At 49.1% G+C, this 56,823-nt stretch carries 66 protein-coding genes, 1 tRNA gene and 3 pseudogenes (1 of these 70 only partly in view); 59 read left to right on the top strand and 11 right to left on the bottom strand.

The window, feature by feature from the left end; translation table 11 throughout:
• The 6 genes from FD09_RS12765 to FD09_RS12740 form a co-directional block, all read left to right on the top strand.
• Positions 1 to 890, top strand: partial view of a C40 family peptidase gene (locus tag FD09_RS12765; protein WP_057821995.1) — the 3' portion only. Its footprint begins 340 nt before the window's first position; the window shows 890 of its 1,230 coding nt (coding positions 341–1,230); the start codon falls outside the window, past its left edge; it ends in the stop codon at positions 888 to 890.
• Between the two features lie 167 nt (positions 891 to 1,057).
• Positions 1,058 to 1,648: a guanylate kinase gene (locus FD09_RS12760; protein WP_057821993.1), complete on the top strand. Its 591-nt coding sequence runs from the start codon at positions 1,058 to 1,060 to the stop codon at positions 1,646 to 1,648.
• 170 nt (positions 1,649 to 1,818) lie between these two features.
• A complete protein-coding gene (locus tag FD09_RS12755) occupies positions 1,819 to 2,556 on the top strand; it encodes an amino acid ABC transporter ATP-binding protein (protein WP_057821991.1) in 738 nt (245 codons plus the stop codon).
• A gap of 15 nt (positions 2,557 to 2,571) precedes the next feature.
• Entirely contained in the window at positions 2,572 to 3,396 is an 825-nt protein-coding gene (locus FD09_RS12750; protein WP_057821989.1) for a transporter substrate-binding domain-containing protein, read from the top strand.
• Positions 3,396 to 4,055: an amino acid ABC transporter permease gene (locus tag FD09_RS12745; protein ID WP_057821987.1), complete on the top strand. Its 660-nt coding sequence runs from the start codon at positions 3,396 to 3,398 to the stop codon at positions 4,053 to 4,055. Before FD09_RS12750 ends, FD09_RS12745 begins: the two co-directional genes overlap by 1 nt.
• A gap of 2 nt (positions 4,056 to 4,057) precedes the next feature.
• Positions 4,058 to 4,714 carry an amino acid ABC transporter permease gene (locus FD09_RS12740; protein ID WP_057821985.1) on the top strand — a complete coding sequence of 219 codons (657 nt, stop codon included), beginning with the start codon at positions 4,058 to 4,060 and terminating at the stop codon, positions 4,712 to 4,714.
• Positions 4,715 to 4,996: 282 nt separating this feature from the next.
• Here FD09_RS12740 and hflX read toward each other — a convergent pair whose 3' ends face one another.
• From hflX to FD09_RS12725, 3 genes are all read right to left on the bottom strand, one after another.
• Entirely contained in the window at positions 4,997 to 6,301 is a 1,305-nt protein-coding gene (hflX, locus tag FD09_RS12735) for a GTPase HflX (protein ID WP_057821983.1), read from the bottom strand.
• Between the two features lie 462 nt (positions 6,302 to 6,763).
• Positions 6,764 to 7,027 (bottom strand): hypothetical protein, encoded by a 264-nt coding sequence (locus tag FD09_RS12730; RefSeq protein ID WP_057821981.1) that lies wholly within the window; start codon positions 7,025 to 7,027, stop codon positions 6,764 to 6,766.
• Between the two features lie 185 nt (positions 7,028 to 7,212).
• Positions 7,213 to 7,878 (bottom strand): histidine phosphatase family protein, encoded by a 666-nt coding sequence (locus FD09_RS12725; RefSeq protein ID WP_057822032.1) that lies wholly within the window; start codon positions 7,876 to 7,878, stop codon positions 7,213 to 7,215.
• Positions 7,879 to 7,998: 120 nt separating this feature from the next.
• Between FD09_RS12725 and FD09_RS12720 the strand changes: the two genes are divergently transcribed.
• On the top strand, positions 7,999 to 9,198 hold the full coding sequence (locus FD09_RS12720; protein ID WP_057821978.1) for an RNA-guided endonuclease TnpB family protein: 1,200 nt from the start codon (positions 7,999 to 8,001) through the stop codon (positions 9,196 to 9,198).
• Between the two features lie 217 nt (positions 9,199 to 9,415).
• Here the strand turns inward: FD09_RS12720 and FD09_RS12715 are convergent, their stop codons facing one another.
• The 3 genes from FD09_RS12715 to FD09_RS12705 all read right to left on the bottom strand — a co-directional run bounded on the left by FD09_RS12715 (position 9,416) and on the right by FD09_RS12705 (position 13,643).
• On the bottom strand, positions 9,416 to 10,321 hold the full coding sequence (locus FD09_RS12715; RefSeq protein ID WP_057821976.1) for a proline-specific peptidase family protein: 906 nt from the start codon (positions 10,319 to 10,321) through the stop codon (positions 9,416 to 9,418).
• A gap of 95 nt (positions 10,322 to 10,416) precedes the next feature.
• Positions 10,417 to 12,594, bottom strand: coding sequence for a phosphoketolase family protein (locus FD09_RS12710; RefSeq protein ID WP_057821974.1), 2,178 nt, complete (start codon positions 12,592 to 12,594; stop codon positions 10,417 to 10,419).
• A gap of 44 nt (positions 12,595 to 12,638) precedes the next feature.
• Positions 12,639 to 13,643, bottom strand: a complete 1,005-nt coding sequence (locus FD09_RS12705; RefSeq protein ID WP_057821972.1) for an aldo/keto reductase — start codon at positions 13,641 to 13,643, stop codon at positions 12,639 to 12,641.
• A gap of 612 nt (positions 13,644 to 14,255) precedes the next feature.
• On the opposite strand from FD09_RS12705, the gene FD09_RS16370 reads away from it, so the two are divergent.
• Together FD09_RS16370 and helD are read left to right on the top strand one after the other, a co-directional pair.
• Positions 14,256 to 14,426 (top strand): hypothetical protein, encoded by a 171-nt coding sequence (locus FD09_RS16370; protein WP_157053810.1) that lies wholly within the window; start codon positions 14,256 to 14,258, stop codon positions 14,424 to 14,426.
• Positions 14,427 to 14,483: 57 nt separating this feature from the next.
• The gene (gene helD / locus FD09_RS12700; protein ID WP_057821970.1) at positions 14,484 to 16,778 is read left to right on the top strand and encodes an RNA polymerase recycling motor HelD; all 2,295 of its coding nucleotides are present in this window, start codon (positions 14,484 to 14,486) and stop codon (positions 16,776 to 16,778) included.
• Between the two features lie 54 nt (positions 16,779 to 16,832).
• On the opposite strand, the gene FD09_RS12695 is transcribed toward helD, so the two are convergent.
• On the bottom strand, positions 16,833 to 17,399 hold the full coding sequence (locus tag FD09_RS12695) for an SGNH/GDSL hydrolase family protein (RefSeq protein WP_057821968.1): 567 nt from the start codon (positions 17,397 to 17,399) through the stop codon (positions 16,833 to 16,835).
• Between the two features lie 127 nt (positions 17,400 to 17,526).
• Between FD09_RS12695 and FD09_RS16365 the strand changes: the two genes are divergently transcribed.
• The 3 genes from FD09_RS16365 to guaA all read left to right on the top strand — a co-directional run bounded on the left by FD09_RS16365 (position 17,527) and on the right by guaA (position 20,438).
• Entirely contained in the window at positions 17,527 to 17,724 is a 198-nt protein-coding gene (locus FD09_RS16365; protein ID WP_057821966.1) for a hypothetical protein, read from the top strand.
• A 136-nt stretch (positions 17,725 to 17,860) separates the two neighbouring features.
• Complete coding sequence (coaA, locus tag FD09_RS12685; RefSeq protein ID WP_057821964.1) at positions 17,861 to 18,787, top strand: type I pantothenate kinase; 927 nt, start codon at positions 17,861 to 17,863, stop codon at positions 18,785 to 18,787.
• 100 nt (positions 18,788 to 18,887) lie between these two features.
• Positions 18,888 to 20,438 (top strand): glutamine-hydrolyzing GMP synthase, encoded by a 1,551-nt coding sequence (gene guaA / locus FD09_RS12680; protein WP_235812294.1) that lies wholly within the window; start codon positions 18,888 to 18,890, stop codon positions 20,436 to 20,438.
• Positions 20,439 to 20,581: 143 nt separating this feature from the next.
• Here the strand turns inward: guaA and FD09_RS12675 are convergent, their stop codons facing one another.
• From FD09_RS12675 to FD09_RS12660, 4 genes are all read right to left on the bottom strand, one after another.
• The gene (locus FD09_RS12675) at positions 20,582 to 21,784 is read right to left on the bottom strand and encodes a tyrosine-type recombinase/integrase (protein WP_057821960.1); all 1,203 of its coding nucleotides are present in this window, start codon (positions 21,782 to 21,784) and stop codon (positions 20,582 to 20,584) included.
• Between the two features lie 105 nt (positions 21,785 to 21,889).
• A complete protein-coding gene (locus FD09_RS12670) occupies positions 21,890 to 22,312 on the bottom strand; it encodes a hypothetical protein (protein WP_420806863.1) in 423 nt (140 codons plus the stop codon).
• 69 nt (positions 22,313 to 22,381) lie between these two features.
• On the bottom strand, positions 22,382 to 22,813 hold the full coding sequence (locus FD09_RS12665) for an ImmA/IrrE family metallo-endopeptidase (protein ID WP_157053808.1): 432 nt from the start codon (positions 22,811 to 22,813) through the stop codon (positions 22,382 to 22,384).
• On the bottom strand, positions 22,800 to 23,123 hold the full coding sequence (locus tag FD09_RS12660; RefSeq protein WP_057821956.1) for a helix-turn-helix domain-containing protein: 324 nt from the start codon (positions 23,121 to 23,123) through the stop codon (positions 22,800 to 22,802). Before FD09_RS12660 ends, FD09_RS12665 begins: the two co-directional genes overlap by 14 nt.
• A 98-nt stretch (positions 23,124 to 23,221) precedes the next feature.
• On the opposite strand from FD09_RS12660, the gene FD09_RS17110 reads away from it, so the two are divergent.
• The 47 genes and pseudogenes from FD09_RS17110 to FD09_RS12450 all read left to right on the top strand — a co-directional run bounded on the left by FD09_RS17110 (position 23,222) and on the right by FD09_RS12450 (position 56,670).
• Positions 23,222 to 23,515, top strand: coding sequence for a helix-turn-helix domain-containing protein (locus FD09_RS17110; RefSeq protein ID WP_420806862.1), 294 nt, complete (start codon positions 23,222 to 23,224; stop codon positions 23,513 to 23,515).
• On the top strand, positions 23,512 to 24,216 hold the full coding sequence (locus FD09_RS12650) for an antA/AntB antirepressor family protein (protein WP_057821954.1): 705 nt from the start codon (positions 23,512 to 23,514) through the stop codon (positions 24,214 to 24,216). Before FD09_RS17110 ends, FD09_RS12650 begins: the two co-directional genes overlap by 4 nt.
• Positions 24,217 to 24,238: 22 nt before the next feature.
• Entirely contained in the window at positions 24,239 to 24,793 is a 555-nt protein-coding gene (locus tag FD09_RS12645) for a helix-turn-helix domain-containing protein (protein WP_057821952.1), read from the top strand.
• Positions 24,794 to 25,072, top strand: a complete 279-nt coding sequence (locus FD09_RS12640) for a hypothetical protein (RefSeq protein WP_057821950.1) — start codon at positions 24,794 to 24,796, stop codon at positions 25,070 to 25,072.
• Between the two features lie 11 nt (positions 25,073 to 25,083).
• On the top strand, positions 25,084 to 25,224 hold the full coding sequence (locus FD09_RS16360; protein WP_157053807.1) for a hypothetical protein: 141 nt from the start codon (positions 25,084 to 25,086) through the stop codon (positions 25,222 to 25,224).
• A 206-nt stretch (positions 25,225 to 25,430) separates the two neighbouring features.
• Entirely contained in the window at positions 25,431 to 25,916 is a 486-nt protein-coding gene (locus tag FD09_RS12635) for a hypothetical protein (RefSeq protein WP_057821948.1), read from the top strand.
• Between the two features lie 2 nt (positions 25,917 to 25,918).
• Positions 25,919 to 26,785: a recombinase RecT gene (locus tag FD09_RS12630; protein WP_057821946.1), complete on the top strand. Its 867-nt coding sequence runs from the start codon at positions 25,919 to 25,921 to the stop codon at positions 26,783 to 26,785.
• A complete protein-coding gene (locus tag FD09_RS12625; RefSeq protein WP_057821944.1) occupies positions 26,763 to 27,572 on the top strand; it encodes a PD-(D/E)XK nuclease-like domain-containing protein in 810 nt (269 codons plus the stop codon). Before FD09_RS12630 ends, FD09_RS12625 begins: the two co-directional genes overlap by 23 nt.
• An 11-nt stretch (positions 27,573 to 27,583) precedes the next feature.
• The gene (locus tag FD09_RS12620) at positions 27,584 to 28,495 is read left to right on the top strand and encodes a DnaD domain protein (RefSeq protein WP_057821942.1); all 912 of its coding nucleotides are present in this window, start codon (positions 27,584 to 27,586) and stop codon (positions 28,493 to 28,495) included.
• Positions 28,492 to 28,899, top strand: coding sequence for a RusA family crossover junction endodeoxyribonuclease (locus tag FD09_RS12615; protein ID WP_057821940.1), 408 nt, complete (start codon positions 28,492 to 28,494; stop codon positions 28,897 to 28,899). The genes FD09_RS12620 and FD09_RS12615 overlap by 4 nt, the downstream gene beginning before the upstream one ends.
• A 1-nt stretch (position 28,900) precedes the next feature.
• Positions 28,901 to 29,209, top strand: a complete 309-nt coding sequence (locus tag FD09_RS12610; RefSeq protein WP_057821938.1) for a hypothetical protein — start codon at positions 28,901 to 28,903, stop codon at positions 29,207 to 29,209.
• Complete coding sequence (locus FD09_RS12605) at positions 29,206 to 29,685, top strand: hypothetical protein (protein WP_057821936.1); 480 nt, start codon at positions 29,206 to 29,208, stop codon at positions 29,683 to 29,685. The genes FD09_RS12610 and FD09_RS12605 overlap by 4 nt, the downstream gene beginning before the upstream one ends.
• Positions 29,678 to 30,235 (top strand): hypothetical protein, encoded by a 558-nt coding sequence (locus tag FD09_RS12600; protein WP_057821934.1) that lies wholly within the window; start codon positions 29,678 to 29,680, stop codon positions 30,233 to 30,235. Before FD09_RS12605 ends, FD09_RS12600 begins: the two co-directional genes overlap by 8 nt.
• Positions 30,225 to 30,401 (top strand): hypothetical protein, encoded by a 177-nt coding sequence (locus FD09_RS16580; RefSeq protein ID WP_164480546.1) that lies wholly within the window; start codon positions 30,225 to 30,227, stop codon positions 30,399 to 30,401. Before FD09_RS12600 ends, FD09_RS16580 begins: the two co-directional genes overlap by 11 nt.
• Positions 30,391 to 30,786: a hypothetical protein gene (locus tag FD09_RS12595; RefSeq protein WP_057821932.1), complete on the top strand. Its 396-nt coding sequence runs from the start codon at positions 30,391 to 30,393 to the stop codon at positions 30,784 to 30,786. The genes FD09_RS16580 and FD09_RS12595 overlap by 11 nt, the downstream gene beginning before the upstream one ends.
• A complete protein-coding gene (locus FD09_RS12590; protein ID WP_057821930.1) occupies positions 30,783 to 31,169 on the top strand; it encodes a YopX family protein in 387 nt (128 codons plus the stop codon). The genes FD09_RS12595 and FD09_RS12590 overlap by 4 nt, the downstream gene beginning before the upstream one ends.
• Entirely contained in the window at positions 31,162 to 31,593 is a 432-nt protein-coding gene (locus FD09_RS12585) for a hypothetical protein (RefSeq protein WP_057821928.1), read from the top strand. The genes FD09_RS12590 and FD09_RS12585 overlap by 8 nt, the downstream gene beginning before the upstream one ends.
• A 164-nt stretch (positions 31,594 to 31,757) precedes the next feature.
• Positions 31,758 to 32,057, top strand: coding sequence for a hypothetical protein (locus FD09_RS12575; RefSeq protein ID WP_157053806.1), 300 nt, complete (start codon positions 31,758 to 31,760; stop codon positions 32,055 to 32,057).
• Complete coding sequence (locus FD09_RS12570; RefSeq protein ID WP_057821922.1) at positions 32,035 to 32,247, top strand: hypothetical protein; 213 nt, start codon at positions 32,035 to 32,037, stop codon at positions 32,245 to 32,247. Before FD09_RS12575 ends, FD09_RS12570 begins: the two co-directional genes overlap by 23 nt.
• Before the next feature lie 16 nt (positions 32,248 to 32,263).
• Entirely contained in the window at positions 32,264 to 32,422 is a 159-nt protein-coding gene (locus tag FD09_RS16355) for a hypothetical protein (RefSeq protein WP_157053805.1), read from the top strand.
• A gap of 78 nt (positions 32,423 to 32,500) precedes the next feature.
• The gene (locus FD09_RS12565; RefSeq protein ID WP_057821920.1) at positions 32,501 to 32,950 is read left to right on the top strand and encodes an ArpU family phage packaging/lysis transcriptional regulator; all 450 of its coding nucleotides are present in this window, start codon (positions 32,501 to 32,503) and stop codon (positions 32,948 to 32,950) included.
• A 515-nt stretch (positions 32,951 to 33,465) separates the two neighbouring features.
• A tRNA-Ser gene (locus tag FD09_RS12560) sits at positions 33,466 to 33,552 on the top strand.
• A 132-nt stretch (positions 33,553 to 33,684) separates the two neighbouring features.
• The gene (locus tag FD09_RS16950; RefSeq protein ID WP_263854526.1) at positions 33,685 to 33,807 is read left to right on the top strand and encodes a hypothetical protein; all 123 of its coding nucleotides are present in this window, start codon (positions 33,685 to 33,687) and stop codon (positions 33,805 to 33,807) included.
• A gap of 390 nt (positions 33,808 to 34,197) precedes the next feature.
• A pseudogene (locus FD09_RS12555) lies at positions 34,198 to 35,389 on the top strand (DNA modification methylase).
• A 224-nt stretch (positions 35,390 to 35,613) separates the two neighbouring features.
• Complete coding sequence (locus tag FD09_RS12550) at positions 35,614 to 36,093, top strand: hypothetical protein (protein WP_057821919.1); 480 nt, start codon at positions 35,614 to 35,616, stop codon at positions 36,091 to 36,093.
• Positions 36,074 to 37,378: a PBSX family phage terminase large subunit gene (locus FD09_RS12545; protein ID WP_057822025.1), complete on the top strand. Its 1,305-nt coding sequence runs from the start codon at positions 36,074 to 36,076 to the stop codon at positions 37,376 to 37,378. The genes FD09_RS12550 and FD09_RS12545 overlap by 20 nt, the downstream gene beginning before the upstream one ends.
• 63 nt (positions 37,379 to 37,441) lie before the next feature.
• Positions 37,442 to 38,977: a phage portal protein gene (locus FD09_RS12540; RefSeq protein ID WP_083487915.1), complete on the top strand. Its 1,536-nt coding sequence runs from the start codon at positions 37,442 to 37,444 to the stop codon at positions 38,975 to 38,977.
• Positions 38,977 to 40,122, top strand: coding sequence for a phage minor capsid protein (locus FD09_RS12535; protein ID WP_057821915.1), 1,146 nt, complete (start codon positions 38,977 to 38,979; stop codon positions 40,120 to 40,122). The genes FD09_RS12540 and FD09_RS12535 overlap by 1 nt, the downstream gene beginning before the upstream one ends.
• A 74-nt stretch (positions 40,123 to 40,196) precedes the next feature.
• Positions 40,197 to 40,640, top strand: a complete 444-nt coding sequence (locus FD09_RS12530; RefSeq protein WP_057821913.1) for a hypothetical protein — start codon at positions 40,197 to 40,199, stop codon at positions 40,638 to 40,640.
• A 16-nt stretch (positions 40,641 to 40,656) separates the two neighbouring features.
• Positions 40,657 to 41,064, top strand: coding sequence for a hypothetical protein (locus FD09_RS12525; protein ID WP_057821911.1), 408 nt, complete (start codon positions 40,657 to 40,659; stop codon positions 41,062 to 41,064).
• Between the two features lie 113 nt (positions 41,065 to 41,177).
• Complete coding sequence (locus FD09_RS12520; protein WP_057821909.1) at positions 41,178 to 41,777, top strand: phage scaffolding protein; 600 nt, start codon at positions 41,178 to 41,180, stop codon at positions 41,775 to 41,777.
• A 15-nt stretch (positions 41,778 to 41,792) separates the two neighbouring features.
• Positions 41,793 to 42,611, top strand: a pseudogene (locus FD09_RS17140) (N4-gp56 family major capsid protein); the annotation flags it as partial.
• A 54-nt stretch (positions 42,612 to 42,665) separates the two neighbouring features.
• Positions 42,666 to 42,785, top strand: a pseudogene (locus FD09_RS17035) (major capsid protein); the annotation flags it as partial.
• Between the two features lie 63 nt (positions 42,786 to 42,848).
• Positions 42,849 to 43,268 carry a hypothetical protein gene (locus FD09_RS12510; protein ID WP_057821906.1) on the top strand — a complete coding sequence of 140 codons (420 nt, stop codon included), beginning with the start codon at positions 42,849 to 42,851 and terminating at the stop codon, positions 43,266 to 43,268.
• Positions 43,261 to 43,611 carry a putative minor capsid protein gene (locus FD09_RS12505; protein ID WP_057821905.1) on the top strand — a complete coding sequence of 117 codons (351 nt, stop codon included), beginning with the start codon at positions 43,261 to 43,263 and terminating at the stop codon, positions 43,609 to 43,611. The genes FD09_RS12510 and FD09_RS12505 overlap by 8 nt, the downstream gene beginning before the upstream one ends.
• A 9-nt stretch (positions 43,612 to 43,620) precedes the next feature.
• On the top strand, positions 43,621 to 43,980 hold the full coding sequence (locus tag FD09_RS12500) for a minor capsid protein (RefSeq protein WP_235812295.1): 360 nt from the start codon (positions 43,621 to 43,623) through the stop codon (positions 43,978 to 43,980).
• On the top strand, positions 43,977 to 44,369 hold the full coding sequence (locus FD09_RS12495; protein WP_057821902.1) for a phage tail terminator protein: 393 nt from the start codon (positions 43,977 to 43,979) through the stop codon (positions 44,367 to 44,369). The genes FD09_RS12500 and FD09_RS12495 overlap by 4 nt, the downstream gene beginning before the upstream one ends.
• A 5-nt stretch (positions 44,370 to 44,374) precedes the next feature.
• Positions 44,375 to 44,863 (top strand): phage tail tube protein, encoded by a 489-nt coding sequence (locus FD09_RS12490; RefSeq protein ID WP_235812293.1) that lies wholly within the window; start codon positions 44,375 to 44,377, stop codon positions 44,861 to 44,863.
• Positions 44,864 to 44,865: 2 nt separating this feature from the next.
• Positions 44,866 to 45,114: an Ig-like domain-containing protein gene (locus FD09_RS16035; protein WP_268873296.1), complete on the top strand. Its 249-nt coding sequence runs from the start codon at positions 44,866 to 44,868 to the stop codon at positions 45,112 to 45,114.
• Between the two features lie 68 nt (positions 45,115 to 45,182).
• Entirely contained in the window at positions 45,183 to 45,623 is a 441-nt protein-coding gene (locus FD09_RS12485; protein WP_057821900.1) for a hypothetical protein, read from the top strand.
• Entirely contained in the window at positions 45,616 to 46,230 is a 615-nt protein-coding gene (locus FD09_RS12480; protein WP_057821898.1) for a Gp15 family bacteriophage protein, read from the top strand. Before FD09_RS12485 ends, FD09_RS12480 begins: the two co-directional genes overlap by 8 nt.
• Positions 46,231 to 46,247: 17 nt before the next feature.
• Complete coding sequence (locus FD09_RS12475; RefSeq protein WP_057821896.1) at positions 46,248 to 51,113, top strand: tape measure protein; 4,866 nt, start codon at positions 46,248 to 46,250, stop codon at positions 51,111 to 51,113.
• The gene (locus tag FD09_RS12470; protein WP_057821894.1) at positions 51,103 to 51,828 is read left to right on the top strand and encodes a phage tail domain-containing protein; all 726 of its coding nucleotides are present in this window, start codon (positions 51,103 to 51,105) and stop codon (positions 51,826 to 51,828) included. Before FD09_RS12475 ends, FD09_RS12470 begins: the two co-directional genes overlap by 11 nt.
• A complete protein-coding gene (locus FD09_RS12465; protein ID WP_057821892.1) occupies positions 51,825 to 54,827 on the top strand; it encodes a phage tail spike protein in 3,003 nt (1,000 codons plus the stop codon). The genes FD09_RS12470 and FD09_RS12465 overlap by 4 nt, the downstream gene beginning before the upstream one ends.
• 13 nt (positions 54,828 to 54,840) lie before the next feature.
• Positions 54,841 to 55,032, top strand: a complete 192-nt coding sequence (locus tag FD09_RS12460; RefSeq protein ID WP_057821889.1) for a hypothetical protein — start codon at positions 54,841 to 54,843, stop codon at positions 55,030 to 55,032.
• A gap of 2 nt (positions 55,033 to 55,034) precedes the next feature.
• Positions 55,035 to 55,286, top strand: a complete 252-nt coding sequence (locus tag FD09_RS12455; RefSeq protein ID WP_057821887.1) for a hypothetical protein — start codon at positions 55,035 to 55,037, stop codon at positions 55,284 to 55,286.
• The gene (locus FD09_RS12450) at positions 55,228 to 56,670 is read left to right on the top strand and encodes a BppU family phage baseplate upper protein (RefSeq protein ID WP_162261517.1); all 1,443 of its coding nucleotides are present in this window, start codon (positions 55,228 to 55,230) and stop codon (positions 56,668 to 56,670) included. Before FD09_RS12455 ends, FD09_RS12450 begins: the two co-directional genes overlap by 59 nt.
• The last annotated feature ends 153 nt before the right edge of the window (positions 56,671 to 56,823 follow it).

Below are 56,823 nucleotides of genomic sequence, written 5' to 3'. Positions count from 1 at the left end.
AGAAGCAACTGGTTGCTTTACAAAAGCAATCTGCCAATTCTGTCTCTGGTAATGTTTACTTGGATTTCATTTTAAACAGTAAAGATTTCTCCGATTTGATCAATCGTTCCATGACCGTTAACAAGCTGTCTGACGCTAACAAGGATGCGTTGGATGCCGTTGATGCCGCCAAGGAAAAGTTAGCCACACTGCGTCAAGATAAGGCCGACAAGAAGCAGGCTTTGGTTACCAAGGAAGCGACTTTAGAAAAACAAAAGAGTCAATTAGACGATTTGAAGAGCCAAGCGCAGAAGCAACAAGATCAATATAATGATGAATTAAACGATCACAAGGGCGAATTAGCCGCTTTGGAAAATCAATTGAAGCAACAAAACGAAGATGCAGTGAAGAAGCTGCAGGAAGAAACAGCTAAGCAAGCCGCTGCCCAAGCAGCGGTGGCAGCAGCCAGCAAGTCAGCCACCAGCACAGCTGCCAGCAGCCAAAGCAGCAACAGCAATTCAAGCAGCAGCGACGCCAGCGTTTCCACGCCTTCCAGCGGTAAGAACATGGGCGGTCTGATTGCCAACGTGCAACAATTCCTCGGTGTGCCTTACGTTTGGGGCGGTACTACACCGGCAGGCTTTGACTGCTCTGGTTTGATCTATTACGCCGCTAACCTGTCTGGTATCAGTCTGCCACGGACTTCTCAAGCACAGAGTACAGTGGGTACTTACGTATCTGTCAGCGACTTACAAGCCGGTGACTTGGTATTCTGGGGCGGCGTTGGTTCAGCTCACCACGTGGGGATCTACATCGGCAATGGCCAATACATCCATGCCCCGCAACCTGGTGAATCTGTGACTGTCCAAAGCATTCAATACTACCGTCCAGATTTTGGTCGGCGCATCTAATCCACTTTAACAATTCTTGGAAGTCTCGTCTCTTTGGCGGGGCTTTTTTTATTCCCACTTATCTGATACGAGGTCTCCTTTTTCAATCCAAAATGCAATAATTGCCCCATGTTGTGGTTGTCTTTGGTAGAATAGAGATAGTTAGATTTCGAGGAAGGTTTAATTGAATGACAAAGACGAAGCGTAACGAGTTGTGGATCATCACGGGCGCCGCCGGGACTGGGAAAAACACGGTGAGCGAGTATCTCCATACCCAGTATGGGATTCCCCGGGTTTTGACCCACACCACGCGGCCCCCGCGTCCCGGTGAAGCGGATGGGGTGTCCTACTATTTTGAAACACCAGAATCATTTGCGACCAAGCATTTGATTGAACAGGTCACTTATGATGGCCATCAATACGGCTCTTCCCGGGAAGCTCTGCAAAAGGCATGGGAGCGGCACCGGATCGTCAGCCTGGTCCTGGATACTGAAGGGGCCAAGAGCTATATTCGTACGTTTGGCGATCATATTTTCCTGCTCTTCATCACGGTGCGTCATCCGGCCAGTCTGCGGGAGCGTATGATTGATCGGGGTGACCAGCCAGTCGCTGTGGAGGCTCGCCTGCACAGCCCAGAGTATCAGCGTGATTTGAAGCTGCCTGATGAGCTGAGCCAAGTGGCCCACATTATCCACAACGACACGTGGGTGGAAGCCAAGAAAGAAATCGATACACTGCTCAAGCAGGAAGCGGTCCGTATGCAAACTGAGAAGTATTAATATTTGATTAGAAAATTATCTGAACAAACACGTTTATACCAGGGTTTGTTCGCCATTAATTTACGAACAAGCCAGTTGTTGCCGAAACTTTTTTGGGTTTTGGCGTGACAATTGGCTTTTTTCTAATGTATTATTAAGTAGGAACATTTGTGCAAAGGAGATGCAAAGCCATGTCGATGATTGAATTTCATGATGTTGAGAAGTATTACGGCAAGTTTCATGCCTTGTACCATATCAACATGACTGTGGAAAAAGGGGAGGTCGTCACCATCATTGGGCCTTCCGGATCTGGTAAAAGTACGTTACTACGCACGATCAATGGCCTGGAACGGATCAGTTCCGGCCAGCTGATCGTCAATAATTTTGACCTGGCAGATAAAAAGACGAACATGGACCGCATTCGTAAAAATGTGGGCATGGTCTTTCAGCATTTCAACCTGTATGCAAACAAGACGGTATTGCAAAACATTACATTAGGACCGGAGCTGGTATTGAAAGAGCCTAAGGATCAGGCTGAAGAAGAAGCCCATAATTTACTGGACTTGGTTGGCTTGAACGATAAGGCTAAGAGTATGCCCAGTCAGTTATCAGGGGGTCAGCAACAACGGATCGCCATTGCCCGGTCACTGGCGATGAAGCCGCGCGCAATTCTATTTGATGAACCCACGTCTGCGTTGGATCCGGAAATGATCGGCGACGTATTGAACGTCATGAAGAAAATTGCGCAGCAAGGCATGACCATGATCGTGGTGACCCACGAAATGGGGTTCGCTGAAGAAGTGGGCGACCGGGTCGTGTTCATGGACCAGGGCCATATTCTGGAGGACTCTAAAGACGTCAAGGCATTCTTCAACAAACCCAAAGATCACCGGGCGCAAGAATTCTTGAGCAAGGTTATCAACCACTAGAAAGAAGGGCTGGCTATGCGCAGATTAAAAAAATGGTTATGGCTGTTGCCACTGCTGGCGCTATCCCTTTTATTAACCAGTTGCGGCAGTAATTCACTGGCTGCAGAGAGTGTGCTGCAACGGGGCAAGGAGACCAATTCAATTACTTGGGGGGTCAAAAATGATACCCGCCTGTTTGGCCTGATGGATATTTCTGATGGCGAAATCAAAGGCTTCGATATTGATATCGCCAAAGAAGTGTCCCGGCGAGTGTTCGGCCAAAACGTGAAAATCAACTTTGTCCCTGTCACCAGTCAAACCCGGATTCCGCTGTTAAAGAACGGGAATGTGGATGCGATTATCGCCACGATGACGAACACGCCGGATCGACGCAAAGTCGTTGATTTCTCGGATACTTATTTCAACGCCGGGCAATCTATTCTGGTGAAGAAAGGCAGTAAGATTAAGAGTGTCGCCGATTTAAAGGCCGGCACCAAGGTGATTGGGGTGCAGGGATCTAACTCCGTACAAAATATTAAGAAGGTGGCCCCGGATGCTCGGGTTTTACAGTTAAGTGATTACGCCCAGGCGTTTACGGCCCTGCAATCAGGCCAGGGCGACGCGCTGACGACCGATAATGGGATTCTCTATGGGATGTCTGCCGATAACCCCGATTACGTCGTGGTGGGCAAGACGTTCACTAAAGAGCCGTATGCGATCGCCGTCAATAAGGGCCAACGGGATTTCTTGGATCAAGTTAATTTGGCGCTCAAGTCCATGCGGGCCGACGGTGTATATAAGCAGATCGAGGATAAATGGTTCGGCAACATCGCCGGCTTCAGTGATCGGAGTGATAAATGATGTGGCAAATTTTTCGAGATAATTTTGGCTTGTTCATGCAAGGTCTCGGCTACACAGTCGGAGTCAGTCTCCTATCACTGTTTTTCTGCTTAATTATCGGGACCATTTTTGCATTGTTAGAAATCAACCCCAAGCGGTGGGTGCGGGTCATTGGGAAGATCTACGTGGAATTCTTCCGGAACGTACCGCTGCTGGTCATCACAATGTTCTTTTATGTGGTGGTACCGCGGTTGGGCGTACCGTTATCTGGCTTCGCTGCTGGGGCGATTGGGTTGACCATCTACACCTCGGCGTTCATCGCCGAAACGGTGCGGGCCGGTATTCAATCCGTCGATCCAGGGCAAATGGAGGCTGCGCGCAGCAATGGATTAACCTATGTGCAAACGATGCGCTTCATCATTTTGCCCCAGGCAATTAAAATCATTGTGCCGCCGTTGGGCAACCAGTTTATTAACTTGGTGAAGAATTCCTCCGTCCTCGCCTTCGTGGCCGGTTTCGATTTGATGTATCAGGGCAATTTGATTGCCTCCAATACTTTTGAAACCACCACGACGTATGCCATTGTCGGTGTCTTATATTTGATTATCACGATGCCGATGAGCTATGCCATGACGTATTTGGACCACCGATGGTCCGGCAGTGTTAAGGAGGAGGAATAGCCATGGGTGATTTTGCAGGAGCCTATCAATGGATGAATATCCGCTTCCTGTTGGAAGGGTTGCAGGTGACATTGATTTTGTCGGCTGTTTCCATCGTGTTTAGTTTCTTGATTGGTGCAGTCTTTGGCCTGTTGAGATATATGAAGATTCCGGGGCTGTCCGTGATTGTTGGATTAATTATTGACATCATCCGGAACTTGCCGTTGCTGCTGATCTTGTTCTTTACGTATTTCGGATTACCTAACATCGGAATTCGATTGAATGCTTTGCCCGCCGCGATTGTGGCGATGACGATTTTTGAATCGATGATGTTGGCAGAAATCTTCCGGGGCGGTATTCAGGCCGTTGATCCGGGACAAATGGAGGCCGCGCGGAGCAATGGATTGAGTTATGGGCAAGCAATGTACCATATCATTTTGCCGCAGGCCATCAAGAAAATGATTCCGGCCATCGTCAGTCAGTTGATTTCGCTGGTAAAGGATACGTCGCTGGCGACCATTATCGTGTTGCCGGAGTTGATGTATCACGGCCAGGTGTTGTATGGGCAGAATAGTAACTATATGATTCCTGTGTTTGTGGCGTTGACGGTGATGTATTTTGTGGTTTGTTACGCGTTGTCGTTGTTGTCAAAGTATTTGGATCATCGGTTAGCCGCGTAGATTTGGGTAATAAAAATAGCCTCCGTTGTGGGGGCTATTTTTGTGGGCTATTGCCGTGCCAATGCTCCGCAAGCTGCGGGGAAATTGGGGCTGGAACGCTGTGACGGCGCTTTGAGCCCGCTGAGGGGCGCGGTCTCAAAGTCGCCTAACCGCATATAATCTTGCCCAGGACCGGGGCAAGATTATTGCGGTTCCCACAGCTGAGCCCCATTTCCCCTCCGCTTGCTCCGCATTGGCACTAGATTTGGCGTGAATCATATATTCTTGAGAACCCAAATATACTTATGCCTTTGTAGGGACCGGATTCGTTTGAATATAGGCGGCGAACTTGCTGCGGTCGATGGGGCCAAGGATTGTGGTGATGGCGGTACCCTCATCGGTGTAGTGTTCGTTTTTCACTTCGGTGTTGTCTCTCAGGTAATTGACGATGTCGCCCTTGGTGAAGGGTACCAGTAAGGTGGTATCTTGGTAGTCCTTGAAGAGTAATTCATCCAAGGTATCCGCCAACATCTGGATGGACTTGGGGTCGGTAGCCGATAAGGTTAAGGTATTACCCTCACGGTCCGGGTAATGGGTATCTGGGCGCAAATCGGCTTTGTTATATACCGTGAGCATCGGAATATTTTTCACCCCAATGGCATCGAGGGTTTGTTCCGTGGTTTCCATCATTTCTTTATAGTGGGGATCGGCGAAGTCGACGACTTGGATCAAAAGATCAGCATCGGCGGCCTCTTTCAACGTGGCCTTGAAGGATTCTACCAGGTGATGAGGCAGATGGGAGACAAAGCCGACGGTGTCGCTAAGCAGGAAGTGGCGGTTGGTGGGCAATTGAATCTTGCGCACGCTGGTGTCCAAAGTGGCGAACAGTTGATTCTTCACGAATACCTGCTTGTCAGCCAAGCCAAATTGCTGCAACATGCTGTTCATCGTGGTGGACTTGCCGGCGTTGGTGTAGCCCACCAAGGCGACAGAAGGCAAGGCCTGATGAATCCGACGATCACGGCGAGTATCCTGCGCCCGCATGATTTCTTTGAGTTCGTGGCGCATGTGGGTGATCCGTTTCTTGATCACTCGCTTGTCCAGTTCCAGCTGAGTTTCCCCAGTCCCCCGGTTAGCGGTGGCGCCGCCGCTGTTACCGCGGCCACCGCCTTGCTGATCCAGCGGGTTGCTGGACGGGTGAATCCGCGGCAGTGCGTATTCTTCCTTCGCGATCCCGACCTGCAGTTTTGCTTCACGACTGCGGGCCCGGGAAGCGAAGATACGCAGGATCAATTCGGTCCGGTCCATCACAGATAATTTCATGGCCTTTTCCAAGTTTCGGGTCTGGGAAGGGGATAGATCAGAATTGACCACGACGATCGGAGCATCAGTTGCCCGCGCCCGTTCGGCAATTTCTTCCACCTTGCCCTTGCCGAAGTAAGTGGCTGGGTCCGGCCGGTCAGACCGCTGCGTCATTTGTCCCACCACGGTCATCCCCGCGGCAGCGACTAATTCGCCAAGTTCTGTCATCGTATACGTAAAATCAGGTTGCTGCATATCCAAACCGACAATAATAGTCGAAATGGTTTGCGTTGTTATTTCGTTCATTAAATACCTCCAAACATTTCTGAGATTGGACAAAAACGTGCTTCTTCAGCCGTGCCAAAGCTGCGCAATCTCCGGGAAACTGGGGTGGCGACGCGCAGCTAGTGCGTAGCCGCAGGCGAAGCTAGCTGTGACGGCGCTTTGAGCCCGCTGAGGAACGCGGTCTCAAAGTCGCCTAACCGCATATAAACTTGCCCAGGACCAGGGCAAGTTTATTGCGGTTCCCACAGCTGAGCCCCATTTTTCCTCCGATTGCTCCGCATTGGCACTACATCTACGGAACTGAATTGTTGTGTCCATCCCACCAACAGACATCTGACGGGCATCTAACCCGCAACTACCCAACGCAATTTCATAATTTGCAACCTGCTTTCTTTAATAACTTACACCATCAGCTTACCACGCTGGACACAAAAAGGCCCACTCCCGCATATCACGGACGTGGACCCTAAAACTCAATCGAGATTAAGCAGCTAACGGCACCATCATGTAGTGGTTCTCAGGGATGATGTTCCCGTTGGCGTCCATGACATCATTAATGTCACCGACCGCTTCAGGCTTCACCATCGCGAATAGGCTCGTTAAGTACTCGATCACATCACTTTGAGTCATGTGACCAGCATGTTCAGCGGCAAAGTGATTCTTGATCAATGTCGCCATCTCGTCTTGGGCTTGGGACTGCGTCCGCATCAATACGTAATTAAGAAAATCATTTTCCAAAATGGACATTATTAAACGCTCCTCTAGTTGTACCTAATTCAGGGTAAGTAACTGACACATGGGAATTTTTCTATTCCCTACGAAACTTCAAGAGGAATTATAACACGTCGTTTTTGAAATGCAAGTCCTAGTTTGTGACGAAATTGTGAACATACCGCTGACTCACTGCACATGAAAAAGTTTAAGTTTTTCTATTACTGCAACAAACCCTCGGTGTTGTTGTAGTATATAATGTTTATCCCACTGTCCGTCAGCTGCAGCTTAGTGATGCTGGCATTCTTTGGGCCTTCCTCAATGGGAAATTGACCTTTGCCGAACTTGTCCGCGATGCTGCGGATGGTGGTGCCGTGGGAAACTAAGAGGACATTATCCCCGTTGCGATTCTCCTCCCGCAGCATTTTGAAACCTTTCATCAATCGGGTCCAGTAGGTCACCGCATCTTCAGCATCGTGGAAGGGATCCGTGGCATGCATGAAGTCTTTGGTTTGATCCAAGGTGTAATGTTCAAGCAGGGTGTGCAAATTCTTTTGACCATGGGGCGCACCAATCATGTACCAGGTCTGCGCCGAGTCGGCGCCCTCAAAATAGCCGTAAAACTGCTCGCGGAAAAGCGGCGTCATCTTGTAGGGGACGGTGGTGTTCATATTGTGACTGAGAATGATTTGCATCGTGTTGCTGGCCCGGGTGGTATCGGAGGAATAGGCGTGGGTGAAGGTCATGTGCGCCAATCGTTCACCGACTTTGTGGGCGCCGGCGATACCTTCGGGGGTGAGTGGTGAATCACTCCAGCCTTGCATCCGGTTGTAGCGGTTAAAGAACGTCTGGCCATGCCGAATCATGTAAACATTGACAGTTTTCATAAAAAAGGGGGCAAGGAAACCCATGATTTCAATCATGGGAGGAATTGCCCCGCACCTTCTTTCTCTGATATAATTTACTTACTGATAAGAACAAACGTGCGGTTGTTAGGAGGTGCTGGTATGGAACTGACCAAGACGGTTAAAATACAAATCAAACTGGCTGCAGAATCGGATGGAGATTTGTTGCGTCAGGCCATGGAACAGTATCGCTTGGCCTGTGATGACACAAGCCATTATGTGTTTAACAATGGCTTGGTGCTCAACACCACGAAACTGCAAAGCGCTCTTTACCGCGATCTGCGGACTAAATTTAGGCTGAAAGCCCAAATGGCTCAATCGGTCCTGCGGAATGTGACCGCCCGCTATAAAACGGTACGGACTCAGCTTAAGCAGAAGCCCTATCGTTACCAAGACGAGGATGGCGAATGGCAGACACAGACCAAAGACCTGACCTGGCTGTGGTATCCGATCCAGTTTCGGAGACCGCAACTGGATCTGGTGCGCAACCGTGATTGGGCGATCCGCAAGAATGGCTCCTTTTCTCTGAATACATTAGATCGGCGCATCACTGTTTGGCCGGTGCTGAATCATTGGCTGGATTACTTTGACGGGACTTGGAAATTGGGGACGGCCAAGGTGCTGGCCCGCGGTGGCAAATGGTTTCTGCACATCAGTGCCGCCAAGGAAGTACCAGACTATGAGCAAAAGCAGACGGCCCACGTCGTAGGCTTGGATCGGGGGCTGCGCTTTTTGGGAACAGCTTACGACGAGAGTGGTCAAACGACATTCTACTCTGGCGCTAAAATTCTGGCCAAGCGGCGCCGTTTCAAAAAGCTGCGGGCCCAACTCCAGGCAAAAGGGACTAAATCCGCCAAACGAGTCCTGAAACGGATCAATCAGCGAGAAAACGGTTGGATGACTGATATCAATCATCAGTTGTCTAAGGCACTCGTTGACCGTTACGGCAGTGATACCCTCTTTGTCTTGGAAGACTTGACCAATGTTCGTTTTGCGACCGAAAAAGTCGCTAAAGACCGTCGTTACGAGCAGGTCAGTTGGGCTTTCTACCAGTTGGAACAGTTTCTAACTTACAAAGCAGCCGCTGTCGGCAGCCATGTATTGAAGGTCAGTGCCCAGTACACCAGCCAGCGCTGCCCGCACTGCGGCAAGATCAGCAAGCAGCAGCGGGACCACCAGCAGCATGAATACCGCTGTGTCTGCGGTTTTCGGTCCAATGATGACCGCGCAGGGGCGATGAACATTCAAGAGTTGGGGCGTCGCTGGCTGAACGGAACGGCCAAACCAAAATACACCAAGTAGATCCTGACTTGAACTGCGGGAGTTGTCAGCCCCCGGGGCCGTCGTGAGACATCCTGAGATGTGACCGCTGAGGTAGGAGCCGAAAGGCGTCTGTACTACTGCTGCCCCGTCGAGCAGCGCGAGTCACAAGCCCGTTGCTTTAGTGACGGGTAGTTGACCTGTTTTCTCCTTCAAAAGAGGCCCAAACATCGGTTGACGTTTGGGCCCAAAGTCAGTATTAATCGTTAAACCGATTGTTTTCGACATCCAAGATGAATTTCTTCAAATGGCTGAAGTAAACCGGCGGATTGTCCATCATATGGTGATGGCCGCCGCTCGGAGTGGTTTCCAACCGTGCATGGGGAATAACTTCTGCCATCCGCCGGGCTGAAGACAGGGGCATAGTTTCATGCTCGCCGAACGTCAGCAGTGTGGGTACCTTGATGTTGTGGATTTGATCACGCAGATCGAAGTCCTTCAACTTGCCGGTGACCACAAATTCGTTGTCGCCTTGGAAAGGGCCATAGACGTCAGTGGCCATGGTCGGAATTAAGTGCCGAATAGCCGGTGGATAACGGCGATCCACGTATTCCCGGTTCAAGACTTCGACACAGTCTTGATACCGTTTGTTGTCCAAGTCACCGCTGGCTTCGCAAGCTTCCATGAACTTGACGTCTTCAGCAGGTAAGGCAGCGGCACGAATCTGCCGCAGATGAACCAGGTATTCATCGATATTATCGACCATGGAAGAAATGATGGCGCCCTTGAGGTGTTGACCATACTTCAATGCATACAGCATGGTCAACGCACCGCCCCAGGACTGGCCGATCAGGTAAAAATTGTCCAGACCAAGCTTTTGGCGCACTTCTTCGACTTCATCCAGGTAATAATCGTAAGTCAAATACTTTTTGGCAATTTCAGGGTCAGAGTAGTCGGGTTGATCGGAGTAAAAAGAACCAAGTTGATCGTACATATGAACTTGGACGCCGATATCCTTTAATTCTTCGCCGAAGTTTTCCCAATATTCGTGGGTACCGCCAGGCCCGCCGTGGAGGCAGAGCAGGTGGATGTCGCCCTCTCCTTGGGTGTTGGTCCATAGATGGTAGCCGTTGTCCAAGGTAATGATGGTTGTGCCTTGTTTCATTTGCTCACCTTTCTCGTTTGGGGCCGTGCCAATGCTGCGTAAGCTTCGCATTGGCACTAGTCATATTAGAACCCCTTAATAGAATGCGTATGTCTTTATTTTACCTTATCGGCCAGTGGGGACAAGGCCCGTTCGACAGAAAAGTATTGTTGTTGGGCGTGATACCACTCGTGGGTGGCGACAGTATCACTGCGACCGAGGTGGCGATAGGCGGCGAGGGCGAGGCTATAGCGGTCGTTGCGGTTGAGCGCAGCCAGTTCACCCGCTGTCGCCATGCCGCCCTCGTTGATGAAGCCATGGATTTCAAAGGGCATATGCGGGCGGGTATAGAGTACGGTGGCCAGCATATCGGGATACCCCGCATAGGACGCCACGACAGGAATATCATCTGGGAAGAGCGCAGAGAACTTTTCTGGTGCCAACCCAGACGGATCTTGAGTGGGATCACGCAACGCTAGCGGCCGCGCCAAGTAGACAACCCGGATGGGCAACTGGGCATCGGCGTGGTGCAGCAAGTTGACTGCTGCCATCGTTTCGTTAAACGGCCGCATACCGCTGGCCAGAAAAATAATGGCCGGTTCTTTGTCGGGATGCACGCTGGCCCACGGCACGACATCGATTCCCACTTGAACCAGATGGGCCGCCTCATCAGTATTGAACCAGTCCGGCATGGGTTGCTTGCTGGCGACAAACAAATTAACTTTGTGTTGGCCTCGCAGTCCGTGATGAATACTGGCCAGCAGCATATGGGTATCTGCTGGTAAATAAATTTCCGCTGTCGTTTTTGGCAGACTGGCCACGATATCCTGCATCAACGGGTTTTGGTGGGAATAACCATTATGCCCCTGTTCCCACACTTCACCGGTAGCCAAGAGGTTCAGACTAGGCGCAGGGTCGCGCCATTGATAACGCTGGGCCTCCTGCAGCCACTTGCCATGCTGGGCCACCATCGACCCCACAATGGGCAGGAAGGCCTCGTAACTGGCAAATAGGCCCTGGCGGCCGGAGAGGGTATACCCTTCTAGTAGCCCCTCATCCAGATGTTCCGCCACAATATTGCCAGTTTGCGGCAGCTCGCTTTGGCCCATGTGAACAGAACCTAATTCATCGGGGCTGAAAATGTGCAGCCGGTGCTCCGGCAGTAGGGTGTCTAAATAGTCAGCCAATTTAGCAGTGGGGCTTTGCGCCGTGCCGCCGCGCTTGGCCAAATTGGTTTCCGGCAGCTCCGGCAGTCGCCAACGATGGAAATGATGATGGGCGGCGGGGTAGTTAGTGATCCGCCGTTTTGACGGTGGTAACAAGGCCGTGAAGGCCGGGTCCAGAGTGCCGCTGGCGGTGAAAAGGGACTGAGGCACTTGCGGCTTTAGCCAGGCCGTTAATGCCGCCAAGCCTGCTTTCGGGTTTGCTGGATCAATTTTTACCGGTCGCTGATGACTGGCTGCGTGACCTGCATCTGGCGCGGTCCAGCCTTTGGGTGTCGTCAAAATTAACAATGGCAGGTTTTGCGGCTTACCCGCTTGCCAGTCTGCCATCATTTGCCAGGCATCTGCCACCGCGTGCGCCAGGTCTTCGAAAATATCCTGACCAGGCGTGAGCGATACCCACAATGTGGCCCAGTTCTGAGCGGCAAAATAAGCCTTGATCGCCTCGGGAGCCATTTGGTCCAAAACGGTGGGACTGCTCATGGCGTAACCATTACGCAGAATAATTGGAAAAACCGCACCGTCCTTGGCTGGATCAAGCACCCGACTGACCTGCCAACTGGCCTGTAAAGGGCCTGTTTCTGCTTCTCCATCACCGATTAACGCGACTGCGCGGGAACCACGGCTGTCCAGCATGGCGCCCGCGGCATGGGCAAGAGTGTAGCCCAACTCGCCACCGGTTTGAATCGTTCCTGGCACATCGGGACCAGGATGAGTGGCATGATGCAGGGTGCCAAACCGACGAAAAAGGGTGGTCAAGCCGGCTAAGGTCTGGGGAATTTCTGGATAGGCTTTTGTATAACTGCCCTCCAAGAAACTGTTGAGCAATGCGACTTGACCACCATGACCGGGACCTTGGACGACCAGTGCAGAGGCGTCATTCTCTCGAAAATAACGATCCAATGTCGCCCACACCAGATTCTGGGCTGGGGTGGTTCCCCAATGACCCAAGGGCGTCTTCTTTAAGTCAGTTGGAACCAGTGGCCGTTGCAAGAGGATGTTATCTTGCAAATATAAAATCGCTGCACTCAAGTAATTCAGCGTATCAAACACGACGGGTGATTTAGTCATAGAAGGCCTCCTGCAAAAATCGGTGTCGCCAAACTTCTGGGATATTAAGAGTTGAGAATTTGGTCAATGGCGGCTAATTCGTCATCGGTGAAGCTGGTTTGATTGCCCGCCTTAATATTGCTTTCCAGGTGATCAACATTGGTTGTTCCAATGATCACACTAGTCACGACTGGCGTGCGCAATAACCAGGACAGGGCCATTTCAGACAATGATTGACCGCGGTTTTGGGCAATCTTTTGTAATGCATTCAATTGGTCGACGACATGTTCTTTACCCTTGGCAAACGTCTTGGTATTGGACCAGTGAATCGGGAAGTCGTCTGGAATACCCTTCAAATAGCGATTGGAGAGCAGGCCTTCAGAAAGCGGGCCATAAGCGACTAAACCGCCGCCAAGACTTTTCATTGTGTCCAGCAAGTGATCGTCTTCGGCGGTTCGGTTGAACATGTTGTAAGAGACCTGATTGACAACAAACGGGGTACCCAGTTTCTTGAACCAACTCACAATTTCCTTAGTTTGGGCCGAATCGTAGTTTGAAATGCCGATATACAGAGCCTTGCCACTGCGCACGACATCATCAAATGCCCGTGCCGTTTCTTCAACGCTAGTATTGGGATCAGGCCGGTGGCTGTAATAAATATCGACATAGTCCAGGCCCATTTTCAACAAACTCTGGTCAATACTTTGCAGCACGGCCTTGCGAGAATTGAAATGCCCATAGGGTCCGACGCCGGCTTCAAAACCTACCTTCGTGGTAATCACTAATTCATCCCGATACGGCTTCAGATTCCGGCGATAAATCGCTCCAAACAAACTCTCAGCCGAACCGATTTCCGGTTTGCCATAGTTGTTGGCCAAATCAAAACTAAAAATCCCATTATCAAAGGCCTTCAAAATCACCTGTTCACGATCCAACAGCGGGTCGTCACTGCCGTAGTGCCGCCACAACCCCAACGATACAGACGGCAATTCTAACCCTGTATTGCCAGCGCGCCTAATTGCCGTCTTGTGATCGTAACGGCTATCATCTGCGTGATAAACATTAACCATGAAATAAAACCTCCTTATGTGTGTGTATAATCTCATTCTAAAAGTTGGTGGAGGGGGAAGCAAGGAAAGCGCGGGGGTTTGTGGCGTTATTACGTCGTCTTTATAATTTTGAAGCCGATCGAATGTAGTGCCAATGCGGAGCAAGCGGAGGGTGAATGGGGCTCAGCTGTGGAAACATCACAGTGGCCCGGTCTTGGCCACTGATGATGTTAGGCGTGNGGAGGGTGAATGGGGCTCAGCTGTGGAAACATCACAGTGGCCCGGTCTTGGCCACTGATGATGTTAGGCGTGTTTGAGACCGCGCCTCTCAGCGGGCTCAAACCGCCGTCATAGCGTTCCAGCCCCATTCACCCGCAGCTTGCGGAGCATTGGCACGGCTGCTGAACCGATTTATTTGTGTAAACGGGCTCCGCCGACCAGGGGCTAGCGCAGAAGGCAGGGCAGACATAAAACCTAAGCCCGGGTTTTCTGCCTGCCCTGCCTTCTGCGTACGCCCCTAACCGGTCGGCTCCGCCCTCTGCATTTGTAAACCACAGCAATATCTGCTAAACTATTTATTCAGTTTTATCAATTATTGGGGCAGTCTATATTTCTCGCCGAGGGGGCAATTTGTTGAACAAAAAATCACTGGTATTAGGGGGCACCACCCTGGTGGGGTTGATCATTGGGATTATCACGCGACACTATGCCCTTTGGACTATTACCGGACTCGCCGTCGGTTACATCGTCACGTTCTGGTGGCCGTGGGCGCTGGAATTATTACGCAACCGCAAACAGCGCTAACTAATTATCACGGCAGACTCTGAACATCATCGTCGGGCTGAAAGGATTGAGGTTTAAATGGCACAAAACGATCAAACAGCGGAACAACATCATCTGGATACCGTTCTTGAAAAACTGGACACAGCTGAAAAGAAGCTGACCAAACAAATCAATCGCGCCAAGGCCGAAGAAAAGAATATAGACGAACACTTCAGCGATGATGTGCACCTGTCTTTCGGCAGTGACACGACCAACATGGAAACTGCCATTAATATTCGTCAACAGCAGCAAATGCTGCAGGAGCGGGATAATGCTTGGCGTAATTCCTCAACCCAGCTCAAAACCGTGGAGCGGCTGCAAAAAGCCCCTTATTTTGCTCGGGTGGATTTTAAAGAATCCGGTGAACCGCGCAAGGAAACCATCTACATTGGCTTGGGTTCATTTTCTGATCGCAACGATCACTTCCTGATTTATGACTGGCGCGCGCCGATTTCTTCTATCTATTACGATGGCGGTTTAGGCCATGTGACCTATCAAACGCCAGACGGTGAACAATCCGTTGATGTGGACCTCAAGCGTCAATTCATCATCAAAGACAGCCAGATCGTCAACATGTTCGACACGACTGAAACAATTGGCGATTCGATGCTGCTGGAAGTGTTGGGTGAAAAGTCCAGCACGCAAATGAAGTCCATCGTCACCACGATTCAGCGGGAACAAAATAAGATCATTCGCGATACAAAGTCCGATCTGCTCTTTGTTCAAGGGGCAGCGGGTAGTGGTAAAACTTCCGCCATCCTTCAACGGGTGGCTTACTTACTGTATCGATATCGGGGCAATTTGACCTCCAGCCAAGTCATCATGTTCTCACCCAACCAGTTGTTCAATGATTATATTGAAAATGTGTTGCCGGAATTGGGCGAACAAAACATGGTGCAAATGACTTACCAGCAATATACTAATCGCCGGCTGCCCAACCTTTCAGCGGAATCTTTACGGAATCAGTTTGAAGTTCAACTGGATCCGGATGAGAAGAAGATCCAGCAGATGATGCAAAGTCTGAATATGTTTGAAGCGACCAAGCGGTATGCGGACACACTCAACCGCGGCGGGATGCATTTCCACACGATTAAGTTCCACGGCAAGCCGTTCTTCTCCCGGAACCGCATTTCTGAAATCTATTACAGCTACAATCAGAACTACAAACTAATGAACCGGCTGGATGCGACCAAGGAACGATTGATCAACAGCTTGAATCATCGGATTGATGCAGAGACCAAGACGGATTGGGTGCAACAAGCGGTCCAAGACCTGGATAAAGAAGCGCTGCAACGATTATACAAGACGGTGGACCAAGAGTTTGAAAACTCCGACGCCGAATTTAAATTCTTGGCGCGGCAGATTGTGACTAATGAGTTCCAAAAGATTTATCGGGCCGTACAGCGGAATCATTTCTTCAACATTCGCATGCAGTATATTGCGTTCCTGAAGGCCGTCCCAGAATTGGTCGACTTGACCAAGTGGCAGGTGACCCCGGCGATGTGGGATGCCCACGTGGAGCAAGTGCGGGCGACTTTGAGTGATAAAAAAATCGATGCGGATGACGTGACACCATTCTTGTATCTCTATGATCTGATGACCGGGCGGCACACCGATCGGCATATGCGGTTCGTCTTCATTGATGAAATCCAGGATTACACGGCTTACCAGTTGGCTTATTTGCGAGATCGCTTTGCGCGGGCCCGCTTCACCATGCTGGGGGACTTGAACCAGGCCATTTTCACCAAGCAAAGTAACGGTGATTTGCTGGCGGAAGTGTCTACGCTGTTTGACCCGGATAAGACCAGTGTGGTGCAGTTGACGAAGAGTTATCGGTCGACTAAACAGATCACGAACTTTACAAAGGCGTTGCTGATCAATGGGCAGCGAATTGACGCCTTCGATCGGGATGGCGACTTGCCAAATGTCTATGTGGGACAGGATACAAAGCAGTTGTTGGCGCGATTGGAAAAGCAGATTCAAACTAACGATGCGGATCATTTGACCACGGCAATCATTACCCGAACTTTGGCCGATAGCGAGCAGTTAGCGGACCAGTTAAAAGACGCCGGCGTGGCCAGCACGTTGATCAAGTCTGAAAATCAACGACTGGCACCAGGTGTGATCATTGTGCCGTCGTTCCTGGCGAAGGGGCTGGAATTTGACGCCGTCGTCATGTGGCAGGCCAATGCGGCCAACTATGGCAGCGACGACGATCGCCAATTGGTGTACACCATCACGTCTCGGGCGATGCACCGACTGACAATTGTGGCCAGTCCGGAGTTGTCACCGATCTTGGCGGCGGTGCCGGCGGCATTGTACCAACAAGAGTAGATTCTGCATCGAAAAAAAGCAATCCCCCTAAACTTTGGGAGATCGCTTTTTTGATTATCGGTTCTCCATTGCATGGACACTGCTGACAATGAGATCCGCCAGCAAGTCGTATCCGAGATCGGTGAAATGCTGACCATCTGCTGCCAAAAGCGCCTGTGAATCGGGGCTAGTGACCATCGCTTGATGCAGGTCCACAAGCAAGATACTCTCCTTGTCGGCGACTTCTCTAGCCGCTTGCGTAAAGGCCGCCACGCTATTCTTCGTCCGGTCCTGGGTTTTCGCCGCATCCGCATAGGGCGGCGTGAGTAAAATGACGTGGTCCGGTCCAATAATTTCAATCATCGTCCGCAAGTTGTCGTAAAAGTCGTCTGCGGTGATTTGATTGGTGCTGGATGCGTCGTTGGCGCCATAGCCAATCACCACGATGTCATCGTCGCCGTTGGCCGTGTCCTGGGTGACCCGGTTCAAAGCATCATCCGTGGTTTCCCCGGGCACAGCCGCCAGCGTGATTTGATAACGGGGCAGCCGACCAGCCAGGCGGTCCTTTAATAAGCTAGAGATCTGGCCATTGCGCCACCCAGCAAAAATCGAATCCCCCAACAAAATCAATTGTGCAGTCATTCGAACACAACCTTTCTTTTTCCTTAACTCAATATTACACCATAGGCCTAGCACTGGAATGTGGGAGCGTTTTCGCAGTATAATAAAGGTGTCAAGAAAGACAAATTGAGTAAGGAGTGAGAAATCGATGTTCGCTATCGGTATCAAAGTCAACAATCGTGTCATGTACTTGGGCAGCCCGGACCACGATAAGTTCCGCTATGGACTGCACCGTTTTCCTAATGACGCCAAGAAGTTCAACAGCAGTCAAGAGGCAGAGAAGTTTGGGAAAGATTATTTCACCCATTCTTCACGCTGGGAAGTTGTACCGTTGACCCAGAATTGAGCATCTGAATTTCGCACCGGATTTGGTAAATAAATACTTATCGGCCGCCAGCAATGCGTTGACGGCTATTTTTATGGAGAAAGCCGGCCAACTCGGTTACACTAGTGGGCGTAGATATTTTTAGGTGGGTGATTTTGTGGCAGTCACACGGAACTATTACGTGTTTAATCGAGATAAATGGCAAGCGCTCCATGGGCACACGAAGGAAGCCGAGATTTCAGATGCGGACTTGCAGTCGGTCAAGGCGTTTCACGATAAGATTTCCTTGACGGATGTGCGCGAAATCTATTGGCCGCTGCGCCGGTTGGTATACTTATATTTCAAGAGCTTTCGGCAAAAACGGCAGACGTTGGCCCATTTTCTAGACCAACGGGTGGGACCGTCACCCTTTATCATTGGCATTGCCGGATCAGTGGCAGTGGGAAAAAGCACCACCGCGCGGCTGCTTAATTTACTCCTAAAACGGGCATATCCCAATCTGCGCATTGAGTCCATTACGACGGACGGCTTTTTGTACCCGAATGCGGAACTGACACGGCGGGGAATTCTGGATCGCAAAGGATTCCCAGAAAGCTACGACATGCCGCGGCTGTTGAGTATGCTGAACGCGGTCAAAGCGGGGGCGGCGGATGTGCCGGTGCCGATGTATGATCACCAGACATACGATGTGCTGCGGGACCAGTTTATTCATTTGGAGCGCCCGGACATTTTGATTGTTGAAGGGATCAATGTCCTGCAACTGCCTAGCAATTCGCAAATTTATGTCAGCGACTTCTTCGACTTTTCTGTTTACGTGGATGCCGACCCAGCGCTGATTGAAGAATGGTACTTGGATCGGTTCGGCGCGCTCCTGGATACGGCGTTTACCGATCCCGACGATTATTACTATCAATACGCCATTGGCAATCGCGCGGACGCATTCGCCATGGCCCGGCGAGTGTGGCACGATGTCAACTTGAAGAACTTGCAGGAATACATTTTGCCCACACGATCCCGTGCGGATCTGATCTTGCATAAGACTGCGCATCATCGGATTGATCGGGTGTATCTTCGAAAGTATTAAATCAGAGGGACGCGCACGTTTACCACTGACCTCCAGCAGTCGCGACGGGCCTTAATTTATGGTAAAATGTGTTATCAAATCACACAGAGGAGTGGGAAGCTTGGCACCCAGCAATGTCGATAAAATCATTGTGTTGGATTACGGCAGTCAGTACAATCAGTTGATTACCCGGCGCATCCGGGAATTTGGTATCTATTCCGAACTCAAATCCCATAAGATCACGGCGGCAGAAGTCAAAGAAATTGCGCCCAAGGGGATTATTTTCTCCGGTGGTCCCAATAGTGTTTATGACGAGGGCGCCTTTGATGTCGATCCTGACATTTTCACCCTGGGCATTCCAATCCTAGGTATCTGTTACGGCATGCAGCTGATGGCCCATAAGCTCGCCGGCGGCAAAGTAGAACCTGCCGACAACCGGGAATACGGCCACGCTGACATTACAGTCACTGATCCCGACGCGATCCTGTTCAAGGGCTTGCCCAAGGATCAATACGTCTGGATGAGTCACGGCGATCTGGTGACCAAAGTACCCGATGGCTTCAAGGACGTGGCGACCAGCCCGAATTGCCCGATTGCTTCCATTGCGGATGACAAGCGGAAATTCTACGGCATCCAGTTCCATGCCGAAGTGCAAAATACGGAATACGGTCACGAAATTCTCCACCGGTTTGCGTTTGACGTCTGCCAAGCAGAAGCCAACTGGACGATGGACGATTTCATCGATCAACAAATTGAACAAATTCGCAAGACTGTTGGCAACAAAAAAGTATTGTTGGGCCTTTCCGGCGGTGTAGATTCTTCCGTCACCGGCGTGCTGCTGCACAAGGCCATTGGTACCCAGTTGACCAGCATTTTTGTGGACCACGGCTTATTGCGGAAAAACGAAGCCGATCAAGTTATGGCTAGTCTTGAAGGCAAGTTCGGTTTAAACATTATCAAAGTCGATGCACAAAAGCGGTTCTTAGATAAGTTAGCTGGAGTGGATGATCCTGAAAAGAAACGGAAGATCATCGGCAATGAATTCATCCGCGTTTTTGACGATGAAGCAGCCAAACTCAATGGCGGTTTCGACTTCTTAGCGCAAGGTACGCTGTACACGGACGTGATCGAGTCCGGCACAGACACCGCCCAGACCATCAAGTCACACCACAATGTCGGCGGCTTGCCCAAGGATGTCGATTTCAAACTAATCGAACCATTACGGACATTGTTCAAGGATGAAGTCCGTGAATTGGGCGAGAAGCTCGGCATGCCCCACAGCCTAGTATGGCGTCAACCGTTCCCTGGTCCTGGTTTGGCCATTCGAGTGATCGGTGCCGTGACACCAGAAAAGTTGACGATCGTGCGCGATTCCGACGCAATTCTCCGTGACGAGATCGCTAAGGCTGGCCTGGACAAAGAAATCTGGCAGTACTTTACCGTATTGCCCGGCTTCAAGTCCGTCGGCGTGATGGGCGACGGCCGGACGTATGACTACACAGTTGGGATTCGGGCCGTCACGTCTATTGACGGCATGACTGCGGACTTTGCGAAAATTCCGTGGGATGTGTTGCAGAAGATTTCGGTGCGGATTGTGAATGAAGTCGATAACGTTAACCGGGTGGTTTATGATATTACGAGTAAGCCACCGGCGACGATTGAGTGGGAATGAAAAATAAATAATTTCATAGAAAGGGCCGGCACATCAGCGAACAAAATCGTTGGTGTACCGGCCTTTTTCTGTGCCCATTTTTCGTGGCGTTTCTTTCAAGGATTTCAAAATATGGAACATTGTATGGAACATTCCAAAAATCGTCATTTTGTTCCATACGGATTCGAATTATCGTTGGTATCTTGCAGTTTCGCGGCTACCGATGAGTAAACAGATAGGCTGGCCCCAATCGTTGGTCGAGTGTAGTCGGCGGTCATCTGGACATTGCTGTGGCCGAGCCAGTGCATGATCTCGATTGGTGCCGACTTGGAAGCAGAGGCTTGCGTGGCAAAATAATGGCGAAGCATATGTGGGGTGATATGGATTTTTGACTCTTTCTCAACCTTTTTCATCACACGGTTGGGGTGATTAGGATGCAAAGGCTCGCCATTGTCATTCAGCCAGAGCCATTTTTGAGTTGAGTCCGGTATGTTATTTCTGGTCCGAATGTTATCGGCGGTGAGGATTGCAAACTTGATATAGTCGATGACCTCTCCGGACACCCATACGGTACGATATGATGACTTAGTCTTCAGTGTGCCACCAGTCGGGAAGTCGATCGTGCGCTGCAGGTCAATCTTGATTCCACAGATTTCTTTACCTGCTTTGTCTTTACGGAACTCGAATGATTCGGTGCGCAATCCCATGAGTTCGCCTCGGCGCAGGCCCAATGTATCCAGATAAATCAAGGCCATCATATATTTATCCAGGGTGTGCTGAGCAACGTCAATCCAGCGTTCGTAATCCTCGGGATCGATGTCCTTGTCGGAGGCATCTCGGCCACGGACCAGCATTCCCTTAAGCCTATTCTTGGGGATAATGTCCTGTTCTTCGGCGTCGTTCATGATCATCAGCATGAGGGCATTGGCGGTTCTCACGGTTGTCTTCGCCAATCCTCGGAGCGTCAGACTGTCCAAAAATGACTGATAAGAGGGTCGAGACACATCACTCAGGCGAGATGAGCCAAAGGCCGGTTTGAGATAGTGCTGATAATAATTCTTGTTGTTCTTTGCGGTGGAAGACTTCCAGACGCCGAGCTCCAGCTTACGTTTGGTGATCCGTTGGTAATATTGATCAACAGTCATTTCGGCGCCGGCGATCTGGCTGTATTTTCCTGCCGATAGGTCGGCTTCGAATTGTTTGAGGACAGCATCGGCTTGCCGCCAGGTGCGGATCCCGCTGCGGCTGAATTCGTCACGTTTGCCTACGCTATTGTTGAATGTTCGGCGGACGCGGTATCGTTTGCCTTTGGTCGTGTCATACTCATAAATATTGGGATGGCGCGGCACGAGCGTATATTTTCGCATGGTCAGTGATCCTTCCAATTGTGTAGTTTTAGACGGTTAATACACACACCAGTTCTATTTAAGCGTGAAATAAAAGCCCGGATTGGCGGGCTCAATAATGGCTGCTTACTTAGCCTGAGGCGATGACTTTTTAAGTTTGCGGTTGAAGAGTAGGTGCCAAAGGAAGAAACCGACGCCGATAATGAATGCCAACCAGCCCCAGATCATCAGGTCGGAATAATCGCCGGCGTTTGCGATAGCGAAGATCCAAGCAATCAGCATCAGGACCATTCCAGCAATGTCACCGCCGAGCTTCTGGCTCTTGCGAGTGGCGATATATACAATGCCAGCGGCCAAGAACAGGATTGCGGCAAAGGCCCCAGCAGTACCGCCAGCGTCGTTGCTCTTGTTCTCAAATGCGTGGCTCACGCCTACCGCACAGGATTGGAACAAGATGAAGCAGGCGATGACCAGTTGCAGAATGCCAACAACAAGTTTCGTCACTTTCATGCCACCGGGCAGAACAGGTTCTTTTTTCTGATTCTCCATAAGTAAAACCTCCCAAGAACATTCAGCTTTTAACGTCGTCAGGATTTGGACGGTAAACACTCTTGCGTTTCAGAACAAATACTCGGCCACGGATTCTTGGACACTGTCGACCTCCCAGGATGGAATGTGCAACTTGCCCATCCAATCTACCGCATTGATCTGATCCGGTTGACAGTCGCCATCGATAGTCAGTGGAAGGAGGATCTCAAACGCCTTCTTGTTAGCATGATACTCGTACTTGCTGTGGTTGGCGGTTGTTGTGAAATACAGGATCGATGAGCCGTCACCGTCCAAACAGTGACCTATTTCGTGGGCGGCGATGTAGGGTAATTGTTTTTGATCTCGCCAGCACATGTTGATTACGACAAGGGACTTGGCCGGGTCACTAGCAGACGGCGTGTCGGGCTGTAGTTCTTTGGTCAGGATGAAGCCGACACCGCGTCGACGTGCGTAATCGAGTACCTGGTTAAAGAGCTCCTGATATTCTTCATCCATCGTCACGATCACTTCCCAACAGCCGTTTGATGATCTTTAGGTCTTCGTCCGGGATTGGCTTCCCTTGGTAGGTCATGATGACGTCATCGTCGTCGATGTCGACCTTCTTAGGTTTTCTCTCGGAAGTGTTCCCAATTAAATAATCAGTCGTGACGTCATAATAGCTGGCTAATTTACCGAGGGTCTCGGCATCTGGCTCGTTTCGATTATTCTCGAAGTGAGAATATGCCGCACGAGAAACGCCGACAGCTTTTGAGACCTCTTCTTGTGTTCTTCCAAGGGACGAGCGCAAGACTTTAAGACGATCTCCGATCATTGCAAGCACCTCCAAGGGCATAATATCACGTAAACGGTACATATTGTATCGGTGTTACAAAAAATATCAAAAAAAGTGTTGACGGTACAAAATGTATCGTGTATTATAATGGTTGTGATACGGAATGTATCAGAAAGGACGTGGTTATCATCGAGCGGACAGTGCTTCGCGCACAGCGTGAAAAACGGGACAAAACACAGGCACAACTAGCCCAAAGTATTGGTATCTCTGAGGTATACGTGCGTAAGCTTGAATCTGGGGCGAGTCGTCCCGGATATGGGGTAGTTAAGAAGTTTGTGGACTATTATCAACAGCCCGCGAATAAGCTGTTTCCAGATATTTTTTTGCCGCTAATTGATACAAAACGTAGCAAAGAGGAGGCTACGAAATGAATAAACTAATCAAAACCATCACTCAAGATGATGGCACGATCGCAGTGAGCGGCCGGGACCTGCATGACTTCTTGGAAGTCGGTAAAGATTTCTCGTCGTGGTTCAAGGACATGGCTGAATATGGATTTGAGGTTGGCAAAGACTTTTCCCCAATTTCGGTGAAAACCCCAAATGGCGGGCGTCCACGTATTGAATACGTTATTACCCTGGACATGGCCAAGGAAGTTGCAATGATCCAACGGACTGATAGGGGTAAGCAAGCCCGCCAGTATTTCATCGCTGTGGAGAGCCGGTACAAGCAACTCACAGCACTGCCTCAGACACCAGAGGAAAAGCTCGCCCTAACCATGAAAGTGGCCAATAGGAGTGCCGAGAAAGTCAAGAAGCTCGACGGTCGGGTCACTGATCTTGAAAAGAATGCTCCAATTGCTCCCGGCGAATACAGCTATATCAGCCGTCAGGTCCGAAACGTGGTCGAGAGCTATGTGAACGTTCACCATCTCCAGCTGACCCAGAAACAGCGTGGATTGCTTTATAAAGACGTCAGCCGTGGCATGAACGAGTACGTCGGGATTAAGACACGCACTCAGCTGCGTAAGCGGGACTTTGACAAAGCCGACGAATATATCGGCAACTGGCACCCGTCAACTGCGACCTTGATGCTCCTTCGTGAGGGAGAACAGCTTCCTTCTACTATTTAAGGATAGCTGAAAAGGGTGTGAAATGACGTATCAATCGTTGAAAATTGCCGATAACCATGTAGTTGTCGAGCAGTTCACAAAAAAGAGAGACGGTGAACTTGCAATGAAGGAAATAAACATCAGCGATGAGGTCGACCAGGAAATTGTGCGCCTCGGCAGAAAGAAAAGTGAAGTGGCAGCAGCAATTGGCATTACGCCACAGAATCTCTCCAATATCTTCAAGCGCAAGTCAATCCCAGTTCGCTGGTTGGTCGCAATCGCCAATGAGCTTGGAGACCAAGACTTCACTTATCACGTATCGGACTACTTGCTGCACACTCAGCTGGATTACCAAAGCCAGGCCAGCCCAGAGCCATTGAATACGCTGATTGATGTGGAGAAAGAACAGGCGGACCGTGAGGCCATGGAAGCAGACGCAAAAAGAGTCATGCGCAAATCCCCAGAATTATGGACGCCTGAAGAAGTTAACGAGATGCAGTGGTATTACAAGGAACTGACAGAAGAGACGGGATCCGAGCTACGACATCGTTCGACAATTTACAGTGCGTTAGAGCACGTATCAGGGGTGGTGATCTGAATGGATGTGAATGTCAGTTTTCCCACTGATGAGCAATTTCAGGAACAGCTCATCGCGGCCATCGCCAAACAAGTTGCTGAACGAATTCCAACGCCCGATGTCCCAGAGCCATTGCTCACTCGTGCAAAGCTTGCTAAGGCCTTTGAAGTTGGAGGTGGAACCATTGACCAATGGCGTGTGATGCCAGGATTTCCTTACCACTTGAAAGGCGAGAAGTCAGAAGCCTATTTGTACAGCGAAGTTTATGACTGGCTGAAGAATAACACAAGACGTGCGTAGGAGGTAACGCCATGATCACACCAAGCAACCTGACACTACTGCTGGTCCTGACGATTGTCGCGACTGCAGTCATCACAGCAATCTTTATCCGGCCGGAATGGTTCGGACTGGAAGACAGAGAGGAAGAGAACAATGGACGAGACAACGACTAAGCGACGTCAAGACAGCGTTGCGCACTACTTGCGATTCGCGAGCGGTCCCTGGCAGTGTCGATTCGGTACTAACGTCCAGACAGCACTTGACCGGATCAAAGGCAACAAAAAAACCGCTGACGGAGGCAACCGTCAACGGCCGGAGAAATAAGCATTGCAATAGTTATTTCTCCTCTATTCTACCAAAAACAATGGAGGTTTTCGATATGCAAATTAACGCAAGCAATTTCAGCCTGGCGGCTGCCTACGACCGTCAGAACGATGACAGCGACGTGATCACAGACGTGCTGGGCGGCAATATCTATCCCGGTGATAAGGTCTGGACGTTCCGCTACCACGATCGCAGCGGCAAAGAAGTTCCAGCAATCCTGTCTTATGACGACAAAAGCACGAAAGAATTTATGCATGACGAACTCAAACGGCTCGGGCCAGTGCAGTATCTGCGGCGGGTCATGCATGAGGAACCAGCGGACTTCCTGTTTGAGGAATTTGGTAAGAGCAACCAGATCATTAATCCAGATATTATCCGCAACATGATTGAGCGGGCAATGGGTGCTGGTGATATCGAGCGGGTGCTGCAGTTCGATTTTTCCGGCACTATCGAGGATTATCTGGATCACATGCAAGACACTGACCAGGCACCGATGGAACTGTATTACGACGCCGATCATTACGAAATCGGGGAGGTATAAACATGGCTAATATGCAGAAGTTGGATCCAAAGCACGCGCCAATGAAGGCGCTGGTGCAGAGCGCCACCGTCAAGGCACGGTTTGAAGAGGTATTAAAGAATCGGGCACCACAATTCTTAAGCAGCCTGGTTTCAGTGGTTAACGATAATCGTGCGTTACAAAACGTTGACCAAACTAGCGTACTTAATGCGGCTATGACGGCAGCTTCGTTCGATCTGCCAGTCAACCCCAATCTGGGATACTTCTACATCATTCCTTACGGGAGCACTGCTCAGGCTCAGATGGGTTACAAGGGCTATATTCAATTAGCCCAGCGGTCGGGACAATACAAGCGGCTCAATGCCGTACCCGTCTACGAGGATGAGTTTGGAGGCTGGAACCCATTAACGGAGGAGTTAACGTACACCCCGCATTTCAAAGATCGGGACGCGAACGATAAGCCGACTGGTTACGTTGGCTTCTTCCAGCTGGTAAACGGCTTTGAGAAGACAGTGTATTGGAGCCGCCAGCAGATCGACAACCACCGCAAACGCTTCTCCAAATCCGGCGGTAAGAATGAGCCAAGGGGTGTATGGGCATCAGATTTCGATGCGATGGCCTTGAAGACAGTCATCCGGAACCTAATTACTAAATGGGGCCCGATGACGGTCGATATTCAGAAGGCCACTGATGCCGATGAAGAGTCTTTTGGCGGCAATACAGAGCCCGTGAAGGATGTCACTCCGAGTACTATGGATGATCTGCTCAATGTCCCAAGCAAGACGGAAGAACCGAAGAAGGGGGTGTTGAACGATGATCCAATCCCAGACATCCCCGACTCGCGACCGGAACAAACCAGTCTCGACGATGAAGACCTTCCGGATTTCTGACGCCAATTACTACAGTCGGGAAGCCAACGAGCACTACATGTCAGCGACCGTCTTCAAACGGTTCTTGGCCTGTGAAGCCGAGGCGCTGGCCGAACTTAAAGGAATTTGGGTGCCTGAACGGGACCCGACGGCCTTATTGGCCGGCAACTATCTGCACTCGTACTTTGAGAGCCCGGAAGCCCATCAATCCTTTATCGACGCACATCCTGAGATGTTCTCGACGCGGGGTAGCACGAAAGGCCAACTCAAAACGCCTTACAAAGTGGCTGAGAGCATGATCCAGGCACTGAAAGATGACCCGTCATTCCAGGCTGCCTATCAGGGCAACAAAGAAGAAATTCTCACTGGGGAAATTGACGGTGTGAAATGGATGGGCAAACTGGATTGTTTCGACCCATCGCGGGCATTCTTCTTAGACCTCAAGACGACCCAGGACTTGCACAAGAAATACTGGATCACTGATGAGAAGCGCTGGGGATCGTTCGTCGAGGCGTACAACTACCCGTTGCAGATGGCTGTCTACCAAGAACTGATTCGGCAGAACTACGGCACGCGCCCGGCACCTATTCTGGTCGCTGTGAGCAAGCAGGAACCACCGGACAAAGCCTTCGTGGCGATACCCCAGGACAAGCTGGACGAGGCCATGCAGCAGCTTCTGGACACCCAGCCACGGATTGAGCAGATCATCGCTGGGGAGACCAACCCGTATCGTTGTGAGCAGTGCGACTACTGTAGAGCGACCAAACATCTGGGACAGATCATCACCATGAACGAATTGATTGAGTAGGGGGTGATCATTTGGATTATTTCAAGCAGCGACGTGCCTTTCGTCAGTTCAAGCTCGCCGTAAAGAAACTCACCGTTAATCAAGCAAGTCTGTATCGCGAATTATTGGATTACGCGAACGATAGCGGATTACTAGATGCTTCTTTCCGCCTGCAGAACGAGTACATCATGTCGATTACTGGAATTAAGTCCGTTGATGGTCTCTCCACGGCGCGCAATGCGCTGGTCCAGCAGGGATTGATCACATATATCAAGGGCAAGAAAAATGAGGACACACCAATCTATCAGATCATGCCATTGAGCCCTGATGGTCGGCCAGAAACCAAAAAACAGAACAGAACAAGAAAAAAAACGGAACAGAATGCGGAACAGAATGCGGAACAGAATGCGGTACAACCTGCGGAACAGAATGCGGAACAGTACTTTACTGGTACTGACTTAAACATGACTGATACTAATCATCATGATGATGATCCGGGTACTCCGGTAGTGCCTGACGATCAGGCGACCAAGGATCGAACCCGAGTCTTTGAACTCTGGGAACAGTCGTTTGGTGGATTTATGGCACCGTTGATCCAGGAGGAACTCCGGGATTGGCTAAAGACTTTCCCGGCAGATTTGGTCGTCGAAGCCATTAGGCGGGCCGTTGGCAATCAGGCGAAATGGAGCTATGCGAACGCCATCCTGCAGGACTGGGACCAGAAGAAAATCTACACGGTAGACGGGGTCAAGAAGGCTGACGCCATGTTCAATGTTGGCCGGTTTAACAAACGTGGTGCGTCCCAGAAGCCAAAAACGAGCCAGCCACCGTGGGCGGATCCTAATTACGTCGCACCGAAAGCTAAACCAGCTGACGAAGAGACAAAAAGGCGTTTGGCTGAACAGATCGCACAGTTCAAGAAGCAGGAGGAAACGAAATCATGAAGAGAATCGAGAGCATCGTGATTCCGTTACCGTTGGCGGCCACAAAAAGATACAAGGATGCCTCGTTAAATAAATATGTCAATGCCGAGAGATCCAATCGTTTCAGCGGATCAAGCCTGAAAAAACAAGCCACAAAAAACTGCATGGATTATGCCCTTAGTGCAGCACACCAAGGGTTGAAATGGGGGTGGCCGGCGCGTTTGGTTTTTCACTGGCATATGCCGGATAAGCGGATCGACCCAGACAACATGGCTTTCCAGAAAAAATATATCCTTGACGGCTTGCAAGATGCCAAAGTGTTGCCCAATGACAGTATCGAGTACGTTAGAGGGTTTCGAGATGACTTCAGCATCGAGCCGTCAGGCCATGGATACGTTGAAATTAAACAGGAACGGAGCGAGTGATATGAGTTATCAAATTATCGGCTGTGCAAGCCGACAGGCATACGGGCCGTCGTTTGATACGGCCAAGGAAGCTTATCGCTATATCAACGACGTGTTGGAGGACACAAGTTCTGATGCGCGGAAAGAACAGCGCAAGCGGTCTACCAGCCGCTTATCTTTTGTCAGCTTACCGGAGCCTTTGTTTGTGGCTGACGATAAAGATCCGGTTGAGGACCAGTTGCCATATCTGGGCAAGGATAAACGGCTCAAGGAGATCAACGACCGCCACGCATGGCAACGAGCACATCAGGTGCGGGAGGTACTGGGATGATCGATCCCCTTGCAAAAAAGCGACGTTGGGAGCGCAGCAAAGCCAATATGCAAAGGCTCCAAGCGAGCGGATTCCAGTTCATTGATTTCTCAGGATCTGGTCAAGTGCGCATTGAGGATTGGAGTACTTGGGATTGGGCAACAACGACAGGGGCTTGGCACAATCGTAAGACCAACACACACGGTCGGGGTTGGAACAGCATTTATCACGATATCAAACAAGACCGGCTACTAATTGTGTGCTTTGGGTCGATTGATGTTACGGCCACGAGGGAGTTTACAAAACACCGTTGCATCAATATCAACTCATTAGCAATCGATGAGCTTCGCCCACGGCAATGGCGACTATCTCATGACTTGGCAGAAGCTGTCAAAAAAGGAAACAGGATTACCAATCATCTTAATCAACTGCGTGAGGAATGGGCGAAACTGGGTGGCGAGGAATTGTCACCGTTGGAGGTAAAAGAACATGAATAAGGAAGAAGCAAAAAAGAAATTTGCGGGCTGGCTTGGTGTGTACTACCCAGACTTCGAAGACCGGGACAAAGTTGTCTGGCATGTACAGTGCCTGATTGACAATCTTGAATTGGAACACAAGCCTGTGCCATTACCCCAAAAAGTTGGTTTGTACGTTGATGCCGTAAAAGCCGAATCTAAAGATCCCGTAAGAGAGGTCATTATCATTAACTGGGATTACACCAATGCCTCTGAAGCATCTGCATTTTCACTGGGACCAAAAGAAGAAAATGTATTGAAGCTGATTGATGCCTATCGGTATGGCTGGACACCAGAACCCGAAAAAAGATTCTTACTGCCAATGGACGGAACGCGTGATGATGTTGGTACTGGCACAAAGACTCTTTACGCGCGGTTCCTCGGTAGCCAAGATTACTGGAATACGGGTTGGGCGTACAGCAACGAAGAGGCAATTGCATATGGCTTTTATGTTACTCAATCGGATATTGATTCCGCACCAGCATGGGTCAAGGCCATCAAACCGGTGGAGGTGACCGAAGATGACGACTAAAGCTGACATCGACGCGGCACAAAAGGCCATCGATGCCGCGAGCAACGCAATCGACAAGCTTGATCTGTGGGGCCTGTATGATTGCGCATGGCAAGCCAACAACAATTATCAACGCATCATTGATTACAACAGGGAACAGTTGGAGGTTACTGACGATGAGCAATGAGACGAAGCGGGACGTTATAGAGCGGGCACTAGATGATTGGAAACAAAATTTTATTAGTAGTTTGCCTAGGGACGGGTCGTTCGAAGACTGGTCGGAAAGTCTGTCTGATTATAGTGCTCGTTACGCCGCCGCCTTGCCAGATGATCTGCCGGTGATTCCCATGGCGGCCGGAGATGAGATTGAAATCGCAAAAATGCGAGGTCAAAGCATCATTGAGCTACTTGAACCGCTTTACAGTACGGACACGCTCAAGACCAGTCAATCCGTTACCGGAGTATGGACTTGGGCAGTCGACCATTCCGACACCTTCGCCCGTGCGTGGTTGCTAGGTGTCTGGCGCGTTGAGGAAACCGGTGAAATCGTGAAATTGGAGGCGGAGAAATGAAACATGAGATTAAGTTTCGAGCGTGGTTGCCAGAAGACAAGATCATGCGGAAAGTCGATAAGATCCACTTATCAGGGCGTGCCATTGAAACGGTGGATCATCACTGGGATTATATGGCGTTGGTCGAATTGATGCAGTACGCGGGCATGCACGACAAGAACGGGACGGATATTTATGATGGTGACATCGTTCGATCGGAACCAACAACCCCAGGAGATAGTGATGCGATGATCGGCGTAGTCACATTCTTGGAGGGATCATGGATAATTAATGATCCACGCGAAAGGATTGCTGAGCCGCTTTTCAACGAGACTAAGAGCATGACGGTTATCGGCAACGTCTACGAGAATCCCGAACTGATGGAGGGTGCAAGGAATGAGTAAAGTCTATGAGGTCTGGAATCAGGGCGATCCCGAGTATGGGAAGACAGTCACCTATGTTCAAGCCGAGACGGTCGGAAAAGCAAAAGTTAAAGCCCTAGTGGAGTTTGAAGATACCGATTTTGTTGAACTGCGTGCAAAGCGCATCCCTTGGGCAGACGGGTTGGATAACATTGATAACTTTGATTATCCATTTCAGTGGCATCTGTTGCACCACGGATACTCTGTCTGCCTTGGTGTTGATTACCAGGATTGCGTTGATCCCGAGGACGTGCCGATGATTGCGGCATATGGCGGATTGAAGGACTTCGACATGGCACTGGTGCGAGCTTCCGTTGATAAGATGCCGTCGTCATACGAAATTGAGATGGCGCGTGATCTGTGGGGACATGGAAAGATGAAGTTGGGCGATGATTATGAATCTTAACGATGCATTTGCAGCAGAAAAGGGGTCGAAATCGACCCCTTTAACAGAAAAGCAGAAGAATTGCCCATACTGTCACGAAGATAAAGACTGGATTGCAGACAACGACGTCATTATGCACTATGGGACCGATAGTAATGGACTGCCAATCTTGGATATTAACGATCATGGGCATTGGATCACGAATGATGCAATATGCTGCCAATGGTGCGGACGAAAGCTTGATGGTGATGATTAATTATGAGTGCGGTGACTGGGTACGATACAAGGATACATCATGCCGAGTGCTCGGCCACTGGCACGATAAGCAGTGGACGGATTACCTGATGCTGGGCGTGCCAGAGAGCATTGGGACGTTTCAAGGGGTCAAGCAGGTGGTCCGGTGGAAGTTCGTTGGGACCGTACTACCAGATGCAGTGGAGTTGATTAAGAGGAGGCCAAAGAATGAAGCAGTTGAAGAAGGGTGACAAGGTGCGTTATACGGGCAACAGTTTTCCTGATTACAAAGGCAGCACTTGTCGCGTGGATGACGCCGGCTGGCCTAGTGATGGTTTCGTCGCGTTGGCAACTGGCGAAATCACCATCCTTGACAGTGGGACACCAGATCAACGGGCTGGAGTAAAGTATTTCTCGCCCGGATCGACAACGTGGAGCTAATCAAGGAGGCCAAAAAATGAAACAAATCATTGAGTGGTTATGGTATGGATCGGCATGGACAGTAATTGTATTGGCTCCGTTGTTATTCATCTGGTTTGGCCTATGTGTTGGATTAGTTTTTCGGTTTATCGTGCTGACCTACCGCGGCCTTTTGTCAAATGAAGATTCTGAGTAACAAAAAAGACCGCTGCTAAGCGGCCCTCTCCAATGATTCCGCAAATCAAGTATATCAAAAAGTGGGGAGTGCTGCATGATGCGGATAGTACAGACATACTGGCGAAGATTAGACCATGAGGCAACAGCGACAAATGCCAAAGCGGTGTTGATGGACTATCGGCATCGGAAGCATAAGGCCAAGCGGAACGAGGTGACCATTCAGTCCCCACAGATGGACGGGATGCCTAGATCACCAAGCACGGAAAACGCTCAGGAGAATAAGATTCTGCGAGACCTGGAAGACGGAGAGTTTTGTCATCAATGTGATCGGGTCATTAGTGCTATTGAGAGCAGTGAGGGGCGCACCATCCTGCGGCTCTTGTATACGGTGGGCCGGCCACCCAAGGTGGAATCGATCATGGAGCAGCTTGGAATGCAGTCAACGGCTTATTATCACGCCAGGGAGGATGCATTGGTGGCATTTGCAGAGTTATGGCCGCCATCGCCAAGTGAGTTGCTGGTCTATCGTACCGAAAAACGAGCGTAACAAGTCCGTAAGTAAGTCGTAAGTAAGTCGTAAGTAAGTCGTGACACGGGCGTAAGTGTTTCCATCGTATTATGGTATTGTGCCAAAGACGTGTGGGACCTCCTCCCCGGACCACACGCACAATTTACTGATACCAATTGGCAGGACGGAGCAGGTCAATATCCGGGTTCGATTCCCGGTCGTCCTATTGCCCACGTTTCCATTGGATGATGTGTTCAAACTCAAAAAATGGATAAGCACGACCCAACATCGGTTGTGCGGATAGCGCTAATGTGCGGTGGGCAAATAGTCATGCGAGGACCCGCAAGGCGAGCGTGACGTATCACTGTGGCGGAATAGGTAGACACTTAGTTAGATGTGCTGGTTACGATCAGCAATCGTATTGGCTGACTACCAATCGGTAATCATCATGTCAGGTGCAAATCCTGACCAGTGATATTAATGGCATATCGGAGACACACCTAGGCCGAACGTGATATTTAATCATGGGACTGTGAGCTTGTCTGATGCCATATGGAGTGTTGTCCGAGCCTGGCTGATGGTGCCTGTCTACTAAACAGGTAACGATAAATCGTTCGGGGGTTCAAATCCTCCACACTCCGTTCGTTGCCCACCAAACTACCGAAAGGAAGCGAAGACCGCCTGAACTCGGTCGTGGGCTAAAAAAAAGAAAAAGAAAAAGGCCACAACGGCAAATGACTGAGGCCTTTAATCTTGAACAGGAGGAAATTACAATGCATCACTACATTACGAAATATTGGGAAAACGGCAAGCATTATGCCGAGTCATGGATTCAGATCAATATGTTCGGCCGATCTTATTGCTTTTCAAAGCAGCGCATTGTATCTGGCGAATAAACCACATTTTGCGAGTTCGATACTCACCAGATGCATAGCCCACCAAACTTTCGAAAGGAAACGAAGACCGCCTAAACTCGGTCGTGGGCAACATTACCACCCGTGAAGGTATGTGACGGCAGATAATCCGTCGCTACGTACTGATAAGCCTACCATGACGATGAGTAGCAGGGTGTAGTTGGGTTGATTACCTCAGGAGCAAATCCTGACCAGTGATATTACCAAAGGCACGGCGGAAAACGTGACCGGAGGATTGTATATAAGCCCGTCAATAATAAAGTTGGTTTACTTAATTCATGCGGGCAGGATCAAACAAACCGGCACCCAAAGACCGGGAATTTTAACAGGAAGACGTCTTGCAAAGGGCGTCTTTTTTGATTGGAGAAAACCATGCAAATTGAAAATTGGCCGATCGAAAAGGTCACGCCCTACGACAAGAACCCCCGGAATAATAATCAGGCGGTAGAAGCAACCGCTAACTCGCTCAAAGAGTTCGGCTGGAAGCAGCCTATTGTGGTAGACAAAGATGGTGTGATCATTGTCGGTCATACGCGACTAAAAGCGGCTAAAAAGTTAAAAATGAAGACGGTACCTGTCCTGGTTGCGAAGGATTTAGACCCCGAGCATGTAAAGGCATATCGGTTGGCTGACAATAGAGTTGGTGAGCTGGCGGACTGGGACTTAGGATTACTGGATGATGAGCTGGCCAGTATCAACGATCTCGACATGAGCGACTTCGGCTTTACAGACGCCGAGCTAGACGCAGCACTAGGTGATGATGACGGTGGGGCACAAGATGATGACTTTGATGAGGAGCCACCCGAGGAGCCAACGAGCAAGCTAGGTGAAGTGTACCAGCTCGGACGTCACCGGCTGATGGTTGGTGACAGTACCGACCCGGAACAGGTAAAAACCCCGATGGGGGGGACAGTTGGCCGACCTACTAATTACTGACCCGCCTTATAACGTGGGATATACCGGCAAAACAAAAGAAAAGCTTAGCTTGGACAACGATAAGCAATCGGCCAGCGACTTCTACGAATTTCTATTAGGAGCATTCAAAGCGGCGGCCGCCAACATGAAGTCTGGAGCATCGTTCTATGTCTGGTACGCTTCCTCGGAAGCGGTGAACTTTAACCGTGCAGCAGAAGATGCAGGAATGAGCGTTCGGCAAGAACTCATTTGGGCAAAGAACCAAATGGTCATGGGACGCCAGGACTACCAATGGCAGCATGAGCCGTGTCTCTACGGTTGGCTTGCAAATGGTACTCATTCCTGGTTCTCAGACCGAAAGCAAACCACAATCATGCATTTTGACAAGCCGAATCGTAATAAAGACCATCCCACAATGAAACCAGTTCCCCTTTTCGACTATCAAATTAAAAATAGCTCCAAGTCCGGCGACAATATTCTGGATTTGTTCGGCGGATCGGGTACAACAATGATGGCTTGTGAACAGAATGGGCGGAACGCTTATCTAATGGAACTCGACCCTCGATACGCTGATGTCATCATCAAACGATGGGAAGAATTCACCGGTCAGAAGGCAGAAAGAGTTGTAGAAGCATCCGCTCAGAACTAACATGCGCACAACGCAGTGGGGTTCGAATCCCTGTTGCGCCATAGGCATCTCCGCCCATCGGGAAAATGGAAAAACGGATGTGTTAACAAGCGGAGGCCCACAACAGCCACCGCTTTTTGTTGCCGTCAAAGACGGTGCGAGGTGCAGATTCATACCCTGTACTGGTGGTTCGAATCCACCCGGCGACATCAGGACGAATTCAGAGGGAGCGTGGTGAATATGTAATGGCCAATGGGAAGTACCAGAAATGGCTAACAAAACCTAAACTAGCTGTGCTAACTAACTGGGCGAGAATGGGCCTATCTGAGCCGCAGATAGCCCATAACATGGGCATTAGTTATTCCACCTTCAAGGTATGGAAGACGAAGTATCCGGCCATTTCGGCCGCCGTAGAGGAAGGCAAAGAAGTGGTAGATGCTGTTGTCGTGAATGCGTTAATCAAGGCGGCGAAGAATGGAAATGTGCAAGCTATGACATTTTGGTTGCGCAATCGGATGCCGGAGTACTTCCGGGACAACTCATACAAGGAGCTGAACGAAGCACAAGCCCAAAAGGCAAAAGAAGATGCACGCAAAGCCAAGGCAGAAGCAGACATTACAGAGGCTAAGGCCAAGGACATCAAACAGGCAGCTAACGAAGGAGGTGCGATGATCGTTGACGACGTCCCAAACGAAGCATCCGAAGATTCAGATCCGGACGACTAATCTGATTCAGCCACACTTCTATCAGTTCTGGAGATCAAACCGACCGTATTTCATTCTCAAAGGCGGCCGGGGGTCGTTCAAATCATCGACAGTTAGTCTGAAGCTTGTCATGATGCTGAAAAGGCAAGCGCAAGAAGGCCATAAAGCAAACATCATCGTCATTCGAGAGAACACGGTTAACTTGCGTGATACTGTATACAGTCAAATCGGTTGGGCAATTGACATGCTCAAAATGACAGACGAGTTTGTGTTTAACGTATCACCTATGCGCATAACGCATCGCGGAACTGGCAGCACATTCTACTTCTATGGTGGTGACAGGCCTGAAAAGCTGAAGTCTAACACCGTTCGCAACGTGATTGCTGTGTGGTATGAAGAAGCAGCCAACTTCAAATCCGCTGAAGTGTTTGACCAAACTAATCCAACCTTCATTCGACAGAAATCACCATGGGTTGATCAGGTTCAAATCTTCTACACGTACAACCCACCGAAGAATCCATATAACTGGATTAATGAGTGGATTGATAGCGTTAGAGGAGACAACGACTTCTTCATCGACAAATCAACTTATCTCGATGATGATCTTGGGTTCACTGACGGACAGCAACTCAGACTGATCGACAAGTATAAAGCAAACGATTATGACTACTACCGCTGGCTGTATCTAGGCGAGGTCGTCGGACTTGGAACCAACGTCTACAACATGGATCTGTTCCACCTGATTGATCATATTCCCGATGATGATCCTTTGATTTACCTATTTCTAGCAATGGACAGTGGGCATATATCGTCCGCTACGGCATTGCCTGCCGCTGCTGTCACTTCAAAGGGCAATGTAATCGTTCTTGACACCTACTACTACTCACCGGCCAATCAATCTTTAAAGAAGCCGCCAAGCCTACTATCAAAGGAGATTCACGAATTCTTAACCTCGGTAACCAAGAAATATCGCGGCGCGAAAGTCAAAAACATGACAATCGATTCTGCTGAAGGTGCCATGCGTAACCAGTATTACAGCGACTACCACGTTGCTTGGCATCCAGTACACAAACTCAAAGAAGCCGATATGATCGACTACGTTCAAAGCCTGCTCGCACAAGGGCGGGTTTTTGTTTTGGACACTCCGAACAATAAAGTGTTCATGGAACAGCACCGGCAGTATCAATGGGATGAGAAGTCAATGGAGTCGGACGACCCCAAAGTTATCAAAGAAAACGACCATACAGTAGACGCATTCAAATACATGATTCTTGACAATGCCCGAGTTCTTGGGCTGAAACGCTAAGAAGGTGACGCTTTGAACTTAATCAATACAATCAAAAACCTATTCAGGAAAGGAGGCGCAGCATTGGGAGTTGTACAAAGCCTTGGGCAAATTACCGATCACCCAAAAATCAGTGTAGATCCAAAAGAGTATGACCGTATTGCACTAGATAAACGTTACTTTGAAGGCAAATTTCGCGAGATTGAGTTCAGAAACACATACGGAGATATTAAAAAGCGACCTTATGTGACTTTAAACATGATGCAAGTTATCTGCCGACGTTTGGCCTCAATTTTATACAATGAAAAAAGCAAGATCACGATTGAAACTCGTTCCGAGAAAACTGACGAGTCCGGAAATACGGTCGATTATAAAGTTCCGGATGAAGCAGATACGTTTATTCATGAAGTTCTAGAAGACAATGACTTCAATAAGAACTTTGAACGCTATCTTGAGTCGTGTTTGGCACTCGGCGGTCTTGCTATTCGTCCTTACGTTGACTACAGCACGAAGAAAATCAAACTGGCATGGGTGCAGGCACCTAGTTTCTACCCACTTCGATCTAACACAAATGACGTCAGCAGTGCAGCTATTGCAACGAGAACTGTAAGAACTGAAGGAAAGCAAACGGTGTATTATACGCTGCTTGAGTTCCATGAATGGAGCGAAAATGAGTACACCATTACAAATGAGCTTTATAGGTCAGAGACCTCTGATACTGTTGGCATCAAGGTTGATTTATCCATGCTGTACCCCGACTTGCCGCCATTGGTTAACCTGGATACGTCTGTATTTACGCGTCCATTATTCGTTTATCTGAAGCCGGCCGGATTCAACAATCGAAACATCACCAGTCCATTAGGTATTGGTGTTTGCGATAATGCGCTGAATACGCTCAAACAGTTAAACGATGCGTATGATCAGTTTAATTGGGAAGTTAAGATGGGTCAGCGACGAGTAGCCGTTGCCGATAGTATGACGGAGATCACATTCGGGCGAGAAGGCCAGAAGGAACCCAAACAAGTATTTGACCCTGATCAGAATGTCTTTCTGTCAGTCCAAGGCGGTGGCATGGACGATAAAACAGTTCAAGATTTAACGACCCCTATCAGATCGCAAGATTACGTCGCATCTTTAAACCACTTTCTTAAAACGCTTGAGATGCAAGTTGGCTTGTCTTCCGGTACATTCTCGTTTGACGCCCAGGGGCTTAAAACAGCCACAGAGGTGGTGTCCGAGAACTCCATGACCTACCAGACTCGCAATAGTCACCTGACAATGGTGGAGCGAGCAGTACAAGAGCTGTGCGTTTCGATCTGTGAGCTTGCTAGTGGAACGATCATTAATGGATCACCATTATACAGCGGGCCAATTCCAACGATTGACCAAGTGACTGTTGATTTTGACGATGGTGTATTTACTGACAAGGAAGCAAGCCTTGACTATTGGATCAAAGCCGCTGCTGCTGGATTCGTTCCCCACCACGTTGCGATTGCACGGGCGTTGGATGTGCCGGACGATGTGGCAAAACAGTATGCCCAAGAGGCTTCATCAGAATCGCAGCCTACGTTGCCGTCGGGCGAACAGGGAGGATTGTTTGGCGGGGACGGTGATAGCTGATGCCGCAAGCAACGCCTTACCAATTAACTGTCACTCAGGCTACCATTGGCGATATTTATGGTTCGCTGGAGCAATCAATATTTGAAATGTTCGTTGACCGGCTGCAGAACCACGGAGCATTCCCGCTGGACAAGGACCATGTGTTGCAATGGCAAGCGGAGCAACTGAATCAAATGCATCTGGTTAACGAAGCCACCATCAAAGAAGTAAGCCAAGCAGCTAAAATAGCCGAGCCAAAACTCCGCCATCTGTTCAACGACTTCGGCATTCAAATTGCTAACACCGAATATGCTCGTCTAGGAAGTGCAACGGGCACGACAATCAAGCCAAGCTCGAGCATCGACAAATTGATGAATGGCTATCTGAAACAGACATTCCTCGACCTGGACAACAACGTTAACCAGACACTAATTACCACGAATTACAGCGATAATGCAGCTGTGCGCACTTATCAGCAGATTGTCAAGGAAACCACTGCTCAGGTGATAACGGGCCTTAAAACGCCTGCCAGGGCCTTGGCGGATACGGTGTATTCGTGGCGTGATAAGGGGATCCAGACCGTACTCATTGATAATGGGACACATCCGTGGTCCATAGACAGCTACGCGAGAACGGTGATCACCACCACGAGCAATAGAGCATTTCAATCAGTTCGAGATCAAGCAGCAGACGACTACGGTATCGACACATTTGTGATGTCTAGTCACGCTGCGAGCCGGCCAGCATGTGCGCCAATTCAAGGTGGGACGGTGACTACACGTTATCAGTCGTTTAGGTCTGACGTGAGCGGAGAATGGTTTGAATCGTTATACCATCACGGATACGGTGAACCAGGCGGAACATTTGGTATTAATTGCCACCACCAGAAATGGGGATATGTTCCTGGGGCTAACACCAACAGCTTCACTCAGTTTGACCCAGAACAGGCCATTGCCAATGGCAACGTTCAACAGCAACAGCGGGCGTTAGAACGCCGCGTGCGGAAGTACAAGGCTAATGCAGACCTTGCCAAAAAAATGGGTGATGCAGATGGCCAGCAGCATTACAAGCAATTAATCAGCAACAATCAAGCTGCCCTGCGACAAATCGTTAAAGATCACGACTTCTTGTCTCGGGACTATTCGAGAGAAAAAGATTTTTCGTAGGATGCTGACGGATTGGCACATGCATCACGCATGCTGGCAAAGTAGAACCCTGAGCTAATCAAGGAGGTATTGTCATGAACCATGAAGATTTGAAAGCACGTGAAGACATTAAGAAAAGGTTGCTTGATTTGGCGGCAGAGGCTAATGGTATCAAAGATTATGAGCTGGGAGAGCTTATCCTGGCCGCATACAATCGATGCGATGACAATATGACCATGCAGAATTGCAATTTATATGCCAATGGCAACCCGGTGACAATCGACAATGCGGCACTTGCCAGGTATCTGAGGCTGTTATTTACCGGTGACAATAAAGCGCCATCTGGTAACGCGTCATATATAAGCACTCTTGAACTGAAAGATGATGGGCCATGTCTTAACGGCAAGCCTATTAAAGGGCTAATTGATATGAGCATCGATTCAAAGGCCGGTGATCTTACCAAAGTTGTCATTAAACTTGCTGCCAATGTTCACGGCATAGACGACATCAAGCAAGAGCGCAGTTTCTACGGTTTCTAATCTAGGAGGAAATGCAATGAAATATCGCAAGAAGCCGGTTGAAATTGAAGCTTGGCATTTTACCAAAGAGAACTTTAAAAAGGGCGTACCACGTTGGGTGGATCACTTACCTGTTAATAAAAACGGGTATGAGGAATTGAACCATGATATTTCTCTTTGGTCGCAGTATGGCGGGGAGAAAATTGGCGGTGAAATCAAGACTCTTGAAGGAAAAATGACTATTTCAGAGAATGATTACATCATTAAAGGCGTTCACGGAGAATTTTATCCGTGCAAACCTGACATTTTTGAAGAAACATACGAGCCATCTGATATTCAGGTACAGGTAGATGGCAAATTGCTTGCTGAAAAATTGGCAGCACCGATCAAACACGAGATTGATAAACGATCTAGATACGCACAACGTCACAAGGGATTTTTCTAAGCCACAAATAGCGGCTTTTTTATGCATTCGACCCAAGCATGTCGTAAAACTGCTATTTGTTTTACCCAATTCGCGGTCGTACCGCGTCAAAAACACGTAAGGGAGAGATTGTTTTGAAACGCGAAGAATTAAAAGGATTAGAGCTTTCAGATGAGCAAATCGAAAAAGTTATGGCACTCCATGGGGCCGATGTGAACGAACTGAAGGGCCAAGTCAGTCAGCTGACGACAGAACGGGACGGGCTGAAACAGCGTGCGTCGGAATCGGACAAGCAGCTGAACGACCTAAAATCAGCGCATAAGGATGACAAGGACTTTCAGGCTGAGATCGACAAGCTCAAAGCTGACAACAAGGCGAAGGATGATGCGGTTTCTAAGCAGCTGAAAGAAACCAAGCTGAATTATCAGACTGAGCTTGCTCTGGTGAAAGCCGGTGCATTGAACACCAAAGCGGCCTCAGCTCTGATTGACAAGGACAAGCTTAACTTGGACGAGAAGGGCAATGTTACCGGATTAGATGAACAGCTCAAAGCGCTCAAGTCGGATGACAGTAGCAAGTTTCTGTTCAAGGCTGAAGAGGCACCCAAACCACAGAATACACCGCCAATTACAGTCTCTGGCAACCCTAATCCAAATGCAAATGCAAATGAAACTCTCAATCCAGCCACTGCCACCTATGAAGAGTTGGCGGCAAGCATGGCACACGAAGAATAAGAAAGGATGATTTAAATGGCTTTTCCAAATGCACAAACGACTGACAAGTCCGCAATGATTATTCCTGAGGTTATGGCTCAGATGATCGCGGCACGGCTTCCTAAGGCAATTACTTTCTCGCCTCTTGCAACGGTTGATAACACTCTTGTAGGTGTTCCCGGTGACACTATTACGGTTCCGCACTGGAAGTATATCGGCGATGCTGTTGATTTTGCTGAGGGCGATAGCATTGACTATTCCAAAATGCAAAGTGGCAAAACCACTTCGACAATCAAGCGAGCTGGTAAAGGGGTAGAAATCTCTGACTTCGCTGTTGAGGTTGGCCTTGGCGATCCCAAGACGGAAGCTGCCAACCAGCTGTCCATGGCCATTGGTTCTAAGGTCGATAACGATTGTGTCACAGCATTGCTTAATGCTCGTCTGACACTGACTCATGCGGCCCCTGATCTTGATTTGATCGACGCGATCGAGGCAACTTTCGAAGACGATACCAGCGAGTTCAACACCGAAGGATCTTCACCAGTACGTGGCGTGTTTTACATGAACTTGAAGGACTACAACAAGCTCCGTAAGGCTGCGGCTTCTGACTACACTCGAGCTTCCGAACTTGGCGATCAGGTTCTGACAAGCGGTGTACTTGGTGAAATCTTCGGCTGGCAACTTGCTACCTCCCGCAAGATTCCAGTTGGTACTTATTTGGCTGTTAAGGCTGGTGCTTTAGGCATTAACATGAAACGTGGGGTGCAAGTTGAAACCGCGCGTGATATTGACCACAAGACAACAAAAATCAACGTTGATGAATACTATGGAGTTTGGCTTAAGGACGACACCAAGGCACTTGTTGTTAATCCTCCAGTAGTATCAGACGGATTTGATCCAAACGGCAGCGTTAAGCCGACTGATGCTCAGACCGTTGATGAAATCAAGGCTTGGTTAACTGCCCACAGCATCGATTTCACTGGAAAGACAGCAAAGGCTGATCTTTTAGCGTTAGTTCCAGCTAAATAGTCAATACTAGTCGCCATCTAAATTAACAATAGGAAAACCCCGGCGGCTTTGTGAGGTGATGACATGACTCAGTACGTTACTAAGCAGGAATTCATGGATGCTATGCACGTGGCAGAGCCTAGTCTGCCTGCCAACTTTGACCAGATCACCGAGTTGGCAAGTCAGTACTTGGATGACCAGACACGCGATTTCTATCAAATCAACGACATCAATGCTGACCCGTGGCCACTTCGTGTAAGTAAGTTCAAGCGAGCAGTTATCCGCCAAATTGCTTACATGCTTGATTCTGGTATTACGTCTACAGAAGAAGCTATCCGTCAACCAATTAGCGAGACGGATACGATTGGGCGTACCACGGTTACTAAAGCCTGGGCAAACAGTCAGAGCGGTGTAAACAGTCGAAGCCCGTCAGTGGTCAGTATCGATGCACTGGCTGCACTGAGTGGAACCGGTCTGCTTTATCGAGGCGTTCCGTATGTTTGATGGTTTTGGTGTGCTGGTAGCTTATAACGACGCTGTCGTTCTTACCAAGGTGGTTGGCCATGATGATTGGCAGAAACCCGTGTATGGTGCACCAGTGGCCATGGATCATGTTCGAATTGATCGAGGAGCCGTTTATTCTGGTACGAACAACGATCGTCAAATTGTGGCTAATGCAGTGATTTATATCCGATGCTTTGCCAATCTCGAAATACCGGCTCTTGATGATAGCTGGCTTCAAGGGATGGCGAGCTTTGATGACAAAAAATACACCATAACGGCCGTCAACGTGTTAAAAGATGCATCTGGAATGTCAACATGGGGATACGAATTGGAGGTGTTGTAAGTGGGTATTATGGTGCACACAGATGTAGATTTGATGAAAAAGATTGGCTCAGAAGCTCAAAAAAAAGCCCTTGTGGCTGCTGCCAGTCAGTTGGCACAAGAGCTGGATGACTACAACACTGGTGTTGTACCTAGACTGCATGGCGATCTCCGAGGCACTTCTACCCCTGACGGATCCGCCGTAGAGTTCAGCAGTGTTTATGCGGCAGCTCAGTTTAACGGTGGGTACACAAAAAAAGACGGCACCAAAGTAACTTTTAAGCACTACACGACTGAGGGAACAGGTCCTCAATGGGACAAAATGATTCAGGCAAACGGTCAAAAAATGAAACGGATCCGCGATGCTTATCTGAGGGGGCTGGATTTATGAATGCCCTGAAAGAGCTAGCTGATGCAATCAACGCCATGCCAGATATGCCCCAAAAAGTTAGCGTGGGCTTCCTTTCAGCAGATGAAACTCTGTCAATCTATCCGACCAAAAACGGATCAGTGATTGATGAGGACTTTGCCGGCAATCAAGAGACCCGGCTATATTACGAAGTCGCTATCCGCACGATTGATCAGCAATTAGGTAATGCGATTATGTGGTCAGTCTCCGATTTTGTTAAGCACTTGAAAGAACTTCCATCTGATGATTTTCGTTTTGAAACGATTGAAACCACGTCTGAACCCAGCATTACACAAGCTGATTCACGTGGCTTTTTTGTATACACCCTAGATGTTGCGTTGAACGTTACATCAAACAAATATAAGGAGTGATTTTTGTGGCAGATAACGTAATTCCGGCAAAAGTCGGCGAATTTACACTTAACTTCAAGAACAAGTTCGAAATCGATACCAAGGGGTCCAAGGATCCGACTGATATTACCAATGCAACCTTTGCACCATTGGCAGCCGGCATCAATAACTTTACGCCGACCTTGAACGAAACAACGGCGAATGATGTCTATTACAATGGCGAAGGTTATGGATCCACTGACGTCACTGGCAAACGTCTCCAACTGGCTTACACAGGCCACCGGTTGGAAGGTGACCCAGCTCAGGACTATATTGCAAGTCACTTGCTTGATCTTGGTGACGATCTCAAGACTTTAGCACGTTGGACACAAGCTGATGGTTCTACTGTTGTTGGCCAGGTTACTATCAGCAACATTGTTACTTCTGGCGGCGCTCCAGGTGCCAAGCAGACAATGTCCTTCACTTTGGCATTTAACGGCAAGCCCGTTTATACCCCTGCGGTCCCAAAACCGTAACGGTGTCTGGGGTATCTCTGACACCGGCAACAGCGAGCGTAAAAGTGGGAGCAACCACAGCATTAACGGCTACAGTCAGTCCCGAAGATGCGACGGACAAGTCTGTTAGTTATGCATCTAGCAACACATCAGTTGCTACTGTCAGCCCAAGTGGCGTTGTAACCGGTGTGTCTGCCGGCTCTGCCACTATTACCGTAACAACGAACGATAACGGTAAGAGCGCCACCTCGTCCGTGACTGTAACTGCGTAATAATGATTTCATGTCGCCTTCGAAATAGGACAGTACGGCATAGCCGGGCGGCTAGATTGGAGAAAATTATGAGCAATGTGATCAATCTTGATGATGTACTCGCAACCAAACAGGATTTGACATACAAGGGCAAAACATACACGTTTGAATTCTCAGACAAGATGCAGCAAGCATTGAACGACACTTGGGTCAAGGCTAACGCCTATGCTAATCAGTTGACTGATGAAGAGAAGAATGGCAGCAAAACTGCTGACATTGACCACAAGCCTGTCGAACAACAGCTGGAATATGTACGTGGCGCCCTGGCGAAGCAGCACGAAATCATCATGGAATTCTTCGACCAAACAATTGGTGAAAATAAGGCCAATCAGCTATACAATGACCTGAATCAGAGTACCAATGGTTTGATGTTCGTTCTTGGATTGGTCAAGCGCGCAGCTGACAAGGCCATTAAGGACGCCGAGACCGCTGAATACCCAGCATTTGATGGGAACGAGGACAATGATTAGTCTCACAAAACCATTAGCTTGGCAGTGGGCCTGTAAAGGCCGTATTTATCGAGTGAATCTGGCCTTTGATAATGTGTTGCGGTGGTACGACTTGCTTGACCGACAAGATAAAACCGACGCTGAAAAAGGGGTCCTGGGCTGGCATATGTTTATTAATGCAGACAGTGTAGGCCCGGCCGATCGGCTTAAGGCATTGGAATGGATCAATCGCTATATTGGTCAGCAGCCATATCACGATACGTCTGAGGACGATGGAAACATTCAGATTCCCGGTGAAGCACCAATGGATTACTTTTCGTACAGTCAGGACGCACCGGCAATCTGGTCAAGCATTCGCGCATATTATGGGATCGATTTAGAAGAAGAACTCGGCAAGCTGCATTGGCACAAGTTTTGTGCCATGTTAGACGGCTTGCCGAGTTCTACTTACTTTATGCGGATCGTTGATATTCGGCGGCGGGCACGGACTGGTTTAGAGGGCCAAGAACTCACTAATCTGGTCAATCTGCAGAACTACTATGTTTTGGATAAATATCGTAATGCCAAGCATTCTGCAGATGCAGCCGATTTCTTTGCGGCTTGGGCAGCGAGCGCAATCAAAAAGTAGTGGAAGGAGGTTAAACGATGGCAGACGGTACGATTTCGATTGAAGTGGCTCTTGAAGGCAAAGACAAACTCATCAGCGACACACAACAGGCCGATAATATTTTGAAAGACTTCGGTGATCAGGCCGGCGATAAGATGGATGAATCCATAAAAGAGAATACTGACAAAGCCAAACGAACACTGGCAAGCTTTCCCAAAGAGGTCAAGACCGAATTGATTGCTGAGGCCAAGGATGCCGGTATTAAGAACTTTGACGCCATTTTGAAGCAGTTGCCTAAAGAGCGGCGCGTGGACTTGCTGACGAAGGTTGAAGATGGAAAAGCGATTGACTTCCAGAAGTTGATTAAGTCGCTACCCAAGGAAGTTCAGTCCGAAGTCAAGGTGAACGATAGGGCGACTCAACCGCTTAAAGAGGTTAAGCGGGCTCAGCAAAGTATCCCGGAACGCAAAGAAACCACCGTCAAGGCCAATGATGAAGCTTCCGCACCGTTACGTCACATTAAAAGTGAAGCCGATGACACGGCCGGACACGTCAGTCATTTGGGTGAGATTGTCAAAGGCACCATGATTGGCAATATGGTCAGCAATGGCCTTCAAAACGCGTTTTCTGCAGTGAAGAATGCCATTGGCGGTGCGATTGAGCAGGCCAAATCATACTCATTGGCCCAAGAGACAATGAATGCCACCTGGACAACCCTAACAGGCAATGCTCAGGAAGGGCAGAAAATGGTCGATATGACCAACCAAATGGCTATTGCGGCGAACAACGCTACTGATATGGTCGACGGCCTGAATCAAAAGTTTTATGCAATTAACCACAGTGCTGATAGTACAGAGACCCTCACCAAGTCTGTACTGACGCTGCAAGATGCCTTTGGTCAGACGGATGACGCTGTCATGAACTTTGGGACGCAGTTTGCCCAGATGATGGCCAACGGCAAGGTCGGCGCCCAGGATATGATGTCGTTCGTCAACACATTCCCGGTTCTTCGTACCAATCTGTTGAAGACTGAGCAACAAATAACGCATAACAGCAAGCTCAGCATGGCCCAGATGAACGATATGATGTCCGCGGGCAAGATCAGCAGCGAAACAATGGAGAAGGTGTTGCAGGACACCGCCAAGCAGTACAGCTCAGCCACTGCGAACTTCGGCAAGACAATCCCTGGTATGACACGGACCATTAAGTCTCAAATGCCCGTGCTGTTGAGTGCGATCAGCGACCCATTAACGCACGCTGCCAATCCAATTGTTGGTGCCATGACTGAATGGGTTTCATCTGCCAATACCAAGAATGAGTTTAAAACTGTTGGTCAAACATTCAGTGACGGCTTGAATCGGACAATTGGCGCATACATGGGCAACGGCAAAGGCGCTGCTTCATCCATCATGGATAATCTTGATGGGCTGATTCAAAAAGTGAACAACGGTATCAAAACCACGTTTGATTTTTTAAGTGATCACGCCGGTTCGATTAAAGGAATCACGGGCGATGCATTCGAATTGTCCAAGATTATTGGTGGGACGGTCTGGTCAGTGGGCTATGAGATGTTCATGGGCTTGGCTAAGGCGTTCGGTCTTGTCAATGAGAATAGTTCAAAGGCGCAGGGACCGCTAGAGACCATCAAATCTGTAATGGATAAACTTGTCGCGCACAAGACAGAGATTCAGAATCTGACCAAAATCTGGTTGGCGTTTTTTGCCATCAATAAAATAACCAGTTGGATCAAGACCGTTAATGCTGCCCGTAAGTCGCTCATGGAATTGGGTATCGTCCAGAAAATGTTTGGTGGTGGCGGTGGCATCAGTCTCCCGAGCATTGGAGGTGCGGCAAAAAAAGGTGCTGACATACCTCAGGCTGCAGAAACAGTGGCAGAAACCACTGGCAGCAATAAAGGACTATTCAACTGGGCCAAAAGACTATTCACACGTACTAAGGGTATTACAGCCGGTACTCAGACTGTAGCCGCCGGCGGCGACATAATGGAAGACTTGGGCACAGTCGGTAACACTGCTTCCAAGTTATCAAAAGCTGCTGGCGCAGCCAAGGGATTGGCAGGCATTGGCACGGCCATCACATTACTGTCGTCCGTTGGGGATATTTTGGGATCAACCCATAAGACGATCGGCGGTAACGTCGGCAAGGCTGCAGGGTCTAGTCTCGGAGCCTGGGCCGGTGGTGCAGCGACTGGTGCCGTAGTCGGTACTTTTGCTGGCCCAGTTGGCACAGCCGTTGGTGCTGGCTTGGGTGCCGCTGTGGGTGCTGCCGCTGGCTCTTCTGTCGGCAAAAAAATTGGTAAGAATATCCAGAACGGTGTGGAGTCGGCTTTCCATCCTAAATTGAACGATGGTGTATCTAAAGCCACCGATAAACTTAAGGGTGGCATGAAGTCGTTCGTTAAATCTTATCAAGGCGATATGAACAAGATTAATGGCGATATGATCCTGCTCAGCACAGCTACTGGCAAACAAGCCGATAAGCTGCAAGCCGACATGGCGAAGACCTATGCCAAGATGGGCAAGGACGTGGATGCCTATTATAAGTCCAAAGAATCCAAGTCAAAGAAAGATTTGGATCGATTAGTCAGCGAAGGCTACATGACCCAAAAAGAGGCGGATAAGGCTTTAGCCAAAGAAAAAGACAACGACGCAAAGCGGGCTAAGAACATGAAGGGTGCTTACGCCAACATGCAAAAGGAGTCCGAACGCTACTACAAAGAACAAGCCGCGATCACGGCCAAGTATGAAAAGACTAAGACTGATGCTGCTAATAAGGTGGAAAAAGACCGTGCTAAGCAACGCGCTGCGCTAGTTAAGAATGGTGCCACACAGGCTGAGTTAGCTGAATTTGATGAGGTTACCGCTAAAAAGGTCGCGAAGGCGCGGGCCAAGGCCAAGTCTGATGAACAGAAGGATCTGGAAAAGTCTCAAAAAACGCACTTGAAGAACATGAAGAGCCTCCAGGACCAGGCAGATGCAGATACTTATCAAAATCTGAAAGTGAATGCGGGCAAGGAAAAGGACCTCTTGCAAGACTTGTCCGAGTCCAAACAGAAATTGTCACAGGCTGAGTTGAAGAGAGTCATTTCAACATCGGCAAAACAGACTGATGCTGTCATTAACGCGGCTAATAAGACCTATAAAGAAGTCAAAGATGCTGCGGATAAAAAATATAAGGCGACCACAGATGCCGCTGATAAAGAATATTACCAAAACCACACGATCTCAAAACAGCAATATCAAGATATTGTCGCCAACGCCAAGAAGCAACGCGACGATACAGTCACTGCGGCTAAGGATCAGCGCGATAAGACCGTTAGCCATGCAAAAAATCAGCACAAAGAAGTTGTCAATGAAGCAACAAAACAGGCTGGCGAACATAAAGGAGCAGTCGATACCGAGACTGGTGATGTGTTGTCCGGCTGGGATAAGTTTACAGCTGGGTTTGCACACATGTTTAACAGTGTAATTGACTTTGTTGATGGAATATTTAAGTGGATGACCGGAAAACCAACGAGTATTCACCATTGGTATCCTAAGGGTTACGCGCGTGGTGTAAACGGTTTGAGTAAAGACGAAGTGGCAGTTGTGGGTGAAGAGGGATATGAATTAGCTTACCATCCAAAATATGGGATTTACCCGGTAGGAATCAACGGACAGGAACTCTCGTATTTACAAGCCGGAACATCAATTCTTCCACACGCACAGTCTGAACAATTCATGAACATGATTGGTGGCTTGCCACACCATGCCAGTGGGGTATGGGGAACAATTGCCGATGTTGTTGGTGACGCCACGAAGTGGATTAAAAATACAGTGGGTGACATCGGTAAGTTTATTGCAGGTGGAGCATCTGGTGCATGGAAATGGATTTCAGATAAGCTGGGTATCAACAAATGGAAGACGAGTCAGAAATGGAATTCTATGAACCAAATGGCTACTGGCACTGTCAATCAAGTTAAAGACGCTTTTTTAGATAAGTTTTCCTCTTTGTTTAAAAAGAAACAATCTGAAGGGGAGGGTGGTAATGGCCCGTTGAAGTCATTGCCTGAGTTGGAAGCAATTGCCCGCCAAGCTGCCAAGATCATGGGGGTCAGTCCATCTGACCAATTTATCAAGCAGTTAGCCAACGTTGCCATGAGCGAGTCCGGCGGCAACTCCGGGGCGGCCAACCTAACTGATAGTAATGCGAAGGCTGGCATGGCATCTGTAGGACTATTGCAGTATATCCCATCAACTTGGGCGTATTACAACGTTCCTGGGCATAACAACCGGAACAGTGTTTTGGATAACTTTGTCCATTTCTTCAACAACTCTGACTGGCAAAACTCCATCGGTTACGTCACCTATCCTTCATGGGGCGGCATGTACAAATGGGACTGGAAACATGACGGCCCTATCGGTGCACCCCGAATGGGGATGGGCGGCCGTTTTACCAAGGAAACACCTGCAGTTATCGGCGAAGACGGAACAGAGTATGCCATCAATATCACCAAGGACAATGCTGATGATTTATTGGCGGCGGCGATTACGGAACGTGCGGAAACACATTCTGATAGCATTTTTGCCAAGGCACTCCAGGGGAAGAGTCAAGCTCAAGCTTCTGTGTCTGTTTCTGGCAGCAGCGCCACAGCGTTAATGGCGGCAGGACAGGCTGCAAACTACATTACCAATGGAAACGGTGGTCAGAATAATTCTGCACAGATCAGCAAGCAGATGGATACCGTTGTCGATTTGCTGACAGCTGTGGCCACATCACCTTATACGGTAGACAGTACCGTGAACATTGACGGTAAGGCACTTATCAAGCAGCAACAGAACAACATTCGGCAGGTGCTTGGTTTAGCTTTGAAGAAAGGAGGATTGCATCTCAGTGGCTTATAACATTATTCAGTATCGGGGCAGAACTTCAGATGAATTTCTGATGCATATCAATTATCCATTAGAGCTGATTCATCCAGAAGCAGACGTGACGTCGGTTTCCGTTCCTGGGGTCAATGGAGACATTGTCCAGGACAATCTGCGATATAAGAATATCAGCCAACCGATCGCATTCACAATTATTCGAAATGACAATTCGCCAAGCTTTCAACGGATCGGCCGGGCAATCACCAATTGGGTTGCTGGCAACGACTATGTACCATTGATTAGTGATTTGATACCAGGATACGAATGGGAAGCACATGTGGCGGCGGCACCATCGATGGTGGTTACCAATAACCATCAAGCGACCGTTACCATCACATTCGATTGTAAGCCATATCTTAAACGGTTAGGTGGTCAAGACTGGCAGCCGGTACCTGATACGCCAACAAACTTGGAGCGATGGTCTGCGCAGCCGCTCTGGCATATTCAGGGCAAAGGCAACATGGTTCTGACGTTGAATGGTGATGATTACAAGCTCAATGGTATTGACGACGAAGTTTACATTGATTCTGAACGATCATTGGTTTACAAAGATTTGAATGACAGTCGGGCTGGATTAGCAGTTTTTCCAAATAACGGCTTTCCATCATTGATGCCAGGAGACAATACAGTGAAACTAACCGGCGAGTATTCATTATTTGAATATCGCCCGAATTGGAGGTGTCTTGCTTGACTGAGTATTTACGTTTTCCTATTTTGTACCAACGTGCGAGTGATGACACATCCACCCTAGGATTAGGATATTTAACTGGTATCTTGACAGGTACAGTAACACGAGACGCCAATGCAGTTGCGACACTTACCTTAACCTACAATCCAGAAGACCCACTGGCAAATGAACTGCAAAAGGGACGCGTAATCCTAACCGATTGTGGGCCAGACCTGTTACGACAAAAGTTTCGCATTACTCACGTGACGAAGGCCAACAACGAAGTCACTATTGAGGCAAACCAAATATGGGGTGATCTCGCTTATGACGTTATCAGCAAAGACATATCCATGCCCAATGCCAGCCCGGCAGATTCTTTTAATGCAATTGCCAGTGCTTTGGCAGACCCGATACCCGCCCTAAACTTTAGTAGTGACATCAGCAAGGTGGCCAACATCAGCTGGACGTACAAAGATACGCAGAATGTGTTGGATATCCTCATAGGTGCTGACAAGGCTGGTGATCAGACAAACTCAATGCAGGCGCTCTACAGCGGCGAATGGGTGGCTGACAACTACAATCTAAAATTGTTACAGCATGGCGGTAGAGACACCCACATGGTCGTTAAATACGGTCGGAATATTCAGACCATCGAGCAGGACGAAGCGATTGACCAGACTTACACAGCCATCATGCCATTTGCTACGTACACGCCCAGCAGTGCAGACGCCAAAGATACCAGCACAAGCTACGACGGCGCGGGCATTGTGCAGTACGTCGGCACCGGCGGCCTCCAAATGTACGACAGTCCTTACAAAGGCCACAAGGTCGTGGGCACGATCAAAAACGGTGCCTACTACAAGGTGACACGCACGGCGACAGAAAACACAGTCAATGACAATACCTGGTACATGATTGGCACAAACAACTGGGTGGACGGTACATTTTTCAAATTCGACAAATCGGGCGCTTATATCGTTAACAATGTGTCCGGCGCAGGCACCATCACGATTGGGGATAATACCGACAGCAACGGCCTTATAGTGCCTTTCCAAGGTATGGGCTCTGTGACAAGTTATGCCGGTCCAAAGTCAATTGCCATCTGGACTTCGCCATGGGCTGACAAAAAAGCCACGGGTCAATATGTGGGTAACGGCGAGCGCTTCAAAATCTGGTACAAGGCGACGGACAATGTTAACCATGTGTGGTACAACATCGGCACCAATAGCTGGATCGATTCCACGTATTTTAGCGTAGAAAAGAACACCAATTTCGTGGTTGTCCCCGCCCGGGGTATCGTGTTGGTCAAAACAGATGATGCCGGTGGTGCACCAGTTTATACTGCCCCCGGCGGTGCTGGTTATGTGCAGCGGCATGTCGCCAAAGGGACGCGGTGGCAAGTTACCGGTGCCGCGACTGGCGGCGATGGCAAGACTTGGTATCGCATCGCCACTAATCAATGGATCACAGATGATGTGTGCGACTTCAATTCTAACGGCACCGTTACCCCAACTACCGTCGATGACAAAAATAAAGAGACCGCGCAGGCGTTAGGCAAAGTACCTATTTACCCCAAGCCTACGTACAATGTGGCACCCACTGGTCAATATCTCCAAGCGGGTACCCGTTGGAAAATCACCGCTCAGGCCGACAATAACGGAACCACCTGGTATGAAGTGGCGATTAATGAATGGGTGGATAGTAAGTGGTTTAGTTTTTCCACCGGCGAGGACGTGACACCGGTCGGTCCTAATGCTGGCGATGAAGTGGATGAAGAAGTTGCCGAAGTGACAGTCACGTTACCAGAATTATTGCTTAAATCGGATTTAGCCGCCAACGATGAACGGCTGCGGGTTTTGCCGGTGGACCTGTCGCAATACAACATCGAAGACGCGGACCGGCTCAAAGAAGTGGCACAAGCGTATATGTCGGATTACCGGATCGGGTATCCCACGGTGAGCCTGACACTCAACTATGCACAGCTTACGGGTGATTATGCCCGGCTAACGCAGATCGGCCTTTATGACCGGGTGGCCGTTGAGTTTGATCAACTAGACATTTCTGAAGATGCCGAAGTATCTGAGGTCATCTGGAATGTGGTCGCCAAACGGTACGACTCGATCACAATTGGCGAGCCGCCAATTAGTTACACGCATGAACTGCAAAAGTACCAGCAGCAACAAATCGATAAAGCCACATCCACAATCACCAAGACTCAAACCGGATTGTTTGACCAGATCCATAACGCGCTCAAATTGCAAGGCGCCGATCAGGATGCAGCCGTCCGTAAAATCATGGAAGAGCTGGGTATGCACGATACCGCTATTGAGTCGGTTAAAGCGATGATGAAGACTATCGACGATACGGTGACCGATGTCAGCGATTGGATTAAAAATCCAGGTACTGCCGTTATCCAAGCTTATCCCAATTGGCAAGCGCCGATTGAATTCCGGGTAGTTAATGACGATAAAAGTTCGATGCGGTTAAACAACCATGGCTTGGGTTATTATTCATCAAGCGGACTGGTGCGCACGGCTATTACCAGTGACGGTCGAATTGTGGCCGAAGCAATCACTGCTGGGACAGTCACTGGGCTTAAGTTGATGGGTGCGCAAATCACCGGAACCAGCAACATCAGTCTGGATGACGGCATGGGCGGCCATCGGACAGAAATAAGTAGTGCCTATGGGATTAGTACCAGCGGAACACTGGAAGTGACCGGCACCACGCGTATCCATGGCCCATTTGCGGCCGAGAGCGGGTTGACCTTGACCGGCACTCTGGACGTGACAGGGTACACTAATTTGCACGGCGATCTTAATGCATCGGGCAATATAACGGCCCAAGGAAGCTTGGTTGCTGGTGCTGCCTCGGCATTTTGGGCAGGCGTCACGGTGCACGGTTCAATCACTGGTCTGGCCGGTATCGACATCAGCCAGGGACGGAGCATCATTTATTTTGGCTCTGGCTCACTGTCCAGCGATGCCGGACACCTGGTGTGGAACGGGAAAAACATTGCCTGAGGAGGATGATGACATGAATATCAATACAATCGATTTGTACAGCGGCGGTGGTTGCTTCCGTTTTAGCGATAAAGGTTTGGGCTATTTTAAAAATGAAATCCCAGCCGTTTCGCTTGATGCGGACGGGACTATTGTGGCCGGTAAAATTAACGGCTTAACACTTGTCGGTGATGAAATTATTGGACCGTTTGGAAAGGATAAGTAAATATGCAAGTTGACGTGAAACAGGGAATGTCTATTACGGCGGCGGAACTTTCTGGGACTATTGCGCAAATGGCTGTCAAACTTGGTCAGCAAGCACTGATCATTGATAATCTGACGGCAGAAAACAACGAACTTAAGGATAAGGCTGCTAAAGAGACTGAGAACAAAATCCAGCAAAAAGTAGGTGGTGATGAAAATGGCAAACCAGATAATCAACCTAGTGGTGACGGACAACCAAGCCCAGCTCAGCAATGACTGGGTGCGGACGTATGTCGGGGATAGCAAAACCATAGAGTTACATGTTGCCGACGCCAATAGTGCTGTCAAAGATTTGACCGGTTTAACTCCAGAACTGCGCGGCACAGCAATCAATCATCAAACAATCCAAGCCACTGGTGGTATCAGTGTCACCAATGCAACTGGTGGTGTGCTCACGGTGACATTACCAGATGCCGCGGTAGCGTTATCTGGTATGATCACTGACATGCGATTGCGACTGGCGGACAAGGACAGCAACGTAGTGAGCACCTGCGCATTCGTAGTCAACATTAACCCCACGCCGGGATTTACTGAACAATTTCCACAGGCCGTTGATGCAATCAGTGAAGCCGTCAAAAAGCTTATCGATACTACCAACTCAGTGGGAAACATTGGGGATGGTGCGCAGACAATCATTGATGCTAAGGTCAAGGATCTCACCAAGCAAATCGATGATTGGAAAACGTCCACCATGGCCGACAGTTTGCAGCAGCTTACCACGGCAACGGGATCGGCTAACACGGCCGCTACCACAGCCAATCAAGCAGCACAAGCAGCACAAGCACTGGTTGCTGATATTCCAACTGATCCAAAATATCGTGGTCCGGTTGGTCCCGCTGGCAAAGATGGTACAGGTATTCAGCTCAAGGGTTCGGCTGATTCTGTCGACAAGTTACCCACAACGGGCAACACAGCCGGCGATACTTATCTGGTCGCTGGACATTTATACATCTGGAAAGACAACGCTTGGAATGATGCTGGTCAGTTACAAGGCCCTGCTGGTGCTGATGGTAAAAATGGTTTGAATGTATGGCTGTACAATTTTGACCGTGGTGCAAACCAAATAAATTTTTACTGGTCAGATTTATCACCAGAAACAAAAACAGATAATGTTCCCCAAGTTGGAGACGCCGTAATTGACAAGACCGGAAATGTTTATCAAATCACCCAATCCACTAACACAGGTGATGCATTAACTGGTGGAGGCACAGCATCTTTTGGCGATGAAATAATTAACATCAAGGGTGCAACTGGCGCACCTGGCACGAAAGGCGATACTGGCAATACTGGTGCTACTGGTCCTGCTGGCCCTGCTGGTGAATCTGCTTATCAAGTATGGCTGGACGCTGGCAACACAGGTACAGAAGCCGACTATTTAGCATCACTAAAAGGTGCAACTGGCCCAGCTGGAAAAGATGGCACCACGCCAGACCTAACGCCTTACTTAAAGTCAACAGATGCCGCAGCAACCTACCAAACCGCAACTCAGGTTCAGGCCGCTTTAGATGCCAAGATTGTGCCTGTTGCTAATGAGACAACAGCATCTAGTAATTCTGCGACAAGCCCCACTGTTCTCTATCTTGTGCCGGAGGCGAGCTAATGCCAATTTACTACGGTGGTAAAAAGTTACAGTCACTTTATTTTGGTGGCAAGAAGATTGCCAGCGCTTGGTATGGTGGCCAATGTGTTTATAGGTCATTAACCTTTTTAGCAACCCCAATACAAATTTGGCAGTGGACTGCACCGAACGGTG

The sequence above is a fragment of the Schleiferilactobacillus perolens DSM 12744 genome (assembly GCF_001435585.1).
GTDB classification, from domain to species: Bacteria; Bacillota; Bacilli; order Lactobacillales; family Lactobacillaceae; genus Schleiferilactobacillus; species Schleiferilactobacillus perolens.
The sequence above is the reverse complement of the archived record's forward strand: the minus strand, read 5'-3'. Positions and strand labels throughout refer to the sequence as shown.

Bases quoted from the DNA above. Each gene is read 5' to 3' on its own strand.
- FD09_RS12605 (WP_057821936.1), top strand. From the start codon at position 29,206: ATGATCGATCCCCTTGCAAAAAAGCGACGTTGGGAGCGCAGCAAAGCC.
- FD09_RS12495 (WP_057821902.1), top strand. From the start codon at position 43,977: ATGAATGCCCTGAAAGAGCTAGCTGATGCAATCAACGCCATGCCAGAT.
- FD09_RS12460 (WP_057821889.1), top strand. From the start codon at position 54,841: ATGAATATCAATACAATCGATTTGTACAGCGGCGGTGGTTGCTTCCGT.
- FD09_RS12695 (WP_057821968.1), bottom strand. From the start codon at position 17,399: ATGACTGCACAATTGATTTTGTTGGGGGATTCGATTTTTGCTGGGTGG.
- helD (WP_057821970.1), top strand. From the start codon at position 14,484: ATGGCACAAAACGATCAAACAGCGGAACAACATCATCTGGATACCGTT.
- FD09_RS12670 (WP_420806863.1), bottom strand. From the start codon at position 22,312: ATGGAGAATCAGAAAAAAGAACCTGTTCTGCCCGGTGGCATGAAAGTG.
- FD09_RS12600 (WP_057821934.1), top strand. From the start codon at position 29,678: ATGAATAAGGAAGAAGCAAAAAAGAAATTTGCGGGCTGGCTTGGTGTG.
- FD09_RS12635 (WP_057821948.1), top strand. From the start codon at position 25,431: ATGCAAATTAACGCAAGCAATTTCAGCCTGGCGGCTGCCTACGACCGT.
- FD09_RS12530 (WP_057821913.1), top strand. From the start codon at position 40,197: ATGAACCATGAAGATTTGAAAGCACGTGAAGACATTAAGAAAAGGTTG.
- FD09_RS12480 (WP_057821898.1), top strand. From the start codon at position 45,616: ATGATTAGTCTCACAAAACCATTAGCTTGGCAGTGGGCCTGTAAAGGC.
- FD09_RS12450 (WP_162261517.1), top strand. From the start codon at position 55,228: ATGGCAAACCAGATAATCAACCTAGTGGTGACGGACAACCAAGCCCAG.
- FD09_RS12590 (WP_057821930.1), top strand. From the start codon at position 30,783: ATGAAACATGAGATTAAGTTTCGAGCGTGGTTGCCAGAAGACAAGATC.
- FD09_RS12705 (WP_057821972.1), bottom strand. From the start codon at position 13,643: ATGGTTAATGTTTATCACGCAGATGATAGCCGTTACGATCACAAGACG.
- FD09_RS12485 (WP_057821900.1), top strand. From the start codon at position 45,183: ATGAGCAATGTGATCAATCTTGATGATGTACTCGCAACCAAACAGGAT.
- FD09_RS12720 (WP_057821978.1), top strand. From the start codon at position 7,999: ATGGAACTGACCAAGACGGTTAAAATACAAATCAAACTGGCTGCAGAA.
- FD09_RS12475 (WP_057821896.1), top strand. From the start codon at position 46,248: ATGGCAGACGGTACGATTTCGATTGAAGTGGCTCTTGAAGGCAAAGAC.
- FD09_RS12760 (WP_057821993.1), top strand. From the start codon at position 1,058: ATGACAAAGACGAAGCGTAACGAGTTGTGGATCATCACGGGCGCCGCC.
- FD09_RS12595 (WP_057821932.1), top strand. From the start codon at position 30,391: ATGAGCAATGAGACGAAGCGGGACGTTATAGAGCGGGCACTAGATGAT.
- FD09_RS12585 (WP_057821928.1), top strand. From the start codon at position 31,162: ATGAGTAAAGTCTATGAGGTCTGGAATCAGGGCGATCCCGAGTATGGG.
- FD09_RS12615 (WP_057821940.1), top strand. From the start codon at position 28,492: ATGAAGAGAATCGAGAGCATCGTGATTCCGTTACCGTTGGCGGCCACA.
- FD09_RS12745 (WP_057821987.1), top strand. From the start codon at position 3,396: ATGTGGCAAATTTTTCGAGATAATTTTGGCTTGTTCATGCAAGGTCTC.
- FD09_RS12455 (WP_057821887.1), top strand. From the start codon at position 55,035: ATGCAAGTTGACGTGAAACAGGGAATGTCTATTACGGCGGCGGAACTT.
- FD09_RS12715 (WP_057821976.1), bottom strand. From the start codon at position 10,321: ATGAAACAAGGCACAACCATCATTACCTTGGACAACGGCTACCATCTA.
- FD09_RS12725 (WP_057822032.1), bottom strand. From the start codon at position 7,878: ATGAAAACTGTCAATGTTTACATGATTCGGCATGGCCAGACGTTCTTT.
- FD09_RS12610 (WP_057821938.1), top strand. From the start codon at position 28,901: ATGAGTTATCAAATTATCGGCTGTGCAAGCCGACAGGCATACGGGCCG.
- FD09_RS16950 (WP_263854526.1), top strand. From the start codon at position 33,685: ATGCATCACTACATTACGAAATATTGGGAAAACGGCAAGCATTATGCC.
- FD09_RS12505 (WP_057821905.1), top strand. From the start codon at position 43,261: ATGTTTGATGGTTTTGGTGTGCTGGTAGCTTATAACGACGCTGTCGTT.
- FD09_RS12730 (WP_057821981.1), bottom strand. From the start codon at position 7,027: ATGTCCATTTTGGAAAATGATTTTCTTAATTACGTATTGATGCGGACG.
- FD09_RS12500 (WP_235812295.1), top strand. From the start codon at position 43,621: ATGGTGCACACAGATGTAGATTTGATGAAAAAGATTGGCTCAGAAGCT.
- FD09_RS12650 (WP_057821954.1), top strand. From the start codon at position 23,512: ATGAATAAACTAATCAAAACCATCACTCAAGATGATGGCACGATCGCA.
- FD09_RS12625 (WP_057821944.1), top strand. From the start codon at position 26,763: ATGAAGACCTTCCGGATTTCTGACGCCAATTACTACAGTCGGGAAGCC.
- FD09_RS16580 (WP_164480546.1), top strand. From the start codon at position 30,225: ATGACGACTAAAGCTGACATCGACGCGGCACAAAAGGCCATCGATGCC.
- FD09_RS12575 (WP_157053806.1), top strand. From the start codon at position 31,758: ATGGGCATTGGATCACGAATGATGCAATATGCTGCCAATGGTGCGGAC.
- FD09_RS16365 (WP_057821966.1), top strand. From the start codon at position 17,527: ATGTTCGCTATCGGTATCAAAGTCAACAATCGTGTCATGTACTTGGGC.
- hflX (WP_057821983.1), bottom strand. From the start codon at position 6,301: ATGAACGAAATAACAACGCAAACCATTTCGACTATTATTGTCGGTTTG.
- FD09_RS12525 (WP_057821911.1), top strand. From the start codon at position 40,657: ATGAAATATCGCAAGAAGCCGGTTGAAATTGAAGCTTGGCATTTTACC.
- FD09_RS12660 (WP_057821956.1), bottom strand. From the start codon at position 23,123: ATGATCGGAGATCGTCTTAAAGTCTTGCGCTCGTCCCTTGGAAGAACA.
- FD09_RS12550 (WP_057821919.1), top strand. From the start codon at position 35,614: ATGGCCAATGGGAAGTACCAGAAATGGCTAACAAAACCTAAACTAGCT.
- FD09_RS12755 (WP_057821991.1), top strand. From the start codon at position 1,819: ATGTCGATGATTGAATTTCATGATGTTGAGAAGTATTACGGCAAGTTT.
- FD09_RS16355 (WP_157053805.1), top strand. From the start codon at position 32,264: ATGAAACAAATCATTGAGTGGTTATGGTATGGATCGGCATGGACAGTA.
- FD09_RS12565 (WP_057821920.1), top strand. From the start codon at position 32,501: ATGCGGATAGTACAGACATACTGGCGAAGATTAGACCATGAGGCAACA.
- FD09_RS12675 (WP_057821960.1), bottom strand. From the start codon at position 21,784: ATGCGAAAATATACGCTCGTGCCGCGCCATCCCAATATTTATGAGTAT.
- FD09_RS12645 (WP_057821952.1), top strand. From the start codon at position 24,239: ATGACGTATCAATCGTTGAAAATTGCCGATAACCATGTAGTTGTCGAG.
- FD09_RS12710 (WP_057821974.1), bottom strand. From the start codon at position 12,594: ATGACTAAATCACCCGTCGTGTTTGATACGCTGAATTACTTGAGTGCA.
- FD09_RS12630 (WP_057821946.1), top strand. From the start codon at position 25,919: ATGGCTAATATGCAGAAGTTGGATCCAAAGCACGCGCCAATGAAGGCG.
- FD09_RS12740 (WP_057821985.1), top strand. From the start codon at position 4,058: ATGGGTGATTTTGCAGGAGCCTATCAATGGATGAATATCCGCTTCCTG.
- FD09_RS12510 (WP_057821906.1), top strand. From the start codon at position 42,849: ATGACTCAGTACGTTACTAAGCAGGAATTCATGGATGCTATGCACGTG.
- FD09_RS12535 (WP_057821915.1), top strand. From the start codon at position 38,977: ATGCCGCAAGCAACGCCTTACCAATTAACTGTCACTCAGGCTACCATT.
- FD09_RS16360 (WP_157053807.1), top strand. From the start codon at position 25,084: ATGATCACACCAAGCAACCTGACACTACTGCTGGTCCTGACGATTGTC.
- FD09_RS12750 (WP_057821989.1), top strand. From the start codon at position 2,572: ATGCGCAGATTAAAAAAATGGTTATGGCTGTTGCCACTGCTGGCGCTA.
- FD09_RS12570 (WP_057821922.1), top strand. From the start codon at position 32,035: ATGAAGCAGTTGAAGAAGGGTGACAAGGTGCGTTATACGGGCAACAGT.
- FD09_RS12640 (WP_057821950.1), top strand. From the start codon at position 24,794: ATGGATGTGAATGTCAGTTTTCCCACTGATGAGCAATTTCAGGAACAG.